Origin of the sequence: Archangium gephyra, assembly GCF_049060025.1 — a bacterium.
Classification (GTDB): Bacteria; Myxococcota; Myxococcia; order Myxococcales; family Myxococcaceae; genus Archangium; species Archangium gephyra_A.
This window is the reverse complement of sequence record NZ_JBMEQQ010000002.1, coordinates 7,833,353-7,889,200: the sequence shown is the minus strand read 5'-3', so window position 1 is coordinate 7,889,200 and position 55,848 is coordinate 7,833,353. Positions and strand designations below refer to the sequence as shown.

52 protein-coding genes and 2 pseudogenes (2 of these 54 only partly in view) are annotated in these 55,848 nt (G+C 70.8%); 24 read left to right on the top strand and 30 right to left on the bottom strand.

Annotated features, from left to right (window positions below; genetic code table 11):
• From ACN28I_RS34580 to traB, 6 genes are all read left to right on the top strand, one after another.
• Window positions 1-408 carry the 3' portion of a protein kinase domain-containing protein gene (locus tag ACN28I_RS34580; RefSeq protein ID WP_420946169.1) on the top strand. 222 nt of this gene lie to the left of the window's left edge, so 408 of the gene's 630 nt are visible here — the last part of the coding sequence; its start codon lies beyond the left edge, outside the window; the stop codon is at window positions 406-408.
• Entirely contained in the window at window positions 377-613 is a 237-nt protein-coding gene (locus ACN28I_RS34575) for a hypothetical protein (protein WP_420946168.1), read from the top strand. The genes ACN28I_RS34580 and ACN28I_RS34575 overlap by 32 nt, the downstream gene beginning before the upstream one ends.
• Window positions 614-696: 83 nt before the next feature.
• A complete protein-coding gene (locus tag ACN28I_RS34570; RefSeq protein WP_420946167.1) occupies window positions 697-2,439 on the top strand; it encodes a GTPase in 1,743 nt (580 codons plus the stop codon).
• 271 nt (window positions 2,440-2,710) lie between these two features.
• Entirely contained in the window at window positions 2,711-3,073 is a 363-nt protein-coding gene (locus ACN28I_RS34565) for a helix-turn-helix domain-containing protein (protein WP_043412376.1), read from the top strand.
• A gap of 141 nt (window positions 3,074-3,214) precedes the next feature.
• Window positions 3,215-5,233 carry an outer membrane exchange protein TraA gene (gene traA / locus ACN28I_RS34560; protein ID WP_420946166.1) on the top strand — a complete coding sequence of 673 codons (2,019 nt, stop codon included), beginning with the start codon at window positions 3,215-3,217 and terminating at the stop codon, window positions 5,231-5,233.
• Window positions 5,230-6,843 (top strand): outer membrane exchange protein TraB, encoded by a 1,614-nt coding sequence (gene traB, locus ACN28I_RS34555; RefSeq protein ID WP_420946165.1) that lies wholly within the window; start codon window positions 5,230-5,232, stop codon window positions 6,841-6,843. The genes traA and traB overlap by 4 nt, the downstream gene beginning before the upstream one ends.
• A gap of 58 nt (window positions 6,844-6,901) precedes the next feature.
• Here the strand turns inward: traB and ACN28I_RS34550 are convergent, their stop codons facing one another.
• Window positions 6,902-7,753: an Ig-like domain-containing protein gene (locus ACN28I_RS34550; RefSeq protein WP_420946164.1), complete on the bottom strand. Its 852-nt coding sequence runs from the start codon at window positions 7,751-7,753 to the stop codon at window positions 6,902-6,904.
• A gap of 189 nt (window positions 7,754-7,942) precedes the next feature.
• Here ACN28I_RS34550 and ACN28I_RS34545 point away from each other — a divergent pair, with 189 nt between their 5' ends.
• Window positions 7,943-8,701 (top strand): lysophospholipid acyltransferase family protein, encoded by a 759-nt coding sequence (locus ACN28I_RS34545; protein WP_420946163.1) that lies wholly within the window; start codon window positions 7,943-7,945, stop codon window positions 8,699-8,701.
• A gap of 4 nt (window positions 8,702-8,705) precedes the next feature.
• Here ACN28I_RS34545 and ACN28I_RS34540 read toward each other — a convergent pair whose 3' ends face one another.
• Both ACN28I_RS34540 and ACN28I_RS34535 read right to left on the bottom strand, forming a co-directional pair.
• On the bottom strand, window positions 8,706-9,110 hold the full coding sequence (locus ACN28I_RS34540; protein ID WP_420948773.1) for a lipase maturation factor family protein: 405 nt from the start codon (window positions 9,108-9,110) through the stop codon (window positions 8,706-8,708).
• Entirely contained in the window at window positions 9,053-10,315 is a 1,263-nt protein-coding gene (locus ACN28I_RS34535) for a lipase maturation factor family protein (protein WP_420946162.1), read from the bottom strand. Before ACN28I_RS34535 ends, ACN28I_RS34540 begins: the two co-directional genes overlap by 58 nt.
• Before the next feature lie 135 nt (window positions 10,316-10,450).
• Here ACN28I_RS34535 and ACN28I_RS34530 point away from each other — a divergent pair, with 135 nt between their 5' ends.
• Window positions 10,451-11,104, top strand: a complete 654-nt coding sequence (locus ACN28I_RS34530) for an MBL fold metallo-hydrolase (protein ID WP_420946161.1) — start codon at window positions 10,451-10,453, stop codon at window positions 11,102-11,104.
• Between the two features lie 8 nt (window positions 11,105-11,112).
• Here the strand turns inward: ACN28I_RS34530 and ACN28I_RS34525 are convergent, their stop codons facing one another.
• Window positions 11,113-11,829, bottom strand: a complete 717-nt coding sequence (locus ACN28I_RS34525) for a hypothetical protein (protein WP_420946160.1) — start codon at window positions 11,827-11,829, stop codon at window positions 11,113-11,115.
• A gap of 59 nt (window positions 11,830-11,888) precedes the next feature.
• Here ACN28I_RS34525 and ACN28I_RS34520 point away from each other — a divergent pair, with 59 nt between their 5' ends.
• Window positions 11,889-12,575 carry a hypothetical protein gene (locus tag ACN28I_RS34520; protein ID WP_420946159.1) on the top strand — a complete coding sequence of 229 codons (687 nt, stop codon included), beginning with the start codon at window positions 11,889-11,891 and terminating at the stop codon, window positions 12,573-12,575.
• Here the strand turns inward: ACN28I_RS34520 and ACN28I_RS34515 are convergent.
• From ACN28I_RS34515 to ACN28I_RS34485, 7 genes are all read right to left on the bottom strand, one after another.
• Window positions 12,558-13,733 (bottom strand): sensor histidine kinase, encoded by a 1,176-nt coding sequence (locus ACN28I_RS34515; protein WP_420946158.1) that lies wholly within the window; start codon window positions 13,731-13,733, stop codon window positions 12,558-12,560. The two genes, ACN28I_RS34520 and ACN28I_RS34515, sit on opposite strands and share 18 nt — an antisense overlap.
• Before the next feature lie 216 nt (window positions 13,734-13,949).
• Window positions 13,950-14,633, bottom strand: coding sequence for a response regulator transcription factor (locus tag ACN28I_RS34510; protein WP_420946157.1), 684 nt, complete (start codon window positions 14,631-14,633; stop codon window positions 13,950-13,952).
• On the bottom strand, window positions 14,630-17,752 hold the full coding sequence (locus tag ACN28I_RS34505; RefSeq protein ID WP_420946156.1) for an efflux RND transporter permease subunit: 3,123 nt from the start codon (window positions 17,750-17,752) through the stop codon (window positions 14,630-14,632). Before ACN28I_RS34505 ends, ACN28I_RS34510 begins: the two co-directional genes overlap by 4 nt.
• Window positions 17,752-18,822, bottom strand: a complete 1,071-nt coding sequence (locus ACN28I_RS34500) for an efflux RND transporter periplasmic adaptor subunit (RefSeq protein ID WP_420946155.1) — start codon at window positions 18,820-18,822, stop codon at window positions 17,752-17,754. The genes ACN28I_RS34505 and ACN28I_RS34500 overlap by 1 nt, the downstream gene beginning before the upstream one ends.
• Entirely contained in the window at window positions 18,819-20,063 is a 1,245-nt protein-coding gene (locus ACN28I_RS34495) for a TolC family protein (protein WP_420946154.1), read from the bottom strand. Before ACN28I_RS34495 ends, ACN28I_RS34500 begins: the two co-directional genes overlap by 4 nt.
• A gap of 65 nt (window positions 20,064-20,128) precedes the next feature.
• On the bottom strand, window positions 20,129-21,403 hold the full coding sequence (locus ACN28I_RS34490) for a hypothetical protein (protein WP_420946153.1): 1,275 nt from the start codon (window positions 21,401-21,403) through the stop codon (window positions 20,129-20,131).
• Window positions 21,404-21,448: 45 nt separating this feature from the next.
• Window positions 21,449-21,883, bottom strand: a complete 435-nt coding sequence (locus ACN28I_RS34485) for a hypothetical protein (protein ID WP_420946152.1) — start codon at window positions 21,881-21,883, stop codon at window positions 21,449-21,451.
• Window positions 21,884-22,146: 263 nt separating this feature from the next.
• Here ACN28I_RS34485 and ACN28I_RS34480 point away from each other — a divergent pair.
• The 5 genes and pseudogenes from ACN28I_RS34480 to ACN28I_RS34460 all read left to right on the top strand — a co-directional run.
• A pseudogene (locus ACN28I_RS34480) lies at window positions 22,147-22,716 on the top strand (PAS domain-containing protein); the annotation flags it as partial.
• 115 nt (window positions 22,717-22,831) lie between these two features.
• Window positions 22,832-23,233, top strand: coding sequence for a sensor histidine kinase (locus ACN28I_RS34475; RefSeq protein WP_420948772.1), 402 nt, complete (start codon window positions 22,832-22,834; stop codon window positions 23,231-23,233).
• Window positions 23,230-23,604: a response regulator transcription factor gene (locus tag ACN28I_RS34470; RefSeq protein WP_420948771.1), complete on the top strand. Its 375-nt coding sequence runs from the start codon at window positions 23,230-23,232 to the stop codon at window positions 23,602-23,604. The genes ACN28I_RS34475 and ACN28I_RS34470 overlap by 4 nt, the downstream gene beginning before the upstream one ends.
• A gap of 12 nt (window positions 23,605-23,616) precedes the next feature.
• Complete coding sequence (locus tag ACN28I_RS34465) at window positions 23,617-23,859, top strand: peroxidase (RefSeq protein WP_420946151.1); 243 nt, start codon at window positions 23,617-23,619, stop codon at window positions 23,857-23,859.
• A gap of 30 nt (window positions 23,860-23,889) precedes the next feature.
• Window positions 23,890-24,234 (top strand): carboxymuconolactone decarboxylase family protein, encoded by a 345-nt coding sequence (locus tag ACN28I_RS34460; RefSeq protein ID WP_420946150.1) that lies wholly within the window; start codon window positions 23,890-23,892, stop codon window positions 24,232-24,234.
• On the opposite strand, the gene ACN28I_RS34455 is transcribed toward ACN28I_RS34460, so the two are convergent.
• The 10 genes from ACN28I_RS34455 to ACN28I_RS34410 all read right to left on the bottom strand — a co-directional run bounded on the left by ACN28I_RS34455 (window position 24,231) and on the right by ACN28I_RS34410 (window position 36,996).
• Entirely contained in the window at window positions 24,231-25,295 is a 1,065-nt protein-coding gene (locus tag ACN28I_RS34455; protein ID WP_420946149.1) for a protein-glutamate methylesterase/protein-glutamine glutaminase, read from the bottom strand. The genes ACN28I_RS34460 and ACN28I_RS34455 overlap by 4 nt on opposite strands.
• 3 nt (window positions 25,296-25,298) lie before the next feature.
• Entirely contained in the window at window positions 25,299-26,201 is a 903-nt protein-coding gene (locus ACN28I_RS34450; RefSeq protein WP_420946148.1) for a CheR family methyltransferase, read from the bottom strand.
• Entirely contained in the window at window positions 26,201-26,701 is a 501-nt protein-coding gene (locus ACN28I_RS34445) for a chemotaxis protein CheW (RefSeq protein ID WP_420946147.1), read from the bottom strand. Before ACN28I_RS34445 ends, ACN28I_RS34450 begins: the two co-directional genes overlap by 1 nt.
• Before the next feature lie 9 nt (window positions 26,702-26,710).
• A complete protein-coding gene (locus ACN28I_RS34440; RefSeq protein WP_420946146.1) occupies window positions 26,711-28,405 on the bottom strand; it encodes a HAMP domain-containing methyl-accepting chemotaxis protein in 1,695 nt (564 codons plus the stop codon).
• Between the two features lie 25 nt (window positions 28,406-28,430).
• Window positions 28,431-30,083 (bottom strand): chemotaxis protein CheA, encoded by a 1,653-nt coding sequence (locus ACN28I_RS34435; protein WP_420946145.1) that lies wholly within the window; start codon window positions 30,081-30,083, stop codon window positions 28,431-28,433.
• A gap of 268 nt (window positions 30,084-30,351) precedes the next feature.
• Window positions 30,352-30,933 carry a chemotaxis protein CheW gene (locus tag ACN28I_RS34430; protein ID WP_420946144.1) on the bottom strand — a complete coding sequence of 194 codons (582 nt, stop codon included), beginning with the start codon at window positions 30,931-30,933 and terminating at the stop codon, window positions 30,352-30,354.
• Between the two features lie 9 nt (window positions 30,934-30,942).
• Window positions 30,943-32,649 carry a methyl-accepting chemotaxis protein gene (locus tag ACN28I_RS34425; RefSeq protein WP_420946143.1) on the bottom strand — a complete coding sequence of 569 codons (1,707 nt, stop codon included), beginning with the start codon at window positions 32,647-32,649 and terminating at the stop codon, window positions 30,943-30,945.
• A gap of 116 nt (window positions 32,650-32,765) precedes the next feature.
• On the bottom strand, window positions 32,766-34,145 hold the full coding sequence (locus ACN28I_RS34420) for a sigma-54-dependent transcriptional regulator (protein ID WP_420946142.1): 1,380 nt from the start codon (window positions 34,143-34,145) through the stop codon (window positions 32,766-32,768).
• The gene (locus ACN28I_RS34415; RefSeq protein WP_420946141.1) at window positions 34,117-35,298 is read right to left on the bottom strand and encodes a two-component system sensor histidine kinase NtrB; all 1,182 of its coding nucleotides are present in this window, start codon (window positions 35,296-35,298) and stop codon (window positions 34,117-34,119) included. Before ACN28I_RS34415 ends, ACN28I_RS34420 begins: the two co-directional genes overlap by 29 nt.
• 216 nt (window positions 35,299-35,514) lie before the next feature.
• On the bottom strand, window positions 35,515-36,996 hold the full coding sequence (locus ACN28I_RS34410) for a potassium/proton antiporter (RefSeq protein WP_420946140.1): 1,482 nt from the start codon (window positions 36,994-36,996) through the stop codon (window positions 35,515-35,517).
• A gap of 24 nt (window positions 36,997-37,020) precedes the next feature.
• Between ACN28I_RS34410 and ACN28I_RS34405 the strand changes: the two are divergent.
• The 3 genes and pseudogenes from ACN28I_RS34405 to ACN28I_RS34395 all read left to right on the top strand — a co-directional run.
• A pseudogene (locus ACN28I_RS34405) lies at window positions 37,021-37,914 on the top strand (patatin-like phospholipase family protein); the annotation flags it as partial.
• Between the two features lie 91 nt (window positions 37,915-38,005).
• Window positions 38,006-38,683, top strand: a complete 678-nt coding sequence (locus ACN28I_RS34400; protein WP_420946139.1) for a hypothetical protein — start codon at window positions 38,006-38,008, stop codon at window positions 38,681-38,683.
• 83 nt (window positions 38,684-38,766) lie between these two features.
• Window positions 38,767-40,491, top strand: a complete 1,725-nt coding sequence (locus tag ACN28I_RS34395) for a GTPase (RefSeq protein WP_420946138.1) — start codon at window positions 38,767-38,769, stop codon at window positions 40,489-40,491.
• Here ACN28I_RS34395 and ACN28I_RS34390 read toward each other — a convergent pair.
• Window positions 40,484-41,212 carry an SDR family NAD(P)-dependent oxidoreductase gene (locus ACN28I_RS34390; RefSeq protein WP_420946137.1) on the bottom strand — a complete coding sequence of 243 codons (729 nt, stop codon included), beginning with the start codon at window positions 41,210-41,212 and terminating at the stop codon, window positions 40,484-40,486. The two genes, ACN28I_RS34395 and ACN28I_RS34390, sit on opposite strands and share 8 nt — an antisense overlap.
• Between ACN28I_RS34390 and ACN28I_RS34385 the strand changes: the two genes are divergently transcribed.
• On the top strand, window positions 41,203-42,057 hold the full coding sequence (locus tag ACN28I_RS34385; protein ID WP_420946136.1) for an acetoacetate decarboxylase family protein: 855 nt from the start codon (window positions 41,203-41,205) through the stop codon (window positions 42,055-42,057). The two genes, ACN28I_RS34390 and ACN28I_RS34385, sit on opposite strands and share 10 nt — an antisense overlap.
• On the opposite strand, the gene ACN28I_RS34380 is transcribed toward ACN28I_RS34385, so the two are convergent.
• A complete protein-coding gene (locus ACN28I_RS34380) occupies window positions 42,054-42,821 on the bottom strand; it encodes a M23 family metallopeptidase (RefSeq protein ID WP_420946135.1) in 768 nt (255 codons plus the stop codon). The two genes, ACN28I_RS34385 and ACN28I_RS34380, sit on opposite strands and share 4 nt — an antisense overlap.
• Window positions 42,822-43,007: 186 nt before the next feature.
• Here ACN28I_RS34380 and ACN28I_RS34375 point away from each other — a divergent pair, with 186 nt between their 5' ends.
• The 6 genes from ACN28I_RS34375 to ACN28I_RS34350 all read left to right on the top strand — a co-directional run bounded on the left by ACN28I_RS34375 (window position 43,008) and on the right by ACN28I_RS34350 (window position 49,544).
• Window positions 43,008-44,429, top strand: a complete 1,422-nt coding sequence (locus tag ACN28I_RS34375) for an amidohydrolase family protein (protein ID WP_420946134.1) — start codon at window positions 43,008-43,010, stop codon at window positions 44,427-44,429.
• A 23-nt stretch (window positions 44,430-44,452) separates the two neighbouring features.
• Entirely contained in the window at window positions 44,453-44,917 is a 465-nt protein-coding gene (locus ACN28I_RS34370) for a TfoX/Sxy family protein (RefSeq protein WP_420946133.1), read from the top strand.
• Window positions 44,918-45,064: 147 nt separating this feature from the next.
• Window positions 45,065-47,248 carry a prolyl oligopeptidase family serine peptidase gene (locus tag ACN28I_RS34365; protein WP_420946132.1) on the top strand — a complete coding sequence of 728 codons (2,184 nt, stop codon included), beginning with the start codon at window positions 45,065-45,067 and terminating at the stop codon, window positions 47,246-47,248.
• A gap of 590 nt (window positions 47,249-47,838) precedes the next feature.
• Window positions 47,839-48,216 (top strand): hypothetical protein, encoded by a 378-nt coding sequence (locus ACN28I_RS34360; RefSeq protein WP_420946131.1) that lies wholly within the window; start codon window positions 47,839-47,841, stop codon window positions 48,214-48,216.
• A gap of 285 nt (window positions 48,217-48,501) precedes the next feature.
• A complete protein-coding gene (locus tag ACN28I_RS34355; RefSeq protein WP_420946130.1) occupies window positions 48,502-48,798 on the top strand; it encodes a hypothetical protein in 297 nt (98 codons plus the stop codon).
• A 17-nt stretch (window positions 48,799-48,815) separates the two neighbouring features.
• The gene (locus ACN28I_RS34350) at window positions 48,816-49,544 is read left to right on the top strand and encodes a hypothetical protein (protein ID WP_420946129.1); all 729 of its coding nucleotides are present in this window, start codon (window positions 48,816-48,818) and stop codon (window positions 49,542-49,544) included.
• A gap of 81 nt (window positions 49,545-49,625) precedes the next feature.
• Here the strand turns inward: ACN28I_RS34350 and ACN28I_RS34345 are convergent, their stop codons facing one another.
• The 7 genes in view from ACN28I_RS34345 to ACN28I_RS34315 are tightly spaced (at most 47 nt apart) and all read right to left on the bottom strand, a layout consistent with a single transcriptional unit that may run on beyond the window.
• Window positions 49,626-51,377 (bottom strand): fatty acyl-AMP ligase, encoded by a 1,752-nt coding sequence (locus ACN28I_RS34345; RefSeq protein ID WP_420946128.1) that lies wholly within the window; start codon window positions 51,375-51,377, stop codon window positions 49,626-49,628.
• Window positions 51,367-52,191 (bottom strand): hypothetical protein, encoded by an 825-nt coding sequence (locus ACN28I_RS34340; RefSeq protein WP_420946127.1) that lies wholly within the window; start codon window positions 52,189-52,191, stop codon window positions 51,367-51,369. The genes ACN28I_RS34345 and ACN28I_RS34340 overlap by 11 nt, the downstream gene beginning before the upstream one ends.
• 37 nt (window positions 52,192-52,228) lie before the next feature.
• Window positions 52,229-53,209, bottom strand: coding sequence for a hypothetical protein (locus ACN28I_RS34335; RefSeq protein WP_420946126.1), 981 nt, complete (start codon window positions 53,207-53,209; stop codon window positions 52,229-52,231).
• Window positions 53,206-53,472, bottom strand: a complete 267-nt coding sequence (locus ACN28I_RS34330) for a hypothetical protein (RefSeq protein ID WP_420946125.1) — start codon at window positions 53,470-53,472, stop codon at window positions 53,206-53,208. The genes ACN28I_RS34335 and ACN28I_RS34330 overlap by 4 nt, the downstream gene beginning before the upstream one ends.
• A 13-nt stretch (window positions 53,473-53,485) precedes the next feature.
• Window positions 53,486-54,613, bottom strand: a complete 1,128-nt coding sequence (locus tag ACN28I_RS34325; protein WP_420946124.1) for an SDR family oxidoreductase — start codon at window positions 54,611-54,613, stop codon at window positions 53,486-53,488.
• 47 nt (window positions 54,614-54,660) lie between these two features.
• Complete coding sequence (locus ACN28I_RS34320) at window positions 54,661-55,638, bottom strand: 3-oxoacyl-[acyl-carrier-protein] synthase III C-terminal domain-containing protein (RefSeq protein ID WP_420946123.1); 978 nt, start codon at window positions 55,636-55,638, stop codon at window positions 54,661-54,663.
• Window positions 55,635-55,848: the final stretch of a 4'-phosphopantetheinyl transferase family protein gene (locus ACN28I_RS34315; RefSeq protein ID WP_420946122.1), read on the bottom strand. Its footprint extends 383 nt past the window's final position; only the last 214 of its 597 coding nucleotides appear in the window; its start codon lies off the right edge, out of view; its stop codon occupies window positions 55,635-55,637. The genes ACN28I_RS34320 and ACN28I_RS34315 overlap by 4 nt, the downstream gene beginning before the upstream one ends.

The window sequence follows — 55,848 nt, the reverse complement described above, 5'->3', positions numbered from 1 at the left end:
ATGAGCGGCCACCTCTACCGCCCGCCTCCGCCGGTGCGGCAGTTGCGGCCGGAGCGAGGCATTCCCGAGGCGCTGGAGACGCTGGTGCTCGCGTGTCTCTCCAAGACGAAGGCCCAGCGCCCGGCGAACGCGCGGGAAGTGGCCGCCCGGCTGCGTGAGTCCCTGGCGCCCCCACCCCTGCGCGGCGAGGGCAAGAAGCAGGAGCGCACGCAGCCTCCGCCCGCCCCTCCCACCGCGCTGCCGCCCGAGCTTCCTCGCGCGGCCCGTGGCCCTCATCGAGCCGGACGGCCCCGCCAATCCCCACGGTGTCGGTACCGCGCTGGCGGTGGCCGGCTACCGGGTGGTGCCCTGCCGCGAGGACGGCTCCCTGGAGGGCATGTCCGCCCTGGTGGTGGTGCCGCGGAGTGACGGGACCCAGGAGGAGGCCCTGGCGCTGGCGAGCACCCTGGCCACCCGGCCCCACGCGCCGCCCGTGCTGCTGTGCGGAAGCGGCGAGGACTTCACGTTGATGTCCCGCGCCGTCGCGAGCGGCGTGTATGACTACGTGCCGCTCCCCCTGGACCCCACGGACCTGGCCCGGAAGGTGGGCCGGGCGCTGCGCTCGCGCCGCTGAGGGGCGCATTCGTCCAGGGCCGACAGACCTGGCACGTCTTCCGTGGGCATCCGGCCCGCCACGTGCTGTCCTCCGGCACCCGGATGAACGACCTCGCCCACCTGCGCACCGCCCTCGAGTCCGCCCGCGACGCCCTCCCGCCCCCCGAGCGCTTCCCTGAAGCGGCCGATGCGGACACCGCCCGCCGCCTTTTGGAGCGGCTGCGGCGTGACCTGCTGCCCCGGTTGGGTGGCGCCGACGCGCCCCTGCTGCTGGTGGCCATCGCCGGGCCCAACAACGTGGGCAAGTCCACCCTCTTCAACGCCCTGGTGGGCACGCACTTGTCCCCCGCCCGCCCTGAGGGAGGCCTCACCAAGCAGTGCCTCGCCGCCGCGCACCCGGACACCTGGACGGGCTCGCTCAAGGACTTCCTCACCCGCCGCTACGACATCGTCCCCGTGATCTCGGGCGAGGCCGCGCCTGTGGACCAGGCAGGGCCCGCCGGACGCCTCTACCTCGTCCTCGCCGAGGCCGTGCCCCGGGGCCTGGTGGTGATGGACACGCCGGACTTCGACAGCGTCTACCGCGACAACCGCGAGCGCGCCGAGGCCCTGCTCGTCACCGTGGACGTGCTCGCCTTCGTCGTCAGCCGGCAGACGTACCAGAACGCCGCGCTGGTGGACTTCCTGCGCGCCGCCGTGGGCCATGGGCGCCCCTACCTCCTCGTCTACAACGAGGCCACGCGCGAGGAGGTGGCGCGCGGCCACCTGGAGAAGTTGGCCTCGGACGTGGGCCACCCGCCCCTGGCGCGCTACCTCGCCCCGCACCAGCCGGAGGTGGAGGCCGGGGAGAAGCCCCTCGCCACGAACCCGCTGGACGCGGCCCCCGCGCTCACCGCGCTGCTGGGTGAGGCCGAGCACGCCCAGGCGCTCAAAGCCCGGGCCCTGGAGGCCTCGCTGCGGGACGCGCGCGCGGAGATGGAGCAACTGGCCCGGGCCGCCACCGCCGCCTCCCATGAGCCGGAGAGGCTGCGCCAGCGGCTGCGCCACGAGCTGCTCGGAGTGGGCCGTCACGCGGCCCTCAAGGCGGTGCCCGCGGACGTGCTGGTGGAGGCCTTCCGCGACGAGCTGGACGCGCGCAGTGCCTTCCACCGCTACGTGCGCCTGCCCTTCCGGGGGCTCGCTACCGCGCTCACCTTCGTCTCGCGCCAGGTGCGCCGCTCCTTCACCGGCCCCGAGCCCACCGTCCCCCCGGCGGGCCAGCTCACCGAGGACACCCTGCGCGATGGGGTGCGGCGGCTGATGGAGCGCTTCGCCCCCGAGGTGGCCGCCTGGCATGGAGATGCCCGGACGCGCGAGCTGCTCGCCGAGGCCTTCGGCGCCCCCACCCTGGCGCGCCTGGACGAGCCCCTCGGCTTCGAGGCGATCCAGGCCCACACCGCGGACCGCGAGAGCCTCTATGCCTTCTGCCGGGGACTGGTGGGCACGGAGCTGCAGGGCGGCCTGCGCGAGGAGGTGCTGCAGACGCTCACCACGCTCGTCTATTCGGTGCCCTCGGGAGCCGCCGCGGTGGTGACGGTGGCCACGGGCGGCTTCGGCCATGACGCCGTCATCTGGGCCGGCACGCTCCTGTCCACGCCGCTGCTGGAGCGCTTCGTGGACGCACTGGGCTCGGACATCCGCGAGCGCCTCACCCAGAAGTGGGCCGATGCCCACGGCGCCACGCTCGCGCAGGCCCTGGAACAGCGCTTCTTCTCCGGCCTTCTCGGGCAGCTCGACACCCAGGTTTCGGACTGGGCGCGCACCGCTTCCACCCTGTCCGAGACGACCTGGCGGATCTCCTCCTGAGCACCCACCGTGTCAGACCCCTCCGGCATTCTGTGTCCAACCGCGACACGCGGACCACAAGAGGTGGGTGGGAGCACTTCGTACACGGGTTTCCCGAGGGAGGACGGGGTTGGGGGGAGGAGAAGAAGGCGGCATGTTCCGGCCTTCGCGGGAAGCAGGACAGAACAGGGTGACTTCAGAAATAGGGTTGAAGAAGTGACCTTTACAGTCCTGTTCCGACAACCTGATGCGTCGTATTCCGCCTTGCCTACACTGTAGGGTGGGTTCAGGTATGGACAAGAAACTGGCGAAGACGATTGGGGAGGCCGCCCGTACGGCCCGGCTGCGAGCGCAGCTCACCCAGGCGGATGTAGCGGAGATGGTCGACCTGGTGACCGAGGTGTACGGCCGTATCGAGCGCGGCGGCATGGTGCCGAGCGTTCCGACGCTGCTGCGGCTGTGCCGCGCGCTGAGGATTTCCGCCGACGAGCTGTTGGGACTGGCCGGGCCGGATGGTTCGTTGCGGCTCGCCGACCCACCGAGCGAGCAGGGCGAGAAGCCGGAAGTGCGGGCGGTGCTGCGCGTGCTGCGGCAGCTCGACTCCGGGCAGATCAAGCTGTTGGGCCGCCTGGCCGTGGCCCTGAAGAAGGAGTAGGCCGCACGCGGCTGGAGGCCCACCGGGAGCCGGGGTAGACTTCAGTCCCCCCCTATACAGTGACCCCGGCCATAACTTGACCGCAGAAGTAGGCCGGGGGATGGTTCGTCTCCCCCCGTGCACCTACATCCCTTCCGAAGAATGGCCTCCCTGGCGGCGGCGCTGCTGGTCACGCTGGCCGGAGCGGCCCGGGCAAATCCCGAGCAACCCCTGGAGCCAGTGGTCGTCAGCGGAGACCCTGTCGCTCCCGCCCCCACCCAGCCAGGCACGGGACTGTGTGTCGCATCGAGGGTGTCGACGAACCCCGCTGTGGACTTCCCGCAGAGCACCGTGACTTTCAGCGGAGGCATCAACACCTTCCTGGAGACCGCCCCCAACTCGGGCAATCCCAACATCCGGTACACCACGGTGCTGCGGACGCCGCTCGATCTGTCGAACAACAACGACTCCGGACTGCAATCGAGCTACGGCGATTTCGTGGATGCCATGGGCGCCTGGGGCTGCCAGAAAGGCGGTTGCGCGCTCTTCCGCAACGACACGACGACGTCGTTTGCCTCTCGCCTGCGCGGCTACCTGAGCATCACCCCGGAAATGGTGGGCCGGGTGCTGCACTTCGGCATCTACACCGATGACGCAGCGAGCCTCGTCATCTACGACAACATCCCCCGAGCCTACGAGGTGATCATCCGGCCTCCACAGCTTGGTCTTCCGACCTGGCGCACGACCAACAGCGTCACCTTCCGCAAGTCCGGGCTCTATCCCATCGAGCTGCTGTACGCGGAGATCTCCGAGCATGCCGCGCTGGAGGTGTCCGTGTTGATCGGAGACTTCGCGGACTTCGAGCGGCCGGCGAACGACAGCCCCGTCAACCTCCGGTCCAGAGGCTTCGCGGTGCTGGAGCCCGTACAGTTCTACCAGACCGAGAGCGGGCGTCCGTCCTATCCCGACCTGACGCAGTGCACGCAGTGCAACCGCCAGTACGCGAACACCGCTGGCAACAACGGGTGCGACCCGGGTTACTACTGCAATGGCTCCGCGCTCTGCGCGCCCTGTGACTCCTCCGTCTTCTGCGGCCCCAGCTGCTCCCCGTGTGGCGCGTCCACCCCGCTGTGCCTCAACCGCAATGGCACGTTCACCTGCGTCCAGTGCTCGGATGACTCGCAGTGCCCCAACGGGCGCTGCGACCCGGAGACCAACCAGTGCCGCGGCTGCAAGACCGACGCGCACTGCCCCAAGGGCGAGTTCTGCGGCGCCGACAACGAGTGCCATGAGTGCGTCTCGGACGATCACTGCCCGCGCGGACAGACCTGCGCCGACAACACCTGCCAGCCCTGCGGCACCAACGATAGCTGCGCCGGCACCTCCTGCAACTGCTGCCCCGGCGGCCTCAAGTGCGCCGCGCCCTCTCCTGGCGCCTCGCCCACCTGTGTGGAGTGCACCAGCGACTCCGACTGCTCCGATGGCAAGAAGTGCGACATCGCCAACGGCCGCTGCGTGGAGCAGATCGCCGATTGCAACACCTCGGAGCGCTGCGGCTCCCAGTGCGTCAAGTGCCCCTCGGACCGGCCCTACTGCATGGACGGCCAGGTGTGCGTCGAGTGCCGCTCGGACCTCGAGTGCGGTGACGGCAGGTTCTGCGTCAGTGGCGAGTGCGCCTCGTGCACCACCGACAAGCGCTGCGGCGATCGCTGCGAGGCCTGTCCCGGCGAGGCGCCCTTCTGCCTCACCGATGGCACCACCCAGGGCAGCTCCTGCGTGGGCTGCCTCGAGAACGCCGACTGCGGCCCGGGCGGCACGTGCGATCCCACCACGCGCACCTGCTCCGCCTCCACTTGCGCGGTGAGCTGCGGCGAGGGTTCCGTGTGCTACGGCGACGCCTGCGTCGAGTGCTTCGCCGACGCCCACTGCCCCTGCGGCGGCACCTGCGACACCGCCCTCAACACCTGCACCACCTCCTGCGTGGACAGCAACGACTGCCTCGGCGTCCAGCACTGCTCGGCCACCACCCAGCAATGTGAGCGCGGCCGGCGCAAGCCCGGCACCGAGCCCCAGGGTGGCGCCTTCTGCTGCGGCACCACCGCCGACAGCACTCCCGGCGGCCTCGGCCTGCTGCTCCTCCTGGCCGTCTTCCTCGCCCTCCGTTCGCGAGGCTCCGTTTGACGCGCTCCGCCTGCATCGCCCTGGGGCTCGTCCTCGGGCTCGCCGTCTCCGGGCAGGCCTCCGCCCAGGACGCCCGCTTCGACGTGCAGGCCTTCCGCCCGCTCGGCGCGCCCCAGGATCTGGTCACCGTCGGCCAGTCCCGGCCCCTCTCGCACCTCTCCATCTCCGGCGGCGCCTTCCTCAACTTCTCGTTGGATCCGCTGGTGCTCGTCGCCGCGGGCACGAACTCCAAGGCCCTCAGCGTGGTGGGCAACCGCCTCCAGCTCGATGTCATGGCCTCCGTGGGCCTCTTCGACTGGTTCGAGCTCGGCCTGGACATGCCGCTGGTGCTCGCCCAGGGCGGAGACAACCTGGAGGCCATCGGCACCGAGGGCTTCGTCCAATCCTTCACCCCCGGAGACCTGCGCCTCACCGCCAAGGTGGCCGTCCCCGGGCTGCGCCGCGCTCCCGAGGGCTCGGGATTCGGTGCCGCGCTCACCTTCGGCCTCGGCCTGCCCACCGGCATCCAGGAGGCCTTCGCCAGCGATGGTGAGACCACCTGGACGCCCGGCCTCATGCTGGACTACCGCTTCGAGTCCGGCATCCTCCTGGCGCTCAACACCGGCTTGTGGCTGCGCCCGGAGCGTGAGTTCGCCGGCGTGCAATGGGGCAACTCCGCCACCTTCGGGCTCGGCGCCGAGGTCCCCATCCTCCGCAGCTCGGGCATCACCGCCGTGGGCATGCTCTCCGGCAGCGCTCCCCTCGAGAAGCTCCCGGACAACCCGCTGCAGCTTCCCGCCGAGCTGCTCGTCGGCCTGCGCTGGTACAGCGGGCTCGGACTCACCTTCACCGTGGGCGGTGGTGGCGGCTGCGGATGCTCGCTGACGTCGCCCACCATGCGCCTCTTCACCTCCATCATCTGGGTGCCCTCGGTCACCAAGGAGTACGCGGCGCTCGAGCGCTTCAAGGAGCCCCCCGAGCCGCCTCCTCCGGCCCCGCCCCCCGTGGACCCGGATGGTGACTCCGTCATTGGCGAGGGTGACCGCTGTCCGGCGATCGCCGGCCCCGTGGAGAACAGCGGCTGCCCCGACACCGACCAGGACGGCGATGCCGTGGTGGACCGGCTCGATCGCTGCCCCGAGAACCCGGCCGGCCCGCGGGGCCGTGAGGGCTGCCCGCTCGCGCGCATCGCGGGCAACAAGATCATCATCCTCGACCAGGTGCACTTCGCCACGGACCAGGACGTCATCCTCCCCGAGTCCTTCCCCATCCTCGAGGAGGTGGCCAACGAGCTGCTCAAGCACCTGGAAATCCAGCGCGTGCTCATCGAGGCCCACACGGACGCGCGGGCCACGGACACCTACAACTACGACCTGTCGCGCCGCCGCGCCGCCAGCGTGATGAACTTCCTGCTCGACAGCGGCATCGCCGTGGAGCGCCTGTGCTCGGCGGGCTTCGGCCGCAGCCGCCCGCTGGCCGCCAACGACTCCGAGTCGAACATGGCGCTCAACCGCCGGGTCGAGTTCACCATCCTCCCGCCCAGCGAGGGTGCGCTGATGCCCCCCTGCCCGCCAGATCCCGCCGCCGGGCAGGCGCTGCCCCCCGTGAAGTCCACCAAGGGGAAGCGGTAGCTGCCCACGAAGTTCGTGGGTCTGGGAGAGGGGACCGGCCAGGACACCCGCGAGGACTTCAGCGCTGGGCCGTCGTCTTGACCTCGAAGACGACCTCGGCGGCGGCCTTGCGCCTGCCAGCGGTCGCCGTCACCACCGTGCGCCCCGGCCCCACCGCCGTCACCTGCCCGGTGGGGGACACCGTCGCCACCGACCAGTCCGAGCTGAACCACGTGACGGGCACGTCCGTGAGCACCACGCTCCGGTTGTTGAACGTCTTGGCGCGCAGTTGCAGCTTCTGGCCCACCTTGGCGAAGACGAGGTGCGTGGGCTCCACCTCCACCCGCGCGAAGTCCGAGCGCACCACCTGCACCTGCAGGTTGCGGCTCAGCGGCGGCACCGTGGCGGTGATGGTGGCCCGCCCGGGCGCCACACCCACCAGCCGCCCGTTCTCCACCCGCGCCACCGTCGGGTCGCTGGTGGTCCACCGCGGCGGCACGTCCACCAGCGGCTTGCCCAGCTCGTTCTTCACCACCGCGGAGATGGAGATGGAGTTGCCCGCCAGCAGGAAATCCGCCCCATCCACCCGGATGTCCACCACGCTGGGGATGGACACCTGCACCTCCACCGAGGCCCGCGCCTTGCCAGCCGCCGCGGAAATCTTCGCCTTGCCGGACTTGCGCGCCACCACCACCCCGTTCTCCACCGAGGCCACCTCCGGCGCGGAGCTCACCCAACGCAGCTTGGGGTTCTCCACCGGCTGGCCATCCCCATCGAGCGCGACGGCCTGCAGCACCACGGACTCCCCGTGGGCATGCAGCGGACGGTCCTCCGGCATGGCGAGGGTGAGCGTCTCCGGCGCGGACCGGCAAGCGCCGAGCACGAGGACGGACATCAAGAGCAGCGAGCGGAGCGACGTCGGGGTCTTCAAGATGGTAGGGGGGCTTGCGGGCGTACGAGCGTGCCTCTCGAACAGAGGCGCACATGACTGTATTTCGATACGCCCCGTGCGCAATGATTTGCAAGTGAGCCTGTCCGCCCGGCTGCCTGCTTCCGCCGGGTACCCGACGCTGGAATGCACCTCGGGAGGATGAGGTTCGACCCAGGGGGGACACTGCTTGTGATCCACAACGTCTTCGCGTTGCTCTCCGTCCTGCCGGCACGTCCTCGCCGAGCCGCCGTGCGCAAGCTGATGGACACCGTGTGGAGCCTGCGCACCACCGAGCAGGTCCTCGGGCGGGAGCACCTCCCCACCCAGCCCTGTCTTTTCATCTGCAATCATCTGTCCAACGCGGACGGCTTCACGCTGGACCGCGCCCTGCGGCCCCGGAAGGTGCACTTCCTGGCCGGCATCAAACTGCAGGGCACCGTGATGACCCGGCTCGGCACCGAGGCGGTGGACACCATCTTCATCCGCCCCAACTCCTCGGACATCGAGCCCATCAAACGCGCCGTGGAGACGCTCAAGGCGGGCCACTCCGTCCTCATCTTCCCCGAGGGTGGCCGCAGCCGGACCGGGGCCCTCACCCAGGCCAAGAAGGGCGCCTCCCTCATCGCCCGGCGCGCCGGTGTCCCCATCGTCCCCGTCGCGCTCACCGGGACGGAAAAGTTCATGCCCATCGATGACCGGGACATGGGCCGGGAGCACGTGCGCCGCGCCCACCTCACCGTCCGCTTCGGCAAGCCCTTCCACCTGGACGAGCTCGAGGCCGAGACCGCCGGTGCCGGGGACCCCCGCCAGGCCCTCACCGACGCGATGATGCGGCGGGTGGCCGGGCTGCTGCCCCCGGAGTACCGCGGCGTCTACGCCCCCCCCGCCCCCGCGGCCCCGGTGCGGCACCTGGCGTCGCACGCCCCGCCCGAGCCCGCCGGCCGCTGAGCCCTCACTCCCCGGCGTGCCACTGCAGCCGGCTCGACGTCCCGCCCGAAGCGAGACTCAAGGGCGGCAGGTAGAGCCCCACCCGCTCGCGGCTCCACCACGCGCCCGTGCTCCGGTGCGTCTCCCGGTCCGTCATCCGGTAGTCGTAGAGGGTGGCGCGGATGTAGCGCGGCGGGCGCTCCGGGAAGGGATTGATGGCGAGCAGCTTCAGCACGTCCGGAGAGCCCTCGAGCAGGCGCAGCATGAAGGCGAGCAGCCAGACGGGCGGCGAGCCCAGGGCCGCGAACCACATCTGCCAGTCCAGCCGGGGCTGGTGGGGCGCCACCTGCCTCGGGGCCCGCTCCGGATCGCTCACCTTGTAGCGGAAGGTGTACTCGTGCCACGTCTCGCCGTCGTCGGAGCCCTCGATGGCGAGCTCTCCGGCCGGCGCACCGTCATCACCGCGAAGAGGCCGTAGTGGTTCACCGCCCGCAGCGGACGGGCCCGCATCTCCAGCCACTCCAGCCATCGCGGCGGGCTGCGCGGACGGTTGAAGCGCGTCAGGATTTCATTCGCCCCCAGCACGAGGAACGGCGCGGCCGGGAGCCAGGCCCCCAGGGTGCGCCACCAGGGCCGGGGCCTCGCGGGCGGTGGGGCTGGCAGGAAGCGCCGCAGGGACGCGTCATCCAACAGCCACAGGCCGAGCACCAGCGACTGCACATTGAAGAAGCCGTAGTTGCCGGTGGCGATGATGATGCCCTGCAGCCCGGAGAAGAGCCGGAAGCCCAGGAGCCGCAGCCGCCTCGGCGCGAAGGCGAGGAACGGGCCCACCGTCTCCATCGCCAGCACCGCCGCCGTGGAGAGCCGCTGCAGCTTCCGAGGCAGGTGGTGCGCGTACCAACCGCCGCGCGTGGGGAGGGGCGCCGTCTCGTAGTAGTAGTCGCAGGCGGTGAGCTTGCGCCACGTCTCGTCGCCGGACTTCAGCTTGGACACCCCGGAGCCGAGGTACAGACGGAAGACGAGCGCGCGCCACAGCGCCACCTGCGCCGCGGAGGGCTCGTAACGCCCCGGCCCCGGCCGCAGTCCCGCCGGCGCGGTGAGGATGCCGAGCAGCCCCATCTCCAGCAGCAGCGCATCCCACTGGAAGGAGAGGAACTCCCGCCCCACCGAGACATAGGAGAGATAGAGCGCCCACAACCCCGTCAGCGAGGCCCGCGGCGCCACGCCCGCCATCACCGCCAGCGACAGCACCTGGCCGGCGCGGAGGCCTCGCACCAGCGTCTTGTCCGACGCATCCAGCCACAACAACGAGGGGTACCAGAGGTAGCGCTCGCGCCCCATCGCCGTCATCCGCGGCGAGGAGATCAAATCCCGGATGGGCAGGATGCCGCGCGAGCCATAGAGGCCCCGCACCTGCTTCCCCAACGAGGAGAACGCGATGAGGTAGATGCCGCCCAGGGCCCGGAAGAACACCTGGCGCACCAGCCGGTGATGCGGTGGCTCCACCGAACGCTCGACGAGCCCACCGAGGACACGCGCCATCCGCCTCCGCCCACGCCTGCCCGGCCGCCGGGCGGGTAGGTCACGGAGCATCCGGAAGAACGCCTTGGCGCCCTGGGGGCGGACAGCACGCATGGGGCTCCCCTCCTGCTTCTCCCAAAATGGGAGCACCCCGGAGCCATTGCCCGGGGAGTCCAACCCCTCGCCCCGGAAGGGCCCGAGCGGCCGGGCCTTCACGCCCCGTGCACACGGACGCCCTAGCTTTTGCGCATGAGCGAGCCCAAGGAACGAGCCCACCGTACGGTGCAGGTGCTCCCCGGCATCCACCGCTGGAGTGTCCGCGATGACCGCATCGGCGGCATGGAGAGCGAGGCCTACGCCGTCGTCGCCGAGGACGGCGCGGTCACCCTCATCGATCCGCTGCCCATCGACGACAAGGCGCTGCGCAAGCTGGGCCGGGTGGAGGCCATCGTCCTCACCGCCGGCAACCACCAGCGCGCGGCCTGGCACTTCCGCAAGCTCTTCGGCGCTCCCGTGTGGGCGCCCCAGGACGCCTACGGCCTGGAGGACACGCCGGATGCCTCCTACGGCCCCGGCGACAACCTCCCCGGCGGCCTCGTCGCCTACCACACCCCCGGGCCCGTCGAGTCCATGTACGCCCTCTGGATGGAGCGGCCCCGGAGCGTCATCTTCCTCTCGGACCTCCTCACCCACTTCAACAACGGCACGCCCCGCTTCGTGGAGAACGCGTACCAGGACGAGCCCGGCCGCACCCGCATGAGCATCCAGCGCATCCTCGACCACCTCCCCATCGAGGTGCTCTGCTTCGCGCATGGCCGCCCCATCCTCCAGGACGGTGCCTCCGCGCTCCGGCGAGCCCTGGACGAGGACACCGAGGCCCCCGCCCCGTCCGAGCCCCGCTGAGCCCGGCGCTACTTCGCCACCGCGTCCAGGCGGCAGCTCACCGCCAGCGAGAGCACCACCTCGTCCACGGACACCGTCTCCTGCTTCACCGCGCCCGGGGGCTCGCAGCCGGCGAGCTGGAGCGGGGCCCGCTCGGTCTGCGCCTGGGAGATGAAGCCCCGGGCCCGCTCCACCCAGCGATTCATCAGCTCGGCCCGCTGCCGCTCCGGGTCGCGCACCCGCGCCTCCGGGAAGCCGAACGTCGCCCGCAGGCCCGTGTTCTCCTTCTCCGCGGCGGCCGCCTCCTGGCTCCCCACCTGCACCAGCGTGGCCACCAGCGCCGAGCGGCCCCAGAAGTCCTGCGACTCGGGCAGCGACACCTCCAGCACCCCGTGCGCCATCGCGTCCGTCCCGGCCATCTTCCTGCCCGAGGCCAAGCTCACCTCCTTCATCTTCACCGCCACCTCTGCCTTCGAGGCCTCGGCCGCCGCGCGCACGTACCGCTCCACCGCCGCCTTCAGCTTCGGCACCGCCTGCTCCAGCGACTCCGTCTCCTGCCGGAAGGCGAAGGACAGCAGCAGCACGTCCGGGCGCACCTTCAGGCCCTCCTCCACCGTCTCGAGCGCGGGAGCGGTGTCGGACTCGTACGAGCTGGCCACGGCACTCGAGACCGAGGAGCGGCCACACGAGGTCCAGAGACAGACGAGCACCACACAGCCGGGGATGACGAAGTGACGCAGTTTCATGAGCGGACTCCAGCGGAATGTGCCGCGCAGCTTGCCAGCAGGTAGGCTCCCCGTCCGCCATGTCCTCCTATAAAGAGAAGTACGCCTCCCCCCTGCATGAGCCCGCCCCCGTCCGCGCCGAGTTCGTCGTGCGGCCGGACCTGCTGCGCGTGTCCTTCTCCGTCTCCCTGGAGACCGAGGGCATCGAGCAGACCCTGCCCCTCCTGCAGCGCGCATGCGAGCAACTCCAGCGCCGCGCCCGCGAGGCCACCGGCACCGAGGTGACGTTCCACCCGAGGGACACGCGCTTCAACCGCTCGGCGCCGAAGAAGCTGTCGCTCCCCGAGGACGAGGACCGGACCTTCGTCGCCGTGAATGGGCTGCTGGTGGTACCGCTCCCCGCCGAGCTGGATTTCTGGGCACGCAGCACCCGGGTGGGCGCGCTGGTGCGCGTGTGCCACGAGGTGGAGCGGGACAGCCGCGAGATGAAGAAGCAGCCGCGCTTCAGCTTCGGCTCCGTGGAGGCCTTCGTCTCGCAGCCCGAGGTTCATCGTGCGGAGCTGCTGCGCCGCTTCGCCGCCCGGGTGCGGGAGCTGGCCACCGCCGTGGGCTCGGCCGAGGCTCCACTGCATGTGGTGGACTGCGCTCCCGCCAGCGCCGTGGAGCAGACGCCCGTGTCCCTCGAGGAGGTGGGCCTGTCACTCCACGTGCACTGCCGGCTGGACGTGGTGCGCGAGGGGAGAGGGGATTCACGCGGCGGCGGTTGAGGTGCCAGGGCCTTCCACGGGCAGCTCCAACACCACCTCCGCCCCGGGTCCCTTCACATCCGCGACGCGCGCCCGGCCACCGTGGCGCTTCGCCACCTCCTGCACCACCGCCAGCCCCAACCCCGTCCCCACTCCCTTCGGCTCCACCCGGTGGAAGGGCTGGAAGACCGACTCCCGGTGCTCCGCCGGAATGCCGGGGCCCTGGTCCCTCACCGACAGCCTCCAGCGCTCGTCCTCGCGCTCCAGCCGCACGGCGATCTCCGTCCCCTTCGGCGCGTACCGCAGCGCGTTCGCCAGCAGGTTGTCCACCGCCTGCCTCACCGAGGATGCATGGAAGGTACAGGGCGCCGGCTCGGGCCCCTCCACCGTCACCCAGACACCCCGCCCCTCCGCCTCGGCGCGCGCCGCCGCCGCCGAGTCCTCCACCACCTCGCGCAAGTCTCCCGCTCGCACCTCCCAGCCCCCTCGTCCGAACGAGGCCAGGTCCAGCAGGTTGCCCGCCAGCGCGCTCAGCCGCTCCACCTCGCGCCGCGTCTCCTCCAGCGCCTCGCGCAGCGACTGCGCGTCCCGCTCCTTCCACAACGCCAGGTCCAGGCTCGTGCGCATCAACGCCAACGGCGTGCGCAGCTCGTGCGCCGCCCGGGCGATGAGCTGCTCCTGCGCCTCCCGCGCCTCGTTGAGCCGCGCCGAGGCCTCGTGCAGCGCCCCCTCCACCTCCGACACCTCGTCTCCCCGCCGCCCCTTCCCCGGGCTCCCGGGAAGCACGCCCTCGCGCAGCCGGCCGATGAGCCCCCGGAGTTGCTCCAGCCGCCCGGCCAGCCACCGCGCCTGCCATGTCTGCAGGCCGAAGAGCACCACGCCCAGCAGCACCGCCACCGCCAGCGTCACCGCGTGGAAGGCCCGCACCGCCGAGTCCTGCTGCGCCAGCGACGCCGACAACCGCAGCGTGTACACCCCGCCCGCCGGAGCCCGCACGCCCAGGGTGAGCTGCCGCAGCCGCGCTCCATCCGCGCCCTTCACCGTCTCGAAGCGCGGCGGCTCGCCCGGCGGGTGCGGCGCGGGCGTCGGCCCATGCACTCCCTCGGCCGAGGGCGGATAGGACACCAGCCGCTGGCCGTCCGGAGCGAACAGCTCGGCCACCGGCGCGAAGGGGCGCACCTCCTTCTCCAGCGGCGAGCTGCAACATGTGCAGGTGCGGCTGGCCTCCCGGCCCGTCGAAGAGACTCACCGACTCCACCGCCGCCTGCGACAGCAGCCCCCGGTCCACCGAGCGCGCCAGCCACGCCTCGAAGAACTCCGCCGCGAGCGTCAGCGTCAGCAGGATGGCCGCCACGGGCACCAGCGCGCCCAACAGCCACAGCCGTGTCGCCAGCCTCACCCTCGCCCCTCCACCACCAGCCGGAAGCCCACCCCGCGCACCACCTGGATGGACACCACCGGCTCCACCTCCAGCTTCTTCAACTTCCCGCGCAGATAGCCCACGTACACGTCCACGATGTTCGGCGGCCCGTCGAAGCTGTCTCCCCACACGTGGCTGAGCAGCGTGGAGCGCGCCAACACCTCACCCACGTGGCTGGCCAGCTCGGCGAAGAGCGCGAACTCCCGCCCCGTGAGCACCTGCTCCCGCTCGCCGTGCCGCAGCACCCGCCGCCGCGAGTCCAGCACCAGCGGGCCCACCTGCTGCGCGGGCCCCTGCGCGTCACCCCGGCGGTGCAGCGCCTCCAGCCGCGCCAGCAACTCCTCGAAGGCAAACGGCTTCACCAGGTAGTCGTCCGCTCCCGCGCGCAGCCCCACCACCTTCTCCCCCACCGTGCCCCGCGCCGTCAGCATCAACACCGGCGTGCGCATCCCCTGCTCGCGCCAGCGCCGCAGCACCGCCACCCCGTCGAGGTCCGGCAGGTTCCAGTCCAGCAGCACGGCGTCGTAGGCGATCTGCAACGCCTGCTCCAGCGCGTCCTCGCCCCGCTGACACACGTCCACCTGGTGCCCCGCCTCCGTCAGGCCCCGCTGCAGCAGCCGGGCCATCTTCTCCTCGTCCTCGACGAGCAACAGCTTCATGCGGCCGCCTCCCGCGGGCCCTCCGGGTGCACCTCGGCGCTCCCGGGCTTCCTCGCGCGCTCTCCCGCGAACCACGGGTAGAGCGACGGCAGGATGACGAGCGTCAGCAGCGTGGACGTCACGAGGCCTCCCACCACCACGGTGGCCAGCGGGCGCTGCACCTCGGCGCCCACCCCGGTGGCCAGCATCATCGGCACGAAGCCCAGCGCCGCCACCAGCGCCGTCATCAGCACCGGCCGCGAGCGCTCCCGCGCTGCCAGCAGCACCGCCTCCTTCACCGGCAGGCCGTTCGCCTCGTGGTGCAGCAGCCTCGACATCAGCACCACCCCGTTGAGCACCGCGATGCCCGACAGGGCGATGAAGCCGATGGCCGCCGAGATGGACACCGGCATCCCCCGCAGCATGAGCGCCACCACGCCCCCCACACACGCGAAGGGCACGTTGGTGAAGATGATGAGCGCCGGACGCAGGCGCTGGAAGGTCAGCCAGAGCACGGCCACGATGAGCACCAGCACCGCGGGAATGACGAGGGAGAGCCGCCGCGCTGCTTCCGTCAGCGTCTCGTACTGGCCCCCCCATTCCAAGCGGTAACCGTCCGGCAGGCGGACCGCCGAGGCCACCCTCGCCCGCGCGTGCTCCACCACCGTGCCCAGGTCCGCGCCGCGCACGTTGAAGCCCACCACCAGCCGGCGCTGCCCGTCCTGCCTGTTCACCAGGCCGGGCGTCGAGACGAGCTTCACGTCCGCCACCCGCGACAGCGGCACCGTGCCCCCGGAAGCCACCGGCAGCGGCAGCTCCGCCAGCGAGAAGGCCCCCTCCGCCCCCGACAGCCGCAGCAGGATGGGAATCCGCACCGCCCCGTCATACGTGGCCCCCACCTCCAACCCCGTGCGCACCGCCTGCACCGCCTCCAGCACCTCGCGCACGCTGAAGCCCGCGCGCGCCACGTCCAGAGGGCGCGGCACCACCTCCAGCATCGACACCTCCGGCGGCGCCAGCACCCGCACGTCCGCCGCCCCGGGCTCCCGGCCCACCTCCGCCGCCACCTGCTCCGCCAGCCGCCGCAGCTCGCCCAGGTCCTCCCCGTACACGCTCACCGCCACGTCCGTCACCGAGCCGCCCAGCAACTCGTTGAAGCGCATTTGAATGGGCTGCGTGAAGGCCGGGTCGCTCCCGGGCGCCTTCTCCTCCAGCACGGCCGCCATCTCCTCGATGAGCGCCTCGCGGGTGAGCCCGGGCCGCCACTGCGCATGCGGCTTGAGCTGGATGAAGACGTCCGCCTGCTCCAGGCCCATGATGTCCGTGGCCACCGCCGGACTGCCCACGCGCGACACCACCTGCGTCACCTCGGGGATGTGCTTCAGCAGCACCGACTCCAGGTGCTCGGCCTCGCGCGCCGCCGCCTCCAGGCTGATGTCCGCCGCGCGCGTCGTCTGCACCACCATGTCCCCCTCGTCGAGCTGCGGGGCGAACTCGCTGCCCGCGCTCATGAAGAGGCCCACGCCCAGCGCGAGCAGCACCACCGACGCCAGCGCCACCCGGCGCGGGTAGTGCACCATGTGATTGAGCACCGGCCGGTACACCTTGTCGAAGAAGCGCACCAACAGCGGCGGATGCTCGGGCACGTCCTCGGGGCGCAGCACCAGGCTGGCCATCGCCGGAATGAAGGTGAGCGACAGCACCAGCGAGGTGGCCAGCGCCAGCATCACCGTCACCGCCATGGGGCGGAACATCTTCCCGTCCACCCCGCTGAGCGCGAGAATCGGCACGTAGACGAGCAGGATGATGAGCACCGAGAAGAACACCGGCCGCGCCACCGAGCCCGTTACGTGTGACACCTTCTCGCGCCACCCGCCCCGATCCGTCCGCTCATGACCCACGTGATGGAAGACGGCCTCCACCATCACCACCGCGCCGTCCACCAGCAGGCCGAAGTCGATGGCGCCCAGGCTCATCAGGTTGCCCGGAATCCCCAGCACCACCATGCCCACCGCCGCGCCCAGCATGGACAACGGAATCGCCGAGGCCACCACCAGTCCCGCCCGGAAGCTGCCCAGCAGCAGGAAGAGCACCGCCACCACCAGCAGCCCGCCCTCCACCAGGTTCTTCGCCACCGTGCGCAGCGTGCCGCGCACCAGCGTGCTCCGGTCGTACACCTCGTCCACCCGCACGTCCTCGGGCAGCGCCTTGCGCACCTGCTCCATCCGCGCGTGCAGGCCCTCCATCACGTCCAGCGCGTTGGCCCCGCGCAGCATCTGCACCATCACGTACACCGTCTCGCCCCGGCCATTGGACGTCGCCGTGCCGATGCGCGGCAGGGCCCCCGGCACCACCTCGGCCACGTCCGCGAGCCGCACCGTCCGGCCATCCGCCCCCCGCACCACCGCGCCACCCAGCTCGCTCGGACCGGGCGGCCGCGCCACCGCGCGCACCAGCACCTGCCGGTCTCCCGTCGCGAGGCTCGCCCCGGGCACGCTGCCCGACACGTCCTCCAGCGCCCGCTGCAGCGCCTCCAGCGTCAGTCCGCGCTGCGCCAGCTTCACCGGGTCCGCGCGCACCTCCAGCGTGCGCTGCTGCCCTCCCCAGTTGTTCACCTCCACCACACCGGGCACTCCCCGCAGCAGCGGCGCCACGCGCAGCTCCGCCAACTCCAGCAGCTCCGCCGACGTGCGGTGGGGCGAGCTGAGGGTGAAGTGGAAGATTTCGCCCAGGCCTCCCGTGAGCGGTCCCAGCTCCGGAGCATCCAGGCCCGGGGGCAGCTCGCCCGCCAGCGCGTTCAACCGCTCCTGCACCATCTGGCGCGCGCGGTACGGGTCCACCTCGTCCTCGAAAACGGCCGTCACCGAGGAGATGCCGTAACGCGACAGGCTGCGGTGCTCCTTCAGCCCGGGCACGCCGCCGAGCCCCGTCTCCACCGGCCGCGTCACCAGCCGCTCCACCTCCTCGGGCGTCATGCCGGGAGCGCGGGTGAGCACCAGCACCTGGTTGGTGGTGATGTCCGGCTGCGCGTCCAGCTCCATCCGCACCGCCACCACCGAGGCGAGCACGGCGAACAGCGCCGTCAGCCCCAGCGTCCAACTCCGGTGCTTCACCGAGCCCCGTACCAGCCGCTCCATCATCACCCCTCCCCTCCCGCCACCGGCACGCGCGCCGCGTCGGCCGCCACCGAGTCCGACTCCTTCAGCGGCCCGAGCACCAGCGCGTCCGCGCCGGACTGCCCCACCACCTTCACCAACTGGCGGCGGTGGCCCTCGCCCTCGCGCACCAGCACCGCCACCTCGCTGCCCTCCAGCAGCAGCGCCCGCGCGGGCACCACCTTCACCTCCGGCAGCCCGTCCGCCCTCACCCGCAGCGTCCCTTGCAGGCCCGCGGGCAACGGGCGCACCGGCTCGGGCTCGAACCACGCGGCCAGCGTTCCATCCCGCACGTCCACCGAGGGCGCACGCCCCACCAGCCGCACCGGCACGGCCCCGAGGCCCGGCGCGAAGAATTCGAAGGTGGTGTCCTCCGGCAGCGCGAGCGAGAGCCGGGCCTCCAGGCGCGCGGGGCCCTCGCCCGCGACGCGCACCAGCGGCTCCGAGCCGCCCTCGCGCGTCTGTCCCAGCACCGCGTCCACCCCGGTGACGATGCCGTCCACCGGACTGCGCAGCGCCACCGTGCCCCGCTGCGCCACCCCGGCCGCGGCCGAGCCCTCCAGCCCCGCCACCTTCAACAGGGACTGCGCGCTCTGCTGCGCCGCACGGGCCTCGGCCAGGTCCGCCTCCGCCTCGGCCAGCTCGAAGACGCGGGCCATGCCCTGCTCCTGGAGCGCCTTCAATTGGGCCGTGCGGCGCTCATAGGCCTCGCGGCGCAGGGAAGCGGCCTCGTACTCGCCCGCGGCCCGCACCACCTCGGGCATGAGCACCTCGATAAGCACCTCGCCCTTGCGCACCTTCTGGCCGGGCCGCACGGCGATGCGGGTGACGCTGCCCCGGAAGGGCAGGCCGAGCGCCGCCGCGCCCTCGGGATGCGGGAGCACGTGGGCGGGGGCCTCGGTGAGCGGCACGCCCCGGGGAGGACGCGGATGCACCCAGGCGGTGCGCGCGCTGGACTGCGCGGGCGGAAGCGCCGCGGCCGGAGCGGGCGGCGAGGAGCAGCCGAGGGCCGCGCCCAACAGGAGGACGGAGGAGAGGAGCGCGGAACGGCTCATGGCGTGGAGACTCCGGAAAGAGCGTCGATGAAGAAACGGGCCTGCACGCGCGCCCAGGCCTCCTCGGCGCGGGCGTGGCCCAGACGAATGCGGGCGGAGGCCAGCGCCCGGCGCGCCAGCACCACCTCGGGGACGGTGGAGTCCCCGGACTGGAAGAGGAGCTCGCGCAGCCGGGCGGCCTCCTCGGCGGCGGGCAGCAGCTCGCCCCGCAGCGCCGCCAGCACCTCACGCGCGTGCTCCACGTCATGGAGCGACAGGGCCAGTCCCGCGGCGGCGCGGTGGCTCGCGTCACGGGCCTCGCCCTCGAGCCGCTCGGCGGAGGCCAGCAGCGTGCCCCGGTCCCGCTCCCCGCGCTCGAAGAGGGACGGCGTGAGCGTCAGCGTGAGGGCCCCACCGGCGGCCCCGTCATACTCGCGCAGCCCGGCGACGCCCACCTGCAGCAGGGTGCCCCGGGAGGCGTGGGCCTCGGCCGCACGCGCCCGCTCCAACTGGGCCCCGAGCGTCCGCGCCGACGCCTCCGGCATCCGGGAGGCCTGCGCCACCAGCGGCGCCCACTCCGCGTCCGGGGGCAGCGCCACCTCGGGCAGCTCTCCCGTGGCCTGCAAGGGGCGTGAGGGGTCCCTGCCGAGCAGCATCGCCAGCGTCACCCGGCGCTCGGCCACCTGTCCCTCCGCGTCCAGCTCGGCGAGCCGGGCCTCGGCGAGGTACGCGCTGGCCTCGGCCAGTTCCAGCTTCGTGGAGGCGCCCAGCTTCGTGGCCCCCTGCACCGCGTCGCGGAAGGAGGTCGCCAGCTTGAGCTCGTGCGTGCTCTGGACGATCGCCTGCTCGGCGGCCCAGAGCCTCAACCACGCCTCGGCGATGGCGAGCCGGCGCGCGAGCAGGACGGCCCGGGCCTCGGCGTCGAGCACGGCCTCCTCGGCGCGGACGGCGGTGTTCCGCGCGCCCGTCTGGCCCGAGAGGCTGAAGGTCTGGCTCACCCCCACGCGCAGGTCGGCGCCACGCTCGTCCGCTCGCTGGCGGTAGCCGGGCTCGAGGGTGACTTGAGGGTTGAAGACGAAGGGAGAGAGCCGCGCGCCTTCGGAGCGGCGGACCTCGGCCGCGCGGGCGGCGCTCTCGGGACCAGGGGTGCGCCCGGCCAGCGCGAGCGCCTCCTCGAAGGTCAGGGGAGTGACCTCCGGGGGCGAGGCGGCCAGCAGGAGCGCGGCGAGGACGGCGAACATGGCGCGCACCGTAAGGGCCACGCGCCCACACCGCTTGAGAGGACTCTGAGAGAACTCTCAGAGTCCGTGCATGCCCCCTCTCCCCGCTACTCCATCTGCAGCACGGCCACGTCGGGCTCCGTCTTCTTCACCGGCCCGGGTACCAGGGTGAGCTGCCCGTTCTTCACCGCGCACGTGGCCTCGGCGGGGGACACCACGCGCACGGGATTGAGCGTCTCGGGCCGGCCGAACTTCACCGCGCTGGTGGCCAGCATCAGCTCCTGCTTCTTGCCGCTGTCGCTGTCGCTGTAGACGACGCTGATGCCTTGGAAGGGCGTGGGCAGTTTGAGCTTCAAGCGGTAGCCCTTCTTGTCCGGCATCTGGGCGCGCTCGACCTGGAGCGTCTGCGTGGGCGAGCCAAAGGCGGGGAACACCTTGCCATCGGCGATGCGGATGCCCCACTGCGAGGGAAGCAGCGCACCCGGGGGCTTGCCGCAGCCGGTGATATCCTGAGGCGGATGCGGGGCCAGCCACAGCTCGACGTGGTCGTCGTTGAGCCACTTCGCGCTCGGGCCCGTCCACTTGTCGTCGCGCACCTCGACGAGCAGCGTGTCCGGCGCCACCAGCAGCGCCTTCAGCGCCGCGTCCTTCACATCGGTCTGGTTGCCCAGCAGGAAGTGGCCCGACTCGAAGCCGCACGCGCCCAGCCCCGCCTGCTTCCACCCGCCCTCGAGGTACGCCTTGTCCACCTGCACCTGGGGCAGATACGGCAGCGTCCGCTCTCCCAGGGAGGACTCGCCCGGCGCGCACGCGTGGGCCCCGCGGACGACCTCCCCGCGGAACTGCTCGAGGTCCCAGTAGACCCCATCCTCCTTGATCTCCCCGTCCACCATATCGGAGGCCCGGTGCCCCTCGATGACCAGCCGCATGGGGGAGAGCTGCAGCGTGCGCGAGACGGTCCACCGCTGACGGCTCCCGCCGGTCTGGTCGTGCGAGAAGCGGTTGTCCGACACCGTCACCGAGTCCTCCCCCACGCCCGCGCCGCCATAGCCGTTGTTGCACACGGACAGCAGGAGCTGGGCGGGCTGGGACGGGCGCACCAGCCACCACTCGGCGGCCTCGCACAGACCTTCCGCCTGGGAGCCCTCCGCCTTGCGGCCGCCCGGGCCGAACTTGCGCCCGAGGTACTTTTCCGACGTCTCCTGGTCCGCCCACCCGAGCCCCAGGTGCTTCACCTGGAGGGGGCGGCCCTGCGCGTCCTTGCCCGCATCGAGCGTCTCCACGACGGTGCACGGCTCGCGCTTCGCGCAGAGCGGGTCCTGAGAAGAAGCGGGCGGAGCGCCCAGGAGGGAAAACACCAACACGGTAGCGGTAGCGTTCATGGCGGCGCAGCTTGCACCAGCAGGCGGGTCCGGTTGAACTTCCACTCACCGCGAGGCGGGAGGCACCACGTCCACCCGGCGCGCCCGCCACTGCTCGCCGTCGATGACGTAGGAGGCGCGCACCTCGGTTCCGGGCGGGAGCGACTCCAGGCCCACGGGCCGCCCATCGCGCATCACCTGCGTCTGGCCATCCGTGGTGAGGACGAGGCTCTCCCCGCTGGCCTCGCGGAGTTGGAGCGCCCCCTCCGAGGTACCGGCGACCGTGCCCGACACGGCGCCGAGCAGCGGATTGGCCACGGCCCGCTCCGCCGCCGTGGAGTCCCCGGTGGGGAGGTCGCGCGTGAGTTCGCGCGCCTCGTGCGTGGCCAGGGCCCGTTCCCCGGCTGGAGGAGCCGCCGTGCGAGCCTCCTCCCGCTCCCGGCAACCCGTCCCCACCGCGAGCCCCACTCCCACCCATGCCACTACCGTGAGCCACCGCATGCCACCTCCTCCCGGGCCAGGCCCTCGGGCAAGTCTCTTCCCCAGGAGGTTAGGCACTGGTGGCGCCGCGAGTCCGGAGTAGCCGAGCCCGTCCAGGACGCCTGAGCCTCCCGGGGCACCCTGCCCCCGAGCGCTCTACCGGACATCAAGCGAGCAAGGGGCTGTTCCTGAAGGAAAATGTCCCCTAAGTGAGGTTGAAGCCGTGGGGGAAAAGGCGCTCCGGGGATGACCCCGCGGCGCGCACCTGTCAGGAGGAGCCCCCTATGGAGACACCACTCCCGCTGGAGCAGTACCGGTTGCTCGTCGAGCATGCTCCAACGCTGGTGTGGCGCTCGGGGTTGGACGGCCTGTGCAACTACTTCAACGCCACCTGGCTCCGCTTCACCGGCCGTACCCTGGAGCAGGAAATGGGAAACGGCTGGGTCTCCGGCGTCCACCCGGACGACATGAAGCGCTGCATGGAGGTCTACCTCTCCCACTTCGAGCGGCGCCAGGCCTTCGAGATGGAGTACCGGCTGCGGCGCTACGACGGCGTCTACCGCTACATCTTCGACCGGGGCGTGCCCTTCACGGATGACGCGGGCCACTTCGCGGGCTTCATCGGAAGCTGTGTCGACGTGCACGAGCGCATCGAGGCGGACCGCGCCAAGGCCACCTTCGTCGCCCTCGCCGCCCACGAGCTGCGCACGCCCCTGGCCTCGATGCAGATGTACCTGGAGGCGATGCGCCGGCAGCTCGAGCAGGCCGAGCCGGCGGCGAACGGCGCCCTGACGCGGATGGGGGCACAGCTCGAGCGCGTCTCCTCCCTGGTGCGGAACCTGGAGGACACCGGACGGCGGGACGCGGACCTGCCGCTCGACATGAACAAGGAGGCGCTGGAGCTGTCCGGGCTCGTCCAGGCCGTGGTGGCGAAATTCCGCGACGCTCCGGCGCCCGGACGCCAGCGCCATGGCTTCGAGCTTCTCCATCGGCCCGGGGCCCTGGCCCATCTTCGCGGACCGTCAACGCATGGAGCAGGTGCTCGACAACCTGCTCACCAACGCCGTCAGGTTCTCGCCGCGGGGAGGCACCATCCGCGTCACCCTCGCCCGCGTGGGAGACGTCCTGGAGCTGTCCGTCTCGGACCCGGGCATCGGCATTCCCGCCGCCGACCTCCCCTTCCTCACCCGGCGCTATTTCCGCGCGAGCAACGTCTCCCCCGAGAACTTCCCCGGACTCGGGCTCGGGCTGCCCCTGGTGAAGGACCTCGTCGAGGCGCACGGCGGCGGGCTCCGCATCCAGAGCGAGCAGGGACAGGGGACGACCGTCACCCTCTTCCTGCCGGAAGCCCTGGCGGAGGCGCCGGTATGAAGCGGCTGCTCGTCGTCGATGACGACCCGGACATCCTCGATTCCCTCACCATGCTGCTGGAGACCCGCTACGCCGTCACCCCCGCCGAGGACGGCACCCTCGCGCTGGAGCTCATGGGCCAGCAGTCGTTCGACGCGGTGGTGCTCGACCTGATGATGCCCGTGCTCGACGGCACACGGGTCCTCCAGGAGATGCGCCAGCGAGGCAACCCCACGCCCGTCATCCTCATTTCCGCGCACCGCGACCTCGAGAAGCAGGAGGTGCGGCACCAGCAACTGGGCGCCTTCGCCTCCCTGCGCAAGCCCTTCAGCATCCAGGAGTTGGAGAAGCGGCTCGAGGAGGCCCTGCACCCGGGAGCCGGTGCGCTTTGATATGATGGGGGCATGTTCCTCAAGGACGTCGAGACACACGAAGGCACGGGGCAGTACTCGGAGATGGTCCGGCGCGCCCGACAGAGCGGAGCAGCGCCCTCGGGCCTGTGGCACCTGTTCGCCTTCAAGCCTGAGATGACGGAGGCGCTGGCGCAGTTCACCCAGGCGGCGATGCGCGGCCCCTCGCCGCTGCCGCCCGGGATGCGCGAGCTGATCGCCGCCTTCACCTCGCGGCGCAACCAGTGTGTGTTTTGAACGAACTCCCACGCCGCGGTCGCGGCGCGAATGCTGGGCGATGAGCAGAAGGTCCAGGCCGTCCTGGAGGACCTCGAAGCGGCCCCCATCCCGGAGGCCGAGCGGGTGCTGTTCCGTTTCCTGGAGAAGGTGAATCGCGAGCCGGAGCACATCCGGCAGGAGGACGTGGAGGCCGTGAAGGCGGCGGGCTGGACGGACGAGGCCGTCTACGACGCCATCACCGTCTGCGCGCTCTTCAACTTCTACAACCGGTGGGCGGATGCCACGGGTGTGCGCGAGCACCCCGTCGAGGTCTACGAGCGCGGCGCCGAGCGGCTCGCCAAGGGGGGCTATGCCGCGCCTCCCGCGGCCGGAGGGGAGAAGAAGACGCCTTAGTGCGCGCGGACGCGGCGGGTCCGGCGCAGCACGGCGTTGGTCATGGCCGAGAGGGGGACGACCTCGTCCACCGCGCCGCGCTGGATGGCCGCTCGCGGCATGCCGAACACCACGCAGCTCGCCTCGTCCTGGGCGAGCGTCTCCGCGCCGGCCTGCCTCATCGCCAGCAGCCCTTCCGCGCCGTCCTCGCCCATCCCCGTCAACAACACCCCCACCGCGTTCTCCCCCACCGAGCGCGCCACCGACTGGAACAGCACGTCCACGCTCGGCTTGTGCCCCGACACGCGGCCTCCGTCCATCAGCTCCACCTGGTAGTGGCCGCCGGTGCGCCTCACCCGCAGGTGCCGGTTGCCCGGTGCGATGAGCGCCCGGCCCTGCAGCACCCGGTCTCCCTGCTCCGCCTCCTTCACCTCGATGCGGCACAACTGGTGCAACCGCTTCGCGAAGGCCGAGGTGAACTGCTCCGGCATGTGCTGCACGATGACGATTCCCGGGCAGTCCGGTGGCATCGGCTCCAGCAGTTGCCGCAGCGCCTCGGTGCCTCCCGTGGAAGCGCCCACCGCCACCACCTTGTCCGTCGTCACCGTGAGCATCGAGGACGCCGGACGCTCCGGTGGCTCCACCTCTTCCCGCACCGCGGGCCCCCGCCGCGCCAGCCGGGCCCGCGCCGCGTTGCGCAGCGCCGTCACCAGCCGCGCCCGGGACTCGCGCAGGAAGTCCCCCACCCCGAGCTGGGGCTTGGCGATGATCTCCAACGCGCCCTCCTGCAGCGCGCGCACCGCCGTCTCCGAGCCCGGCCCCGCCAGCCCCGAGCACACCACCACCGGCACCGGCTCCGCCTCCCGCATCAGCTCGCGCAGGAACGTCAGCCCGTCCATGCGCGGCATCTCCAAATCCAACAGGATGACGTCCGGCCGGTGGCTCTTCATCTTCTGCCGGGCGATGAGCGGATCCGACGCCGCCTCCACCACCATGCCCGGCACGTTCTCCAGGAGCAGGAGCACGCCCTGGCGCACCACCGCCGAATCATCCACCACCAGCACGCGTAGCACCGGAGCCATGACTCACCCTCGCCGGGTGGCCCCCCCAACCGGGAGCCGCGGCGCATAGACGGTGGGCATCACCGTGCGCACGCCCCACCCGGGGCCCGTGAGGCTCTCGGAGTGGCCGAGGAACAGCAGCCCGTGCGGCGACAGGTGGCTCAGCAGCCGCTCCACCGCCCGCGCCTTCGAGGCCGCGTCGAAGTAGATGAGCACGTTGCGGCAGAAGACGAGATCGAAGCGCCCCACCAGCCCCTGGCCGTCATTCAGGTTCACCCGCTGGAAGCGCACCAGCGAGCGCAGCTCCGGGCCCGCCTTCATCTTCCCTTCCTGGCTGCCCACCCCGCGCAGCATGTACGCCCGGAGGTAGTGCTTCGGAATCTCCTCCGACTTGTCCACCGGCCAGAGCGCCTGGCGCGCCCGCTCCAGCACGCGCGTGGAGAGGTCCGTCGCCAGGATCTGGATGTCCCAGCCCTCCTCCTCCGGCAGGTGGTGGCGCAGCACCATGGCCAGGGAGAAAGGCTCCTCGCCCGACGAGCACCCCGCGCTCCACACCCGCACCCGGCGCCCCTCGCCCAGGCCCGTGTCCCCGCGCGCCCGCCACCGCAGCAGCACCTCGCGCTCCAGCAGCTCGAAGTGCCGGGGCTCCCGGAAGAAGTGCGTCTCGTGCGTGCAGAGCGCGTCCAGCAGCCGCACCCGCTCTGCCTCGTCCTCCTCCGCCAGCCTCAGGTAGGCGCCGAACGAGAGCCCGCCCAGCTCGCGCAGCCGCCGCGACACCCGCCCCACCAGCAGCGCCTTCTTCGCCGGAGACAGCCAGATGCCCGCCTCGCGGTAGACGAGCCGCTGGTAGCCGGTGAACTCCCGCTCGGAGGGCGGCGCGGGCTCTCTCGGGAGCACGGGGGCTCCCTCATTCCGGTGGAGCCCCATCACGCCGCCGGGGCCCGCAGCGTGCTGGCCGCCAGGACCTCCTGGCTGTTGAGCACCTTGTCGATGTCCAGCATCAGGACGAACTTCTTGCCCGTGCCCAGCCGGCCCATGCCCAGCAGATAGTCCCCGTGGATGGGCGTGCCGAAGGACGGCGGCGGCACCACGGCGCCAGGCTCCAGCTCGATGACCTGGCCGATGGCATCCGACAGCAGCCCGAGCACGAGGCGCTCCTGGCCCAGCTTCACCTCCACCACCACGATGCAGCTCCACCGGGTGAGCGTGGACGGAGGCATGCCCAGCTTCACCGACAGGTCCACCACGGGCACCACACTGCCTCGCAGGTTGAACACCCCGCGCACCCACGCGGGGACTCCGGGAACGCGCGTGACGGTGTCGTACTCGATGATCTCCTTCACCTGCAGGATGCCGAGCGCGTACTCCTCCCCGGCGATGATGAAGCTGAGGTACTGCGAGGAAGCGGAGGGGGACTGTGTGCTCATGACCGTGACCTAGAAGCGCTTGAACTCGCGGTCCTCATCCGGGAGCGCGGCGGAAATGGGGACGCGGGGAGCCGGGGCCACGGGACCGAGCGCGTTCGCCGCGGCCTTCAGCCCATTCGCCACGGAGGGAGCCCGCCCGGCGGCGTGCCCACCGGAAGGAGACGAGGACATCGGACGCCAGGAGCGCTCGGAGCCCTCCTCCAGATGGAAGAAGGACACGAGCTGGCTGAGTGCCTCCGCCTGGGAGGACATCTCCACCGCCGTGGACGCCAGCTCCTCGGAGGCCGAGGCGTTGCGCTGCGTCACCTGTCCCACGTGCTGCATCGCCTTGTTCATCTGCGTGACGCCGCTGGCCTGTTCCGCCGACGCCGCCACCACCTCCTGCACCAGGTCCGCCGTCTTGCGGATGGAGGGCACCAGCTCCTCCAGCAACTCTCCCGAGCGCATCGCCACCTTCACGCTTCCCGTCGCCAGCCCCGAAATCTCCTTCGCCGCCGTCCGGCTCCGCTCCGCCAGCTTGCGCACCTCCGTGGCCACCACGGCGAACCCCTTGCCGTGCTCTCCCGCCCTCGCCGCCTCGATGGCCGCGTTCAGCGCCAGCAGGTTCGTCTGGTAGGCGATCTCCTCGATGATGGAGATCTTCTCCGCGATGGAGCCCATGGCCTCCACCGTCTCCTTCACCGCCCGGCCACCCTCCTCGGCGTCCTTGGCGCCCTGCATGGCCATCTGCTCCATCTGCCGGCCATGGTCGCGGTTCTGCCCGATGCTGGCCGTCATCTGCTCCAGGCTGGAGGTCGTCTCCTCCACGCTGCTGGCCTGCTCGCTGTTGCCCTGGGCCAGATTCTGCGAGGAGGCGGACACCTGGGAGGAGGCCGCGGCGAGCGCGTTGGCGCCCTCGCGCACCTCGCCGATGACCTGGGCGAGCTTCCGCGCCATGCGCTGCATGGACGTCAACAGCATCCCCACCTCGTCCTCGCGCCGCACGTCGATGCGGACGGTGAGGTTTCCCTCGGCGATGCGGTCCGCCACCGCCACCGCCTCGTTCAGCGGCCGGGAGAGGGAGCGGGAGAGGACGAAGCCGATGACCACGAAGAAGAGGCTGGCGAGCACACACATGGCGAGGATGGACCGCTGCATCGCCTCGTGGGCGGCCTCCGAGCGCGCGGTGGCCTCATTGGCGAACCTGGCGTTGAAGGCCACCAGCTCATCCAGCTTGACCGAGAGGGCCTCGAAGCCCTGCTGCGTGCGGTCGCGGGCGGCGGCCAGGAGCGCCTCCTGGCCGTCCTTCTCCCGCCTGAGCGCGAGGACCTTCTCGTGCTCCGCGAGGTAGTCCTTCCAACGCGCCCGGATGTCCTCGAACAGGCGGCGATCGTCATCCCGCAGGATGGTCGGCGCGTACAGCTCCAGGTTGCGCTCGACCTTCTCCTGCTCGGCGCGCAGCCGCTGCTCGAGCCCGGTCATCCGCGCGGTGTCCGTCGAGAAGACGAGCTGCTGCCCGGCGATGTGGAAGTCCGAGATGTTGCTGTTCGCGTCCGAGATGTGGCGGATGCCGGGCAACCAGCTCCTGGTCACCTCCTGGCCCGCGAGACGGATCTGCTCCATGTACCCGAGGGCCACCGTGCCCATCGCGCCAGCGTTGAGGCACAGCAAGAGCACGGAGACGAGCAGCTTGGAGGCGAGCTTCAGGTTGTTGAACCAGGTCATGGTCGCTCGGTGAGGCGGAGAGGAGTCAGGCGGCGACGGCGGGAGGGGCGGCCTTGAGGGCCTGTTGGAGGAGCGCGGGCACATCGAGGATGAGGGCCACGCGGCCATCTCCCAGCAGGGTGGAGCCGGCCAGCCCGGGCAGCCCCTGGCACGGCTTGCCCAGGGGTTTGATGACCGTCTGGCCCTGGCCGAGCAGCGTGTCCACGGCGATGCCCGCCCGTCCCCGGCCGTGGCCGATGACGACGATGCTCTCGCGCGCCGGCGGCTCTCCCCCGAGCGAGAAGTGCTCGCGCAGGCGCAGGTAGGGCAGCGGCTCGCCCCGCAGGTTGAAGACGCCGGTGCGCCCGGGGCGGCGCTCGCCGGGCGGCAGCTCCACGCACTCCACCACGTGCTCCAGCGGAATCACGTACGTCTCCTCGCCCGTCCCCACCGAGAAGCCCTCGATGATGGAGAGGGTGAGCGGCAGCCGCAGGCTGAACGTGGTTCCCTTGCCGGGCGCCGTGTCCACGGAGATGGTGCCGCGCAGCAGCTCCACGTTGCGCTTCACCACGTCCATGCCCACGCCCCGTCCCGACAGCTCCGTGACGCGCTCGGCCGTGGAGAAGCCCGGCTCGAAGATGAGGCGGAAGAGCGCGTCGTCCTCCGGCACCTCGTCCGGCCCCAGCAGCCCGCGCTCCCGCGCCCGCGCCAGGATGCGCGCCCGGTCCAGCCCGGCGCCATCCTCGGCCACCTGGATGATGATGCTGCCGGCCTCATGGTAGGCGCGCAGCGCGAGCAGGCCGGTGGGCGGCTTGCCCAGCGCCTCGCGCACCTCGGGCGTCTCCATCCCGTGGTCCATCGCGTTGCGCACCAGGTGGGTGAGCGGGTCGCGGATGAGCTCGGTGACGGTGGTGTCCACCTCCACCTCCTGGCCGCTCACCTCCAGCCGCACCCGCTTGCCGGTGGCCAGGCACAGGTCCCTCACCGTGCGCGTGAAGGGCTGGAAGGTGCGGCCAATGGGCACCATCCGCACCTTCATCACCAGCTCCTGCAGGTCCAGGTACAGCCCGTCCGCCTCGCGGTGCGCCTCCAGCAGTTGCGCGGGCGTGTAGCGGTGCGCCTGGGCCAGCATGGTGGTGAGCCGCCCGCGCGCGATGGCGATCTCCCCGGTGAGATCCAACATCCGGTCCAGCCGGTCCAACCCCACGCGCAGCGTGCGCTCCCGGGTGGGAGACGGCCCGGCATGTTCGGCGGACGCCTCGGGCCCGTGCCACTCCGCGCCCCCCGGCGCCGAGGCGGAGGGGACGGGCCGCGAGGCGGCGACCGTGGAGGCCAGCAGGCTGTGCACGTCCGTGGCGGGCAGGCGCAGGTCGGGCTCGGCCACGGGCCGCAGGCCCACCAGCTCACGCAGCGCGTCCACCGACTGCAGCAGCAGCGTGCCCAGCCCCGAGTGCAACACCAGCACTCCGGCCTCCAGCCGGGTGAGCAGCTCCTCCAGCGTGTGGGCCAGCTCCACCGCCGCGGAGTAACCCATGACGGCCGTGCCGCCCTTCAGGGTGTGAACGGTGCGAAAGACCGCTCGCAAGCTCTCCGGTCCAGGAGACGCCTCCAGCGCCAACAGCTCCTGCTCCAGGCTGACGAGCTGCTCTTCCGTCTCGGTGAGGAAGACGGCGTGAACCTTCTCCAACTCGGGATTCATCTGCCCGCGTCAACAGCAAACCCCAAGCCAGTGTTCAGCCCGTGACAACTCCCCGGAATTGCATCCCGGCTCGCAGGGCGGGCCCGCCCTATCCAACATCCAGATTCCGGATTCCAGACTCTGGACGGAAGGCCCCCTTCCTCGTGCCGCTCTCACGCGGAGCAAGCGAAGGAGCGACTGCCAGGGAACCTTCTCGCCGGGGACGAGGGGCCGCGAGCCGGTGAGCCCCCGCCTGGTGAGCGGCGAGGACTCGTGAGGCGGGCCGGTCTCACACCGGGGGGCCGGGACGCTCCCCGGCCTCCGGCTCGGAAGCCTCCGGAGGCGCCGCCGGGACCTCTTCGGCCAGGGGGGCCTCCACGGGGGCCCGCAGCACACTGGCCGAGAGGACTTCCTGGCTGCTGAGCACATGGTCGATGTCCAGCAGCAGGACGAACTTCTTGCCCGTGCCCAGCCGGCCCATGCCCAGCAGGTAGTCCACGTGGATGGGCGTGCCGAAGGACGGCGGCGGCATCACCGCCTCGGGCTCCAGCTCGATGACCTGGCCGATGGCATCCGACAGCAGCCCGAGCACGAGGCGCTCCTGGCCCAGCTTCACCTCCACCACCACGATGCAGCTCCACCGGGTGAGCGTGGACGGGGGCATGCCCAGCTTCACCGACAGGTCCACCACGGGCACCACGCTGCCGCGCAGGTTGAACACCCCGCGCACCCACGCGGGCGTTCCGGGAACACGCGTGACGGTGTCGTACTCGATGATCTCCTTCACCTGCAGGATGCCGAGCGCGTACTCCTCCCCGGCGATGATGAAGCTGAGGTACTGCGAGGAAGCGGCGGAAGTCTGTTCATTCATCGCGAGTACCTAGAAGCGCTTGAACTCGCGGTCCTCGTCCGGGAGCGCGGCCGGAGGGGAGGCACGGGGAGCCGGAGGAGCCACGGGGCCGAGCGCGTTCGCCGCGGCCTTCAGCCCGTGCGCCGCCGAGGGCGCCCGCCCCACGGAGTGGCCACCGGAGTGACCACGGGAAGGAGACGGGGACATCGGGCGCCAGGAGCGCTCGGAGCTCTCCGCCAGATGGAAGAAGGACACGAGCTGGCTGAGCGCCTCTGCCTGGGAGGACAGCTCTTCCGCCGTGGACGCCAGCTCCTCGGAGGCCGAGGCGTTGCGCTGCGTCACGTGGTCCACGTGCTGCATCGCCTTGTTCATCTGCGTGACGCCGCTGGTCTGCTCCGCCGACGCCGCCACCACCTCCTGCACCAGGTCCGCCGTCTTGCGGATGGAGGGCACCAGTTCCTCCAGCAACTGTCCCGAGCGCGTCGCCACCTTCACGCTTCCCGTCGCCAGCCCCGAAATCTCCTTCGCCGCCGTCCGGCTCCGCTCCGCCAGCTTGCGCACCTCCGTGGCCACCACCGCGAACCCCTTGCCGTGCTCTCCCGCCCTCGCCGCCTCGATGGCCGCGTTCAGCGCCAGCAGGTTCGTCTGGTAGGCGATCTCCTCGATGATGGAGATCTTCTCGGCGATGGAGCCCATGGCCTCCACCGTCTCCTTCACCGCCCGGCCGCCCTCCTCCGCGTCCCTGGCGCCCTGCACGGCCATCTGCTCCATCTGCCGGCCATGGTCGCGGTTCTGCCCGATGCTGGCCGTCATCTGCTCCAGGCTGGAGGTCGTCTCCTCCACACTGCTGGCCTGCTCACTGGTGCCCTGTGACAGGCTCTGCGAGGAGGACGACACCTGAGCGGAGGCCGAGGCGAGCGCACTGGCACCCTCGCGCACCTCGCCGATGATCTGCGCGAGCTTCTGCACCATGCGCTGCAGGGCCGTCAGCAACCGGCCCGTCTCGTCCTGCCCTCCCGAGGAGATGCGAACGGTGAGGTCCCCTTCGGCGATGCGGTCCGCCACCACCACCGCGTCGTTCAGCGGCCGGGAGATGATCCGGGCGATGAAGATGCTGAGCAGCAAGCCGAACAGCAGGCTGCCTCCCATGGCTCCGAGGATCCACCCCCGCGCGAGCGCATACGTGGCATCCGAATGGTCCGAGGCCTTCCTCGAGGCCTTCTGGATGACGGCCACCAACTCCTCGAGCCTGTCGTTGGCGGCCACGTAGACGGGCCTCGCGCTCGCGTAGTGGAGGTCGCGGGCCGCCTCCTGCTGGCCCGAGCGGGAGAGCGCGATGATCTTCTCGTGCTCTTGCAGGTAGCTCTTCCAGTCCCGGGAAAACGCATCGAACAGGCGCCGTTCCTCCTCGAGGGAGATGATGGGCTCGTACCGCGCGAGGCCCTGCTCGATCGTCTTCTCCAGCTCCCGCATCTCCCGCTCGTATTGGGCCATCTGCGTGGCATCCGTCGAGAGGACGTGCTGCAGCTCGGCGATGAGGAGGTCCGACGTGTCGGTGTTCACGTCCGAGACGTAGGCGAGACTCGGCATCCAATTGTCCGTCACGTCATCCGTCGCGACGTTCATCACCTCCATCTGGCTGATGGCGAAAACCCCCAGCATCAGCGTGAGGGCGCTCAGGCAGAGGAAGGCGACGAGCAGCTTGGAGGCAATCTTCAGGTCGTGGAACCAGGTCATGGGGCAGGGGCGTCAAGAGCAATTCCCACGCCACTGTTCATTTGAGGACAAATCCCCGGAATCACACCTGGAGTCCCCCGCCGCCCGGCCCCTATCCAGGACCCGGATTCTGGATTCTAGACTTTGGACGAGAGGCCCAGACTCTTGAGCTTCTGGTACAGCGAGCTGCGGGGAATGCCGAGCCGCCTGGCCGCTCGCTCCACGTGTCCGCTCTCGGCGGCGAGCACCCGCTCGATGTGGCGGCGCTCCACCTCCTGCAGGGTCAGGTCCAGCTCCGCGGCCTCGGACGCGGGAGCGCGGGGCTCCACGGGCGAGGGGGAGAGGGCGCGCGCCATGGCGTGGTTGAAGCGCAGGTCATCCGGGCGGAGGGCGCAGGTGGAGGAGAGGAGCGCGGCACGCTCCAGCACGTTGCGCAGCTCGCGCAGGTTGCCGGGCCAGGGGTAGGCGCGCAGGGCGGCCTCGGCCGAGGGCGTGAGGTCCAACCCGGGACGGCCCAGCTCGCGGGAGAGCCGCGCGAGCATGTCCCGGGCGATGACGGGGATGTCCTCGGGCCGCTCGCGCAGCGCGGGCAGGTGCAGCGGCAGGGTGCTGATGCGGAAGTACAGGTCGCTGCGGAAGCGCTGCGTGCGCACGGACTCGGCCAGGTCCTGGTGGGTGGCGGCGAGGAGGCGCACGTCCACCGAGCGGTCCTCCACCTCGCCCAGCCGGCGGAAGCGCTTCTCCTCCAGCACCTTGAGGAGCTTGGGCTGCACCAGCAGGTCCATGTCGCCAATCTCGTCGAGGAAGACGGTGCCGCGGTGGGCCACCTCCAGCAGGCCCTGCTTGCGGCTGACGGCGCTGGTGAAGGCGCCGCGCTCGTGGCCGAAGAGCTCCGTCTCGAGGAACTGGGGCAACAGCCCGGCGCAGTTGAGCTGGACGAGGGGGCCACCGCCGCGAGCCCCGTGCGTGTGCAGCCAGTGGGCGAGCACGCCCTTGCCGGTGCCCGTCTCGCCCTGGAGGAGGACGGGACTGTCGCTGTCCAGCACGCGGCGCGCGGTGGCCTCCAGCTCGCGGATGGCGCGGCTGCCGCCCAGGAAGGGGTTGAGCTCCTCGGTGCGGCTGGCGGCCAGGGCCTGCTGTTGCCGGCGCGTCTGCTGGGCCTCCAGCAGGCGCTCCACCATCACCCACAGGGTGGGCAGCTCCACCGGCTTGGGAAGGAAGTGCTCCGCGCCCTGCTTGATGACCTGGATGGCCGTTTCGATGGAGACGTGCGCGGTGAGCACCAGCACGGGGATGGAGGGGTCCACCGCCCGCATCTCCGGGAGCAGCTCGAGCGCGGTGCCATCCGTCAGCCGGTAGTCCAACAGCACCAGGTCCGGCCGGTAGCCCCGGAAGAGCTCGCGCGCCTCGCGGCAGCTCTGGGCCTCCACGACCTCCAGCCCGTGCGCCTCGAAGAAGTGGCGGATGCCGAAGCGGACCGCCGGCTCGTCATCGACTACCAGAATGCGCCGCTGCACTCGGCTTCCCCTCTGCTGGGAGATACACCCGGATCTCGGCGCCTCCCTCGGGCTGGTTGCCTACGGACACCGAGCCGTGATGCTCCTGAACGATACGTTGGACGATGGGCAGGCCCAGGCCCACCCCCCCGGGCCGCTGGGAGTAGAAGGGCTCGAAGACGCGCGGCAGGTGCCCGGGAACGAAGCCGGGCCCCTGGTCCAGCACCATGCACTCCACCCGGGTGCGCCCCTCGTCCACGAGCCGCCGGGCGGTGAGCCGCACGGTGGAGCCGCGTGGCGCGTGCTGCAGCGCGTTGGCGAGCAGGTTCTGGAACACCTGGACGAGCCGGGCCGGATCCATGGGGACGCGAGGCAGCTCCGGCTCCACCCACAGCTCCACCTCCACTTCGCGCTCGCGGGCGAGGGCGGCGGTGACGTCCACGGACTCGCCGAGCACGCTCGAGAGCGAGCAGGGATGAAGCTCGGTGCCCGGCCGCCGGCCGTAGGTGAGCAGCTCGTGCATCAGGTGGTGCAGGCGGGACACCTCGCGCCGGAGCGTGGAGAGGAAGGGGGCGTGCTCCCGCGAGCGGCCGAAGCGCGCCTCGAAGGCATCCAGGGTGGCGGAGATACCGAAGAGGGGGTTGCGGACCTCGTGGGCCACGCCGGCCACCAGCGAGCCCATGAGGGACAGGGTCTCGTTGCGGCGCAGCGCCTCCCGCGCCTCCTGAAGCTGGAGCTCGGTCTCGCGGCGGGTGGTGAGGTCGCGCGACATCCCGGAGAAGCCGCGCAGCCGGCCGTCCGCGTCGCGCAGCGCGGTGATGACGACGAGGGCGTAGAAGCGCGAGCCATCCCGCCGCACCCGCCAGCCCTCGTCGCGCACCCGGCCCTGCTCCTCGGCCTCGGCCAGCAGCCGCCGCGGCAGGCCCGCGGCGAGTTGCTCCTCGAGGAAGAACAGCGAGATGTGCCGGCCGAGGGCCTCCCCGGCGGGGTAGCCCGTGACGCGTTCGGCACCGGAATTCCAACTCGCCACGCGCCCATCCGGCCCGAGCATGCAGATGCCCACGTCCTCCACGCTCTCCACCAGGAGGCGGAAGCTCTCGTCACCGTCCGGGAGGGCCATGTCCGAGGGTGGGCAGGAGACCGGGCCCTCGGCTGACGCCTCATCGGGCGTCACGCGAGGGGGACTGCCCGAGGGGTCGGATGAATGAAGCGGCATGAATGGATGGGGCCCCTTGTATGAGGCGAAATCAACAGCGGATGTTTCAAGGGCCATTCCTCCGGGCATCCCACCCCTCCTCCCATCGTCCGCCTTGGGAGGGAGACCCGGGCAGGCCTCCATCGAGCACCCGTCTTGCCCTCCGGGAAGCGGAAGAAGCCGGCCCGAGCCGCTTCACTCGTCCATCTGCTGGCCGAGCAGGAGGTGGACTTCCGCCAGCTCCGCCGGTTTGCAGAAGATGTAGACGTGGTCGCCGGGCAGGAGCTGGGTGGCGCCCTTGGCGGGCACCAGCTCCTTGCCGCGCACGATGAGCGTCACCACGGCGGAGCCGGGCAGCGGCAGCTCGGCGATGGTGGCACCCGCCACGGCCGAGGCGGGGGCGATGTAGAAGGGCACCAACTCGCCGTCGAGGTGGTGCATGGACGTCAGCTCCAGCGAGGCCGGAGGCGGCGGCGGCGCGAGGGAGACGAGCCCCAGCCGGCGGGTGAGCCACGGCACCGTGGAGCCGGGGACGAGCGCGTTGACCACCACGATGAAGAACACCACATTGAAGATGGGAAAGGCGCCCGGTGCCTGGGCCAGCACGGGGAAGGTGGCGAGGATGATGGGCACCGCGCCGCGCAGACCCACCCAGCCCACGTAGAGGGTCTCGCGCCAGGGGAAGCGGAAGGGCAGCAGGCACAGGAACACCACCAGGGGCCGGGCGATGAAGGCCAGCACCAGGCCCATTCCGGCGCCCACCCAGGCCACCTCCGCCAGCTTCGAGGGAGAGACGAGCAGCCCGAGCATGAGGAACATGCACACCTGCGCCAGCCAGGCGAGGGCGTCGTGCACGCGCAGCAGACCGCTGCGGTAGGGCAAGGACACGTCGCCGATCAGCATGGCGGCGATGTACACGGCGAGGAAGCCGCTGCCGTAGAAGAGCGAGGGCACCCCGAAGGCCAGGAAGGCCAGCGCCAGGGTGAGCACGGGGTAGAGGCCACCGGCCGCCAGGTGCACGCGCTTGAGCAGGAGCCGGCCCGCGTACCCGAACCCCACGCCCATGGCCGCTCCCACCACCATCTGCACGGCCGCCTCCAGCAGGAGGCCCCAGCCCAGGGGCTCGCCGCTCAGGAGCATCCCGGTGACCGACATGGTGAGGATGACGGCCATGGGGTCGTTGAGGCCCGACTCCAGCTCCAGCGTCACGCCCACCCGGCGCTTGAGGTGCAGGCCGCTGCCACGCAGCACGGCGAAGACGGCCGCCGCGTCCGTGGAGGACACGATGGCCCCGAGCAACAGGGCCTGCTTCCACTCGAAGCCGAAGAGCCGCGCGGCCACCCCCGTGGCGGCCGCCGTGCCAATGACGCCCAGGGTGGCGAGCACCCCCGCGGGCTTGATGCCCTCGCGCACCGAGGCCAGCGGGGTGTTGAGGCCACCGTCGAAGAGGATGAACACCAGCGCCACGGTGCCGAGCCGGAAGGTGAAGCCGTAGTTCTCGAATGCGATGCCGCCAATCCCCTCCGAGCCGCCCAGGATGCCCAGGAAGATGAAGAGCAGGGCCACGGGGACGCCGAACCGTCCAGCGGCGCGGCTGAAGAGCGCGGCTCCGCCCATCAGCACGCCGAGCGCGGTCAGCAGGAAGGCCGTCGACGTGGGCTCATTGAGCTGCTGCATTCCCCGATGCCTCTAACATGAGCCATGCCGGGGAGGCACCCGTTCCCCGCGCAAGGGCCCGGAATACCCGGTGGCGGAAGCTCACCCGGGCCCACGACTGTGCACCGGCGCACGCATCCGCTTCGCGTTTGCCAACCCGGAACCTCCTGCTCTATTGATTGTCGAGGGCGCTGTGTGCGCCGGCAGCCCCCCGCCTCCCAGAAGGTGAAGTCCGGGAAGGTGAAGTGTCTCACCTGGCGCGATGGGGGCCACATGAGTCCGCAGCTCACCCGGAACGAGGGACGGGAAGGACTTCCGCGGGAGGTGGACGCGGGAGGGGGTGGAGCGGAGCGACCCCCCAGGAAACGGCCGCTGAGCCAGCGGCTCGGGCTCGCGCTCTCGGGTGGAGGCTCACGGGCCGCGGCCTTCCACCGGGGCATCGTCCAGGGCCTGCTGGAGGTGCCACTGCCGGAGGTGGACGTCATCTCCACGGTTTCCGGTGGCTCCCTCTTCGGAGCCGCGTGGATGGCGGCACGTGCCAGGGCCGGGGCGGGCGCGGACCTCGAGAAGACGGACAAGGACTTCCTCGAGAAGATGGGGAAGGAGCTGTGCAAGGGGTTCGTCGCACGCTCCTTGAGGCCCCTGGCGTTGTTGCGGTTGCCGCTGCCCCGCTACACGCGGACCAACGTCATCGCCGAAACGTTCGACCGCATCTTCTTCCAGGGCCTGACGCTGAAGGAGCTGCCGGAACTCCCCCGGCTGTGCATCAACACGACCGTCCTCAACCACGCCCAGGTGGGCAAGTTCTCCCGGGATGGGTTCCGGACCCCGGGCGTCAACGTGGACGGGGAGGGGTTGAACCGGGTGGCGAAGCTGCCGGATTTTTCCGTGGCGCTGGCGGCCGCGGCTTCGGCGGCCTTTCCCGTGGGCCTGCCGCCGCTGTTCCTCCGGCGGCGCGACCTGGGCGAGACGACCGCATTCTCCCGGGAAGCTCGAGGGCCACGAGACACTGGCCCTGTCGGATGGAGGCGTGCTGGAGAACCTGGGCGTCCAGACGCTCCTGGCGACGACGGGCACCTTCGGCACCTGCGACCTCATCATCAGCGACGCGGGCGCCCGGGAGCACTCCTGGAAGCCGGGGGAGGTTATCGAGCCCTTGAAGACCTTCGGCATGGCCGCGCTCAGCGCCGCGCACCTCGTGCGGGTCACCCTCACGATGAACAACAAGCAGAACCGCTCCATGCGCTCCCTGACCATGCGGGAGCTGGAGGCGAGCTGGCTGTGCGATCAGCTCCGGAATGGGAGCAGCGGCGACCCGGTCCGCACCGCGTTCCTGGAGGACAGGCCGGCGCTCCCCCGCCGCAAGCTGCTCTTCGTCCGCCTGGAGCAGGACCTCGACTCGCTGCTGTCCCAGATTTCCACCTGGCGGCTGACCGAGCTGTGGATGCGGAGCAACCCGGGCCAGCCGATGCCCGTCATCTCCCGCACGGGCTCGCGGAAGGATCCGAAGTCGGTCCGCGAGTTCCTCGAGAAGGCGAATGTCGACCTGCGAGAGGCCATCCGCATCCACGAGGCGCTGGGGCCGCAGCGGATTCAACAACTCCAGGACATTCCCACCCACTTCACCGCCCTGGCGCCCCGGGACGTGGAAGGGCTGGCGGAACACGCCCGCTGGCAGCTCCACGCGATGCGAGCCATCTATTGGTGAGGCCCACGGGGTAATGCCCACTGAAGGAAAGGTGCCGGCGATTTGGGCTGTGCACCGGCGCGCTCCCTGGGAGGCTGGGGCCCGTGAACGCCCCGCCTGACGCCCCGTCCGACACCCTGCCCGACCCCGACGCGCTCCAACCCCTGCTCTCCGCCGCGCTGGCCCTGCCGGCCCTGAAGCCCCACGCGGCGCGGCTCGAGCGGCTGCGCCAGGACTACGCGCGCGGCCTGGAGCGCAAGGACGCCCCCCTCACCGTGGCCCTGGTGGGTGCCACCGGCGCGGGCAAGTCCACCCTGCTCAATGCCCTCGCCGGCCAGGCGCTCGCGCGGGAAGGGGAAGACAGGCCCACCAGCACCGCCGCCACCGTCTTCGCCCCCGAGGGCACGGGCCTCGAGGACCTGGCCCAGGTGGGTGCCCGGGTGGTGCGCTACACGCCGGGCCCCCAGGGCATGTGGAGCGGCCAGGTGTTCATCGACACGCCGGACCTCAACAGCGTGGCCACCGTGCACCGCGAGGTGGCGCGCGCGGCCCTGGAGCGCGCGGACGTGGCGCTGGTGGTGATGCACCGGGGGAGCGTGGCCGAGGCCACCCAGGCCGAATTCCTCGCGGGTTTCGCCCAGCGCCGCTCGCTCGTGTTCCTCATCAACTTCGCGGACGAGCTGTCGGCCGACTCACGCGAGACCCTCAAGGCCCAGGCGCGCCGACTGGCCGCGGAGCAATTCGGACTGGCGCTGGAGTCGGTGCCCGTCTTCGCCATCAGCGGCCGGGCGGCGCAGCGGGGGCAGGACCCATCCGGCGAGTTCGGCGCCTTCCTCTTCCACCTCAAGTCCCTGGGCACGCAAGCGGTGGCCGAGCGGGTGCGGCGCTCCAATGCGCGGGGCGCGCTGGAGGAGCTGGCCTCGCGGGTGGAAGCGGCGCTGAAGGAGACGGAGGACACGCTGGCCCGGACGCGCGCCGCGCTGGAGTCGGGGCTGGCGCGCACCTCGGAAGGACTGAAGACGGACTTCGAGGCGCGGCTGGAGCTGGCGCAGGGCCACCTCGCCACGGAGGTGCGCAACCAGGCGGCGGGACGCTTCTGGGGCCCGGCGGCGTGGGGCATGCGGCTGTCCTACGTGGGGGCCGGGGGCCTGGGGGCGGCGACGCTGCTGGCGCGGCGCAGCCTGCCGGTGGGACTGGCGGTGGCGGCCACCTCCACCGTGCTGGACGCGGTGCGGGACAGGACGCGGGCCCGCGCGGCGGAGACGGCGGTGGTGGAGCCCTTCGAGAATGACCTCGCGGTGGAAGGAGCGGCGCGTGCCGCGCTGACGGAGGCCCGGAGCCTCGCGCACGCGAGCGGGCTGTCCCCGGAGTCCCTGGGGCTGCCGGACGTGGAGACGGTGCTGGCGGAGCTGAAGTCCGCGCGGGCGAGCGCCTGGCGCTACACCGTCACCACGGCGGTGGCGGAGACGGTGTCGCGCTGGTGGCGCCCGGCGCGCTGGCTGCTGCTGCCGCTCATCAACCTGCCCCTGCTGGCGCTGCTGGGGCACGTGGGCTACCGCGTGGTGCGCGCGTACGTCGAGGGCCCGCTGCTGGGCCTGGACTACTTCCTCAACGCGGGGGCGCTCTTCGCGCTGCTCGCGGGAGGCGGGGCGCTGCTGGCCTCGGCGAGCCTCGCGGGCACCACCCGGGGCGTGCGCCGCGCGGGCCTGGGCCACTTCCTCTCGCTGCTGGGCGCGCTCGGCGGCCGGTTGGGGGAAACAGTGCAGGACAGCCTGCGTCCCCCGCGCGACGCCGCCCGGTCCCTGCTCACCCTCATCCGACTCAAATAGCCGTCCAGCCTCCGTCGATGTCGAGCACCATTCCGTTGGCGTACGCGCACGTCGCCAGGAAGAAGGCCGCGTCGGCCATGTCGCCCACCGTGCCCGGACGCTTCATCGGAATGTTGTTGGAGAGCGCGGCCAGGAACCCGGGCACTCCCTCGGGCGGGACGCCCCAGTCGATGGCCGTGTCCCGCGTCAGCCCCGGCGACAGCACGTTCACCCGGATGCCCTTGGGGGCCAGCTCGACGGCGAGCGAGCGCCCCATGGCGTTGACCGCGCCGCACAGGCCCGCCCCGCCCGCGTAGTTCGCCAGGGCCGCGTGGCCGGCGATGCCCGAGCAGAACATGATGGAGCTGCCCGGCTTCATCTTCGGCACGGCGTAATGACAGGCGGAGAGCTGTCCGAAGAAGCGGCCCTCGAACAGCTCGCGCCAGGCCTGCGTGCGCACCTGCTCGACCGGGCCGAACACCGCCCCACCCGCGCACGTCACCAGGAGATCGAGGCTCTCCACGGAGTCGATGAGCCGCTGGACCTGGGACTCGTCGGCCACATCCGTCCGCACGGCGCGGGCACCGCGTCCGATCTGCGCCACCGCCGCATCGAGCCGCTCCTGGCGCCGCCCGGCGATCACCACGTGCGCGCCCTCCCGGGCGAAACGCTCGGCGATCGCGAAGCCGATGCCCGAAACTCCCCCCGTGATGATGGCTGTCTTTCCGTCCAATGCGCCCATGTGTTCCTCCAGGAGAACTGTTGCGAGCAGTGCAGGCATGGTGGCCGAACCGCGCCTCCCAGCCAGAATTTGTCTCGGAACCACCGGGGAGCCACCTAGGCTCGGGGGGACCATTGGAGGGGTCCACCCTGCACAACCAGCCTTCATCTTCTCCCCATGCAGCAGCCACCGGCTACCCGCCCGCGCCGTGGACGATGCGCGGACAGGTGTACATGTCCGTCTGGAGCGTGCCCGTCTACCGGTGCTCGGTGCGGGTGGACCCGGTGTTCGAGCCCGTCATCGCCGGAGGCCGGCTGTTCGTCACCGGGGCCTTCGTGACGTACGAGCCCGGCAGCACGCTGACGTATGGCGAGCTCGCCATGAACCTCGTCGTGAAGCAGCGGGGAGTCCGGCGCTACGGCGCCGTCACGCCGCTCATCTGGGTGGACAGCGAGCCGTCCCTGCGCGGCGGGCGCGCGCTGTGGAACCTGCCCAAGGAAATGGCCCGCTTCGAGCTGGACCGGACTCCTCCCGGCGGCGGCTTCACGGGCGCGGCCTGGGATGAGCGGGAGCGGCTCCTGGGGAAGGCCCGCTTCGAGCTCCTCCCCGGCCTGCCTCGCCGCGTCCGGCTCCCCTTCAGCCTCCCGGACCTCTATTTCAAGCAGGGCCAGGTGTGCGAGACGCGGGACTCCTTCTCCACCTCGCTGCGGCTGCTCGGGGGCGCCTGGTCCATTCCGGAGGACAGCCCCCTGGCGGCGCTCGGCCTCGCGGGACAGAAGCCGCTGCTGAGCTTCTGGATGAGGGACTTCGCGCTGACGCTCCCGGCGGCCACGCCCGTGGCGGACCGCCGGACGAGCGTGCGTTAGCGGGAGCCGCCCGCACCGTCCGAGGCGCTCGCCTCGGGCGTCCGCGGACGCTGGCGGGCGGACTCGGAGGCCGTGCGCGAGACCTTCTCCAGGATGGAGCGGGCCCCGGACGGGATACCACCGGCGGCCTGCTCGCCCTCACGCGCCACGTCGGTGGCGGGCGCGAGCGGCTCGTTGCCACGCGGATCGTTGGCGGCCATCACCGGCATGTCCTGGTTGTTGCCACACGCGGGCGCGGCGATGAGGGTGTCGCGCACCGGATCTCCATAACCGGAGATGAGGGCGGGAATGGAGGGGTTGTTCCACCCCGAGCCCACGGTGCGGGCCACCTTGAAGTGCAGGTGGGGGCCGCAGGACCAGCCGGTGTTGCCCGAGTAGCCGAGGAGCTGACCCTTGCGCACCCGCTCACCGGGCTTCACCACCACGGCGCTGAAGTGCAGGTACTGCGTCTCCACGCCACCGGAGTGGGCGACGACGACGTAGTTGGCGTACTGCGCCATCTTCGGGTCACACGCACCCTGGGTGCTGTCACCGCGAGCCAGGCGCACCTGGCCGTCCTCGGCGGCCACGACGGGCGTGCCGACGGGCATGCGGAAATCCCACGCATAGGTGTCGTTTTGCAGGTGGCTGCCCGTGTCGTGCCCCTGGCTGACCGGGAACACCCGGCCGCAAGCGAAGGGAACGCCAATCTCGGGGGCCACGGTATTGCGCGCGGGGGGGACGGCCGGAGCGGAAGCGAGAAGGAAGATCGTGGGCAGGATCATGGGTAGGCCGCGCGAAAACGGCGGGAGACCCTTCCACTATTCCAGATCATTTTCGCCCGTGCTGCTCGCCCGCTGGTCACGGGAACAAGCCAGCAGGCAGCCGTGTTGGCGGCGCCGCCCGGGCGACCCGGGCCAGGGGGAACACACGACATGCGCGGAGAGACACGACGGCCACGAGGGATGGTCATGGGCCTGGCGCTCTGGATGACGGGCTGCGGCATGACCCAGCCGTCCATGAAGGCGGAGGCCCCGGCGAAGGACATGGTGGCCTTCGTGGACGTGAACGTGGTGCCCATGGACTCCGAACGCCTGCTCGCCCACCAGACGGTGGTGGTGAAAGGGGAGCGGATTGTCGCGCTGGGCCCGGTGGACACCACGCCGGTGCCCGCGGGCGCGGCGCGGGTGGAGGGCCGGGGCCGCTACCTGATGCCGGGGCTCGCCGACATGCACCTTCACCTCGTACCGGGCACGGGCCAGCCGGAGGACCCCGCCGGACAGGTGCTCGCCCTGCTGCTGGCCAATGGCGTCACCACGGCGCGGGCACTGGGCGGCCCCAAGGACACCGCACTCGGGGTGAGGGACCGGGTGGCGCGCGGCGAGGTGCTCGGGCCCACGCTGCGCGTCGCCGCGCCGTCGATGCACGGCAAGTCCGTGCAGGGCCCGGAGCAGGCGCGTCAGCGGGTGCGCGAGTACAAGGCGGCGGGTTACGACGGGCTGAAGACGCACGGATTCCTCGGCCGCGAGACGTACGACGCGATGATGGCCGAGGCGCGCGCACAGGGGCTGCCGGTGAGCGGCCACGTGACGCCGGACGTGGGCCTCTTCCACGCGCTGGAGTCGGGACAGCAGATAGAGCACCTGGATGGATACCTGAACGAGCTGCTGCCGGAGGACGACGCCGCGCGCGCGGAAGTGGGCCAGGTGGAGCTGGGCGAGCCGCTGGAGCGGATGGACCCGGCGCGCATCCCCGCGCTGGCGGAGGCCACGAAGAAGGCGGGCGTGTGGAGCTCGCCCACGCTGGCGCTCTTCGAGACGGTGACGAGCCCCGAGGGCGTGGAGGCCCTGCGTGCGCGTCCGGAGCTGCGCTACGCGAAGCAGGCGTCCGTGGAGGCGTGGACGCAGATGGTGTCCAAGGACCCGCAGATGACGCAGGTGCCGGCCGGGCGCAAGCGCAGGTTCGCCGAGCTGCGGCGGCAGGTGACGCGCGGGCTGTACACGGCGGGAGCGAAGCTGATGGTGGGCTCGGACTCGCCGCAGCTCTTCATGGTGGCGGGCTTCGCGGTGCACCGGGAGATGGAGGCGCTGGCGGAGGCGGGGATTGCGCCGTACGGCGTGCTGGAGGCGGCCACGCGCAACGCGGCGGAGTACCTGGGCGAGGCGGGCACCTGGGGCACGGTGGCCGAGGGCCGGCGCGCGGACCTGTTGCTGCTGGAGGCCAACCCGCTCCAGGACGTGAAGCACACGCGCGAGCTCGCCGGGGTGATGGTGCGCGGACAGTGGCTGCCGAGGAGCGAGCTGGACGAGCTGTTGGAGCGCACGGCCGTGGTGGCCAACGCGCCGCCGCCGGTGAAGAAGAGCGTGGCCACCGCCGCGTCCGGGGCTCCATGATGGGGTGAACGGGAGGACACCGCATGGCGCGCATGGACAGCTTCGTGGAGTACACGCTGGAGTTGCTGGAACCCCTGGGCCCCGTGCAGGCGCGCGCCATGTTCGGCGGATGGGGCGTGTACCACGCCGGGAGGATGATGGGCCTCATCGTGGAGGACCGGCTCTACCTGAAGACGGATGACACCACGCGCCCCGTCTTCGAAGCCGCGGGAGGCGAGCCCTTCATCTACGACCCGGGCCATGGCCGCAAACCCGTCGCCATGTCCTACTGGACGCCGCCAGCGGACGCGAGCGACGACGCCCATGCGCTGCTGCCCTGGGCCCGCCGTGCGGTGGAAGCCGCGCTGCGGGCCGCGCAGAAGAAGTCCGCCGTGAAGAAGAAGTCCGCTCCGGCGAAGAAGGCCGCTCCGGCGAAGGCGAAGACGGCCACGCCGAAGCCACCGCGGACGAAGAAACCCGCGGTGAAGAAGCCCTCGCGGCGCGCGTGAGGATGGGCGCTCGCCTCCACGGCGGGCGGCGGAACCTGTCCGGAAATGGGATGGCGTCCCAGGAACGCGCGAGCCTGACTCGCGGGGACGAGCGGACGGCGGCGGTGCGTGGCAGGCTACGAGCCCTCAACCAACCCGAGGGACTCGATGCAACAACGCCTCAAGCCGGCCATCGCCGCGCTGTCGCTGATGCTGCCGCTCACGTCGCTGGCCGGTGCCAAGGGAGCCATTCCCCCGCCGCCCGCCGCCGCGAAGAAGGCCGTGGTGGACACCTACCACGGCACGAAGGTGGACGATCCGTATCAGTGGCTCGAGAAGAGCGACGACCCCGAGGTCCGCAAGTGGGTGGACGGACAGACGGCGCACATGCGCGCGGTGCTGGACAAGCTGCCCTCGCGTGACGCCATCCGCGCGCGCATCACCACGCTGCTCTCCCACAAGTCGGCCGCGCACTACGCGATGGTGCAGCGCGGGGGCGTGCTCTTCTCCATGAAGTTCCAGCCGCCCCGGCAGCAGTCCATGCTGGTGGTGCTGCCCTCGGTGGATGACACCTCCAGCGCCCGCGTGCTGGTGGACCCGATGGAGTTGGATCCCAGCGGGCGCACCACCATCGACTTCTTCGTGCCTTCGCTGGACGGGAAGAAGGTGGCGGTGTCGCTGTCGAAGGACGGCACGGAGAGCGGTGACGTCACCATCTACGACGTGGCCACGGGCAAGGCGCTGCCCGGCGAGGTGGTGCCCCGGGTGAACGGCGGCACGGCCGGCGGCAGCCTCACGTGGAATGGGGACGGCACGGGCTTCTTCTACACGCGCTACCCGCGCGGCGAGGAGCGTCCGGCCGAGGACCGGGACTTCTTCCAGCAGGTGTACTTCCACAAGCTCGGCACGGCGGGGGACCAGGACACCTACGAGCTGGGCAAGGACGCACCGCGCATCGCCAACTACCACCTCAAGACGTCCGACGACGGCTCGCACGTGCTGGCCATCCTGGGCAACGGGGACGGTGGCGAGTACGCGCTCTACCTGCGCGGACCGAAGGGCACGTGGACGCAGTTGTCGGCGTTCGAGGACAAGCTGGTCGACGCGACGTTCGGCAGGGATGGCGCGCTGTACGCGCTGTCGCGCAAGGACGCGCCGCGCGGCAAGGTGCTGAGGATCCCGCTCGCCACACCCGCGCTGGACAAGGCCACCGTCCTCGTCCCCGAGGGTGAGGCCTCCATCGCGGGCTTCCGCCCCACCGCCACGCGCCTGTACGTGGTGGAGCAACTGGGCGGCCCCACGCGAATGCGCATGGTGGGCCTGGACGGCAAGGAGCTGGGCGTGGTGCCCACCCCGCCCGTCTCCTCCGTGGGCGGCGGGGTGTACCTGGGCGGGGATGATCTGCTGCTCGGCACCAGCAGCTACACCGAGCCGGTCGCCGTGTACCGCTATGGGGCGAAGGACGGGAAGCTGGCGAAGACGGCGCTGGGCCGCACCTCGCCGGTGGACACGCGGAACGTGGTGGTGGACCGCGTCATGTGCACCTCGAAGGACGGCACCCAGGTGCCGCTCAACATCCTGCACGGCCGCGGCACGAAGCTGAACGGCAACAACCCCACCCTGCTCACCGGCTACGGCGGCTTCAACATCTCGCTGTCCCCGGGCTTCAACGTGATGAACCTCGCCTTCATCGAGCAGGGCGGCGTGGTGGCCATCGCCAACCTGCGTGGCGGCGCCGAGTTCGGCGAGGAGTGGCACGCGAACGGCTCGCTGACGAAGAAGCAGAACGTCTTCGACGACTTCTACGCCTGCGCGAAGCTGCTGGTGGACAAGAAGTGGACGAAGCCCGAGCGCCTGGCCATCCAGGGCGGCAGCAACGGCGGCCTGCTGATGGGCGCGGCGCTCACGCAGCACCCGGAGATGTACCGCACCGTGCTCGCGCACGTGGGCATCTACGACATGCTGCGCGTGGAGCTCACGCCCAACGGACAGTTCAACACCACCGAGTACGGCACGGTGAAGAACCCCGAGCACTTCCAGGCGATGTATGGCTACTCGCCGTACCACCAGGTGAAGAACGGGGTGAAGTACCCGTCGGTGCTCTTCACCTCGGGCGAGAACGATCCCCGCGTGGACCCGTTCCACTCGCGCAAGATGGTGGCGCGGCTGCAGGAGGCCACGGGCTCGAAGCGGCCGGTGCTGCTGCGCACCAACAACATGGGCCACGGCATGGGCACGCCGCTGGACCAGGAGATCGAGGAGGAGGTGGACGTCTACGCCTTCCTCTTCAATGAGCTGGGGATGAAGTACAAGCCGGTGAACGGCAAGGTGCCGGCCCCGGCATCGAAGTAGCCCGAGCCTGGCCTCCCCCGCTTCACCCCAAGCAGCCCCACCCTCCCCCACTTCCCCTCTCCCCTCGGGAGAGGGACGGGGTGAGGGTGCCGGGTTCACCGCCCCGGGTCCGTGCGCCGTGGACCCTGGGCGGAGCGCGCGGCCCATGAACCGAACCAGCGCCCACCCTGAGGATCCTCGGCGCTGGCCACTCCGCGGAGCTCGCCCTCCACGAGCACCGCGCGCCAGTGGAGCGTGGCCTCGAGGAGCGTGGGGCCCTGGAGTCCAGTGCCATCTACCTCTCACGTCCTTCTGGATTCCACGCCCGTCCTACACCGTTGCGACATGCGACCAAAGGTGCAGGAGCTCCATGGGTTGATCGGGCTTGCGCTCCTGTTACTTCTCACGGGATGTGCCGCGCCCAGACACGTCCTGTCTCAGCCCAGGACGTCTCTGCTACGGCGAGAGCCTGGCAGCAAGCGGTCGATATCGACTTTGAAGTACCCACGCCGCAGCGGGCAGAGGCGTTGCGCCAGAGCGGCGTCCAGTTACCCCGGACCTCCGCGAAGACAGCCGAGCCACGAGCGCATCGGGAGTTCGTCGATCTCCGTGTGACCGCCGTGGGCTTTGGCATCACCGCGGGAGGGTATCTTCTCTACTGCGAGGGGTTGCCGCTGCCCGTGCTCGTCTCCGAGTCGCATGTCGACCTCGGACTCACGAGCGCAGTGCCACTGAATGCGTCCATCTACCCGGACCGGGACACGGCCCCGGCGGACATGGCGGACAGTGCCCACGGGTCGAGACACGCGAGGTACGCCTATTACCGTGCGGCCGGGGGGGCGCTCATCGTGCCCACCGTCTTCTCTCCTGCCACCACGCCTCGCATTGCCCAGGCGATGCTCGAGGTGCGGACGCACCTGACGGAAACACTCCAGCGCGAGCTGAAGGTTCTGTTGTTGAGCCTGACGGGGACCAAGGTCCTGCAGTGAGTGTTCTCGCGCGTGGTGCGGGTGGGCTCGGAGCCAGTGCTCCGTCCGCAGGCTCGGAAGGAGGGACTCGGGAGCGAGACTCCAGCACCACGACAGCCGGTGACGAGAGCCGCTGCACCTGATCCAGAACCCGCTCCAGTGCCAGCGGCGCCCGCTCCCGCGCCAGCCTCACCCGCGCCATCGCCGGGTTTGGTCCGTGCACTCGCTGGCGACAACCTGACCCCACCGGTGGCACCTGGCCCACGCCTTCCGCAGGATGTCGCGGTCAACCCGAAGGTGCCTGGGGTGCGGCGACTCAACCGGCCCATCGGCTCTAGCGCAAGTCAGAACGCGCAGGTGCAGGCGGACATCGAATATCTACGAGCCATAGGCGCCAGAAACATCCGGGTAAACCAGCAGCAGGTCACGGTGCGCAACGACCAGCGCGTGGGAACCAATCGACCGGATCTGCAATTCGACTATAAAGGCCGTCGCTACCACGTGGAGTACGACACGCCCATGTCGGGACGTGGCCCCAGCCACCAGTCGCGCATCACGTCCAACGACATGAACGCGGAAACCATCCTCTTGATCGTACCCTGACGGGCAAGGCGCGGCTGATGACCGAGGACATGAAGGGATTGCTGCTGGATGATCGCTGGGCGCCGATCACTTCAGAAATGGGATTTCTGGAGACCGATGCGGAGCACGCCGCCCAAGCCTTCGCGGCGTGGCAGGCAGGGCTGCTGGCGCCCCGAGGTATCGCCGTGGACGTGCGCCCGGTCTCGGGTTCCCTGGAGCAGGCCCTCTCCACCCTGCTGCCTCTCACCAGTCCGGAGAGCCGGCGGGATCTCTTCATTCCGACACGGAGCCCCTGGACGGCGTACGTCGAAAATGGATGGGGAGGAACCGATGCCGCGAGCCCGATGGGCTACATGGCCCGGACGCTGGGCTGCCGGGGCCTGCGTGTGGTCGCCGTGCCCCACACCATCCGGAAGAACAAAGGCCGCTATGGCGCCGTGATGCTCGAGGTGTACGGCCCGCACCAGACGGATTGGCTCAACTACGTGCGGGCCCTGGGCGCGTCCAATGACGGGGGGCACTGGGTTTTCGACCAGTCCGGCGAGCCCTTCCCCTTCGAGAAAGTGGAGCAGTACCAGGCGCGCCGCGTGAGGGACCGGTTCACGTTCGACATGCTCAAGGAGTACCTGCGTCACCTGGGGCTGTCGCCTTTCGAGCAGGACTTCTACCTGCCGGAGGGCGCCCCCGCGTGGCTGGTGGAGAGGTCAGGCACGTTCGTCCCGGCCCAGACGGAGTACACCCTGGCCCAGGCACGCGAGGACTTCTGACACAGCGCCCGGGGCATGAACCCGAGGCCCGGATACCCTCACCCCGTCCCTCTCCCGGAGGGAGAGGGGAGATGGCCACCTTCAGGCCGCTTCTTCCGTCACCCGCTGCAGGCCGCGCTCCAGGTACATGCGCTTCGCCGCCTGCCGCTGAATCTTGCCGCTGGACGTCTTCGGCACGCTCCCCGGCTTGAGGAACACCAGCTCGTGCAGCCGCAACTGGTACGCCTCGTTGATGGCCTGGCGCACCGTGGCCGTCGCAGCCTCGAGGTCCAGCGCCGCGCCGCCCTGCTGCTGCTTCGTGTCCACCTCCGCCACCACCACCAGCCGCTCCTCGCCGTCCACGTCCACCGAGAAGGCCGCGCCGCACCCCGGCCTCACCGCCGACAGTGCCGCCTCCACCGCCCACTCGATGTCCTGCGGATAGTGGTTCTGCCCGCCGATGATGATGAGGTCCTTCTTGCGGCCGGTGATGTACAGCAACCCGTCCTGCATGAAGCCCAGGTCCCCCGTGCGCAGCCACTGGCGCGACTCATCCCCACGGATGCGCGCGCGGAACGTCTCCTCGGACAGCTCCGGCTTGCGCCAGTAGCCCTGCGCCACGCTGGGGCCGGACACCCAGATTTCTCCCACGCGTCCCTCCGGCAGCGCCTCGCGCGACTCCGGGTCCACGATGGACAGGGAATAGCCCTCCTCGGAATGGCCGCAGGAGACGATCTCCGCGGCGTTGGCATCGCCCGCGGGCAGCGGCAGGATCCGGTCCTCCTTCAGGGCCTCCTTGTCCACGCTCAGCGTCACCACGCCGCGCCCCATGTCGCCCGGCGCCTTGAGCGTCACCTCCGCCAGTCCGTACACCGGCGCCAGCGCCGTGGGAGACAACCCCCGCGGCGAGAATGTCTCCAGGAATCGCCGCATGGTGCCCGCGCGCACCGGCTCGGCGCCGCAGTACGCGCTGCGCCACGAGGACAGGTCCAACCCCTCCAGCACTTCCGGCGTCACCTTCCGCACGCACAGCTCGTAGCCGAAGTTGGGCCCGCCCGTGTGCGTCACCTTGAAGGCCGTCACCGCCTGCAGCCAGCGCAGCGGGTGCTTGAGGAAGTCCGCCGGAGACATCAGGTACACCGGGTAGCCCCAGTGGAAGCCGCCCATCAGCCCGTCCACCAGGCCCATGTCGTGGAAGGACGGCAGCCACGTCACCGAGCACGAGTCCTCGCCCACCCGCAGGCTGCTGCCGATGTGTGCCAGGTTCGTCAGCAGGTTGCCGTGGCTCACCATCACGCCCTTGGGCGCCGAGGTGGAGCCCGAGGTGTACTGCAGGAAGGCGAGCTCCTCGCTCCGGGCGCTCACGGGCGACGACAGCGCCACCACGCCCAGGTCCTCCGCGTCGGTGGCCAGCCACTTCAGCTCCGCCAGTCCGGGCACCTGCTCGGCGAAGGACGCCGCCATGGCGCACAGCTCCGTGGTGGCCAGCACCACCTTGGGGCGGCAGTCCGCGATGATGCCCAGCAGCCGGCCCAGGGTGCGCGCCAGCCGCGTGGGATCCGGCGGGTAGGCCGGCACCGCCACCGCGCCCGCGTAGAGGCATCCCAGGAAGGCCTCCACGAACTCCACCCCCTGCGGGTAGAGCAGCAGCGCGCGCTCGCCCTTCATCCCGTGCGCCTCGAGCAGCGCGGCGATGGAGCGGGCCCGCTCGTCCAACCGCACGTAGGAGTACGCCTTGCGCTCCTCGGTCCCACGGGCGAGGAAGGTGAGCGCCCTCCGCTCCGGGTGGCGCTCGGCGCGGCGGTGGAGAATCTGCGCGAGTGACGTCGCGCCCGAGATGCAGTCAGAAGCCATGGCGGTGCTCCGGAAGCGAAGGGGGTTGCTCTAGCGGCGCTCGGGCTGCGGCGTGCCCTCGCTGTCCGGCGTGGTGGGAAGGTTGGCCCACCCCTCGCGCCAGCTCACGATGCGCGCGCCGCACACCTTCTCGAACTTGCGCTTCATCTGCAGCACCGTGGTGAAGTCGTTCTCCACCGCCACCGGCAGCTCGCACACGTGCCAGCCGTAGTGCTTGAAGTTGCTCGCCGCGCGCAGCACCTCGGGCTTGAGCTTCCGGCTTGCGCTCCAGCAGCTTGGTGAGGATCTGGTAGCCGCCTTCCGCGTGACGGAACTCGTCCGTGGAGATGAAGCCCAGCAGCTTCGCCAGCACCTTGTCCTTGCACTGCGCGCCGAGCTGCCGCGCGAAGTAGCCCGCCGCGTGCTCGGACCAGATGAAGTTCACCAGCTCCTGGACGGTGTCCTCGGGCTGGTAGTTCACGTGGTCGATGTTGCGCCGGCGGATCTCCACCAGCTCCTCATCGGTGATGCGCGGCTCGAAGCCCACCAGGTCCAGGTAGCGCCGCAGGCTCCAGAAGTGCCGGAAGCCCTCGAAGCACTCCACCTGGAACACCGAGGTGGCGTCCACGTCCTCGTGCAGCAGCTTGATGAGGGAGACGGTCCCCAGCGCGTGGTAGGACTCGATGAGCGCGGTGCGCCGCACCTTGTCCAGGATGTCCGGCTGGCTCAGCGCGGCCTCGCGGTCGATCTCCCCCCAGGGGATGTCCTTCTCCACGTTCCAACGCGACTCCGACTTGGAGCCGAAGAAGTCGTAGTAGTAGCGCTCCGTCGTCATGGCACTCCTCGCTGCGATTCGGGTGGGGAGCAGCGGCCTACAGGCCCGCGCACTCCGAGGAAGGGATGACCTCGCGCCACGCGGCCGGGTCCACTCCGTGGTACGCGGTGAAGGCGGCCACCCAGCGCTCCAGGCCAAAGGCGATGCAGCCCGTGCTGGCCTGCTGCCCGTCCGGCAGGGTGAGCCCGAAGGTACGGGAGAACGAGTCCCCGTGCAGGTTGAAGGACGCGATGGCCAAGTCCCCCCCCTTCTGCCCGGTGACGTCCACCAGCAGCTCGTACTTGAGCGACTGCGCCCGCTGCAGCAGCGTGCGCGCCCGGCCCTCCACCGCTCCGAAGAACGGATCCGACGCCACGTCGATGCGCCCGGTGAGCCCGTGCGCCCTGGCGAACTCCACCACCTCCAGCAGCAGCTTCTCGCGCATGCTGGCGATGGGCGCCTCGGGCCCCAGCAGGACGATCTCCCGCATGGTGAACTCCCACTGGCGGCGCAGCGGGGCGAACTCCCCGTGCTCGTAGCGGAAGCACCGCCCCTGGGTGGTGATCACCATCGGCTCGCCGGTGATGGCGCGGCCCTGGAGCTCGGCATAGCAGTGGTAGCAGACGGCGCCGGAGAGCACCGCGCCCGCCGGGCGCACCCGGGCGGCCGACACCTCCTCCACGCCCTCGCCCGCCTTCACCGCGTCCACGAACTGGCGCAGGGACGTGGTGTCCCGGTCCAGGCACATGGCGAAGGTGGCGTGGTGCGGGAAGGACTTGAAGTAGTCCGTCCGCTCCATCACGGAGATGGGCATCAGCGTGGGGTACTGGCGCTCGGAGGCGCCGTACTTGAACGCCAGCTCGAGGAACTTGCGCTCGAAGTAGCGGAACAGCCACAGCGCGGGGCCCGACATGCCCAGCGTGCCGTTGTCGTACGAGCGCAGGTCTCCGCGCTCCATCAACTGCCCCACGGCCTCGGGACGGGGCGAGCGCCCCGAGCCGAAGGCGAGGCTCTTCGGGTCCACCGTCAGCGTGCTCACGTCTTGGCCTCCCCGGCCGCCGGGCAGAACGTGTCGGCGATGATCCGCGGCGAGCGGAAGAAGTTCATCGTCAACTTGTCCTCGGGCACCTCGATGGAGAGCTCGCTCTCGATGAAGCCCATCAAGTCGATGATGCGCATGGAGTTGATGAGGCGATTCTCGAACAGCGCGGTGTCCCGGCCGATGTCCGCGGTGATGCCATTCTCCACGCACAGCTTGCGGATGAAGGTCAGCAGACGCTCCTCGAACTGAATCTTGTCCATGGTGTGTTCCTCGTCAGCTCCGGTTGCGGCCCCAGTCGGTGGCCACGCAGTGGCGCAGCACGTCCATCAGCAGTTGCTTCGCGGGTGGCGGCTTCACCCGCTCGCCGAGCAGCGTGTGCACGGGCTTCGCGTCGAAAACCTGGGACGCCAGCAGGTGCCCGTACATGGTGTCCCCGAGGCGAATGACCTCGTGGGACTGCTTGTTCTGCGTCTGCAGCAGCGTGCGCCGCAGCAGCTCGTACGTCTCCGCGTCGACGATGTCCGGCGGAAGGAAGTCGCCCTGGGCCCAGCGCCGCTCGGACTCCGCGGACACCTCGGTCACGATGTCGATGAAGTCCTGCAGCCGCAGCGCGTCGTCGCCGTTGCCGATGTGGTAGGTGCGCCCCGGCTGGTAGTGCTCCAGGAAGAGCGTGAGCAGGGCGGCGGCCGCGTAGTCGTTGGACGACAGGTCCATGCGCGAGTCCGGCGTGCCCGGGAAGGCGCCCACGTGCCCCTGGTAGAAGAGCCGGATGAGCGCGTGCATGGAGTTGTGGCGCGTCACCTCGCCATCGTCCCGGCCGATGAGGTAGGCCAGCCGGTACATGGCGATGGGCAGCTCCTTCATCAGCCCGCGCACGAGGTGCTCCGTCTCGTATTTGCTCTGCTCGTACGGGTTGACGAAGCCCGCCTCGTGCACCTCGTCCGTCTCCAGGAAGCGGCCCTGGCGGTGGCCCGCCACGAAGAGGGTGCTCACGTAGCCGGCGCGCTCCAGCCGGCGGAAGGTGCGCACCACCTCGAAGACATGGCGCGTGCCCTCCAGGTTGGCCAGCCGCGCCTCGTCCAGGGGCGCGTCCAGCTCCACGTTGGCCGCCGAGTGGATGACGTGTGTCACCTCGCTGGCCAGCCGCTCCGCGTCCTCCGGCAGCAGCCCCAGCCCGGGCCGGGTGATGTCGCCCATCACGGGGACGAACTGGCCCTCGGGCGGGCGGGCCGAGGCATCCGGCCACAACTTCGCCGCCAGCTTCGACCACCGCGCCTTGACCACCACGGGCGAGGGGGCTCGGATGAGCGCATACACGCGCGCCTTCGGCGTGTTTCGGGCGATCCAGCGCGCCATCTCCATACCGACGGCGCCGGTGATTCCGGTCAGGAACAGGTTCATGAGGGGGGAGCTGCGGGGGGGGGAGAGGGGGGGTCCCGGTACCGCGGCTAGATCTGCACGATGCTACAGCCCCAGTGCGCGCCGAGGCCGAACGAGAACATCATCACGTGGTCGCCCTTCTTCACCAGACCCCGATCGATGACGTCCTTGAGGTTGATCCAATTGTCCGCCGCCACCGAGTGGCCCTTGGGGCGGATGTTCTCCGTGTAGATCTTCTCCAGCGGGATGCCGGTGAACTTGCTGAGGATCTCCCAGCTCCGCAGGCTGACGTTGTGGGGGATGAGGAGCTTGATGTCCTCGCGCCCCAGGCCGCTGGCCTTGAGGGTCTTCTCCAGGATGCGCTTGCCGGTGGGGAAGTAGGCGGCGAGCAGCTCGTTCTGGTGGCCGTCCGGGTCCCAGTAATAGCCGCGGGTGAGCGTCTGGTACGTCTTGATGCGCGAGCCCTCGGGGTTGCGCGACAGGAGCACCGCGCACGCCGAGTCACTGCACACGTTGTAGACGACCTCGCGCTTGATGCCGTCGGGGAAGACGTCCGCGTTGACGCACAGGGCGTACTCGAGGCCCTCCATCTCCATGACGGCATGGGCGAGCCACACCGCGTGGGACAGGGACACGCAGCCCAGCTCGCTCAGGCCCACCGTGCGCGCGTTGGACAGGCCCAGCTCGTCCTGCAGGCGCGTGCTGGAGAAGCGGAACATCTCCAGGTGCGCGTTCTCCCCCTGGGGGAACTCGGCGAGCGCGTCGCCCTTCGGCACCAGCGAGCTGGTGGCGAGCACGCTGGCGTTGATGAGCAGCCCCACCTTCAGCGGATCCACCCCGTGGCGCTCCAGCAGCGCCTTGAGGGTGGCCGACGCGAGCTGCGTGGCGGGCACGCTGGACACCCGGCAGTCACCGAAGCCGAAGTCGCGCATCGTCTCGGCCGTGCTGACGAGGCGCCCTTCCGCCTCGAGCTGCTCGAGGCCAACCTGCCGCTCGGGCAGCGTGTAGTGGATGCCGTGGATGCGAATGGAGGAGGTCGGGTTCATGAGCGCACGACGGCCAGCAGGTGGTTGCGCATGGCCAGGAAGGTGAAGGTGAATTCCTGCTCGAAAGGGGCGCGCAGCCGGAGCACGCCCTCGCCCAGCTCGGGCTGAAGGGAACGCAGCGGCACGGGCCGGGACGGGCGGAGGGCCTTGTAGAGCGCCTCCTTCAAGACCCACAACCGCGGGGCCAGCTCCGGCTCCCGCTCACAACGG

What these genes read in the sequence shown, in the direction of transcription:
- ACN28I_RS34370 (WP_420946133.1), top strand. Translation starts at nt 44,453, where the DNA reads ATGGCGCGCATGGACAGCTTCGTGGAGTACACGCTGGAGTTGCTGGAA.
- ACN28I_RS34435 (WP_420946145.1), bottom strand. Translation starts at nt 30,083, where the DNA reads ATGAATCCCGAGTTGGAGAAGGTTCACGCCGTCTTCCTCACCGAGACG.
- ACN28I_RS34320 (WP_420946123.1), bottom strand. Translation starts at nt 55,638, where the DNA reads ATGAACCCGACCTCCTCCATTCGCATCCACGGCATCCACTACACGCTG.
- ACN28I_RS34410 (WP_420946140.1), bottom strand. Translation starts at nt 36,996, where the DNA reads ATGCAGCAGCTCAATGAGCCCACGTCGACGGCCTTCCTGCTGACCGCG.
- ACN28I_RS34445 (WP_420946147.1), bottom strand. Translation starts at nt 26,701, where the DNA reads ATGAGCACACAGTCCCCCTCCGCTTCCTCGCAGTACCTCAGCTTCATC.
- ACN28I_RS34375 (WP_420946134.1), top strand. Translation starts at nt 43,008, where the DNA reads ATGGGCCTGGCGCTCTGGATGACGGGCTGCGGCATGACCCAGCCGTCC.
- ACN28I_RS34350 (WP_420946129.1), top strand. Translation starts at nt 48,816, where the DNA reads ATGACCGAGGACATGAAGGGATTGCTGCTGGATGATCGCTGGGCGCCG.
- ACN28I_RS34500 (WP_420946155.1), bottom strand. Translation starts at nt 18,822, where the DNA reads ATGAGCCGTTCCGCGCTCCTCTCCTCCGTCCTCCTGTTGGGCGCGGCC.
- ACN28I_RS34505 (WP_420946156.1), bottom strand. Translation starts at nt 17,752, where the DNA reads ATGATGGAGCGGCTGGTACGGGGCTCGGTGAAGCACCGGAGTTGGACG.
- traA (WP_420946166.1), top strand. Translation starts at nt 3,215, where the DNA reads ATGGCCTCCCTGGCGGCGGCGCTGCTGGTCACGCTGGCCGGAGCGGCC.
- ACN28I_RS34345 (WP_420946128.1), bottom strand. Translation starts at nt 51,377, where the DNA reads ATGGCTTCTGACTGCATCTCGGGCGCGACGTCACTCGCGCAGATTCTC.
- ACN28I_RS34475 (WP_420948772.1), top strand. Translation starts at nt 22,832, where the DNA reads ATGGCTTCGAGCTTCTCCATCGGCCCGGGGCCCTGGCCCATCTTCGCG.
- ACN28I_RS34510 (WP_420946157.1), bottom strand. Translation starts at nt 14,633, where the DNA reads ATGAAGCTGTTGCTCGTCGAGGACGAGGAGAAGATGGCCCGGCTGCTG.
- ACN28I_RS34535 (WP_420946162.1), bottom strand. Translation starts at nt 10,315, where the DNA reads ATGCGTGCTGTCCGCCCCCAGGGCGCCAAGGCGTTCTTCCGGATGCTC.
- ACN28I_RS34460 (WP_420946150.1), top strand. Translation starts at nt 23,890, where the DNA reads ATGCTGGGCGATGAGCAGAAGGTCCAGGCCGTCCTGGAGGACCTCGAA.
- ACN28I_RS34340 (WP_420946127.1), bottom strand. Translation starts at nt 52,191, where the DNA reads ATGACGACGGAGCGCTACTACTACGACTTCTTCGGCTCCAAGTCGGAG.
- ACN28I_RS34490 (WP_420946153.1), bottom strand. Translation starts at nt 21,403, where the DNA reads ATGAACGCTACCGCTACCGTGTTGGTGTTTTCCCTCCTGGGCGCTCCG.
- ACN28I_RS34390 (WP_420946137.1), bottom strand. Translation starts at nt 41,212, where the DNA reads ATGGGCGCATTGGACGGAAAGACAGCCATCATCACGGGGGGAGTTTCG.
- ACN28I_RS34385 (WP_420946136.1), top strand. Translation starts at nt 41,203, where the DNA reads ATGCGCCCATGTGTTCCTCCAGGAGAACTGTTGCGAGCAGTGCAGGCA.
- ACN28I_RS34455 (WP_420946149.1), bottom strand. Translation starts at nt 25,295, where the DNA reads ATGGCTCCGGTGCTACGCGTGCTGGTGGTGGATGATTCGGCGGTGGTG.
- ACN28I_RS34530 (WP_420946161.1), top strand. Translation starts at nt 10,451, where the DNA reads ATGAGCGAGCCCAAGGAACGAGCCCACCGTACGGTGCAGGTGCTCCCC.
- ACN28I_RS34525 (WP_420946160.1), bottom strand. Translation starts at nt 11,829, where the DNA reads ATGAAACTGCGTCACTTCGTCATCCCCGGCTGTGTGGTGCTCGTCTGT.
- ACN28I_RS34465 (WP_420946151.1), top strand. Translation starts at nt 23,617, where the DNA reads ATGTTCCTCAAGGACGTCGAGACACACGAAGGCACGGGGCAGTACTCG.
- ACN28I_RS34365 (WP_420946132.1), top strand. Translation starts at nt 45,065, where the DNA reads ATGCAACAACGCCTCAAGCCGGCCATCGCCGCGCTGTCGCTGATGCTG.
- ACN28I_RS34575 (WP_420946168.1), top strand. Translation starts at nt 377, where the DNA reads ATGTCCGCCCTGGTGGTGGTGCCGCGGAGTGACGGGACCCAGGAGGAG.
- ACN28I_RS34440 (WP_420946146.1), bottom strand. Translation starts at nt 28,405, where the DNA reads ATGACCTGGTTCAACAACCTGAAGCTCGCCTCCAAGCTGCTCGTCTCC.
- ACN28I_RS34380 (WP_420946135.1), bottom strand. Translation starts at nt 42,821, where the DNA reads ATGATCCTGCCCACGATCTTCCTTCTCGCTTCCGCTCCGGCCGTCCCC.
- ACN28I_RS34470 (WP_420948771.1), top strand. Translation starts at nt 23,230, where the DNA reads ATGAAGCGGCTGCTCGTCGTCGATGACGACCCGGACATCCTCGATTCC.
- ACN28I_RS34425 (WP_420946143.1), bottom strand. Translation starts at nt 32,649, where the DNA reads ATGACCTGGTTCCACGACCTGAAGATTGCCTCCAAGCTGCTCGTCGCC.
- ACN28I_RS34520 (WP_420946159.1), top strand. Translation starts at nt 11,889, where the DNA reads ATGTCCTCCTATAAAGAGAAGTACGCCTCCCCCCTGCATGAGCCCGCC.
- ACN28I_RS34330 (WP_420946125.1), bottom strand. Translation starts at nt 53,472, where the DNA reads ATGGACAAGATTCAGTTCGAGGAGCGTCTGCTGACCTTCATCCGCAAG.
- ACN28I_RS34430 (WP_420946144.1), bottom strand. Translation starts at nt 30,933, where the DNA reads ATGAATGAACAGACTTCCGCCGCTTCCTCGCAGTACCTCAGCTTCATC.
- ACN28I_RS34450 (WP_420946148.1), bottom strand. Translation starts at nt 26,201, where the DNA reads ATGGGGCTCCACCGGAATGAGGGAGCCCCCGTGCTCCCGAGAGAGCCC.
- ACN28I_RS34325 (WP_420946124.1), bottom strand. Translation starts at nt 54,613, where the DNA reads ATGAACCTGTTCCTGACCGGAATCACCGGCGCCGTCGGTATGGAGATG.
- ACN28I_RS34485 (WP_420946152.1), bottom strand. Translation starts at nt 21,883, where the DNA reads ATGCGGTGGCTCACGGTAGTGGCATGGGTGGGAGTGGGGCTCGCGGTG.
- ACN28I_RS34570 (WP_420946167.1), top strand. Translation starts at nt 697, where the DNA reads ATGAACGACCTCGCCCACCTGCGCACCGCCCTCGAGTCCGCCCGCGAC.
- ACN28I_RS34565 (WP_043412376.1), top strand. Translation starts at nt 2,711, where the DNA reads ATGGACAAGAAACTGGCGAAGACGATTGGGGAGGCCGCCCGTACGGCC.